This window comes from Rhizobium sp. 01L410, assembly GCF_056400165.1.
Genome location: NZ_JBFTST010000006.1, coordinates 112,661 through 167,540, shown reverse-complemented (window position 1 = coordinate 167,540; position 54,880 = coordinate 112,661). Strand labels below are relative to the sequence as shown.

The window sequence follows — 54,880 nt, the reverse complement described above, 5'->3', positions numbered from 1 at the left end:
TGGACCTCTGCCAAATAAGAAGCAAGGTGCATGCCAAGTGCTGCGCTTGGCATTGCGCGAGCCCGGCTGTATGGCGTGGGTGACCAGAATGGGCGACGACGATGGAACTGCCGAAGATCTTGCGTGAACGGGTGGAAGCGATGCTGGACGGTCAGCCGCTGGATGCGCTGAAGCGTGCCTCGGCGCGCCTTTCCAGCCGCTATCGGCAGGAGCTGCGTGATGGCAGCTTTCATATCGGCGACCAGCTGGCGGCCCATGCCTACCTCGCGGCACGGCTGCCCGCCACCTACGCGGCGATACGCGCTGCCTTCGAGATGATCGCCGGGGTGCGGCCTGATTTCGAGCCGCAGCGATTTATCGATGTCGGCGCCGGTCCGGGCTCGGCGCTCTGGGCCGCGGCCGATTGCTGGACTGGGATCGGCGAGGCGACGATGGTGGAAGCCAGCGCCGCGATCCGGCAGACGGGACAGAGCCTTTCGGAGGGGCTCGATTTCCCGGCAAACTGGGTGGATGGCAATCTTCTCAAGGAGTTGCCCTCACTGCCGCCTGCCGATCTCGTCACGCTTGCCTATGTTCTCGACGAGATCGAGCCGCACCAGATCGCTCCATCGATCGGCAAGCTCTGGGCGTTGACCGGCGACACACTGGTTATCATCGAGCCCGGCACGCCGGCTGGTTGGGACAGGATCCTGGCGGCTCGCGACGTTCTGCTTTCGAAGGGCGCCCATATCGTTGCGCCCTGCACCCACGCCCTCGACTGTCCGATCGCAGCACCGGACTGGTGCCACTTCTCCCGGCGCGTTTCGCGCTCGAAGATCCATCGGCTGGTGAAGGATGCGGAGGTGCCGTGGGAGGATGAAAAATACATCTTCATCGCCGCCAGCCGCTTCCCCGCAGCGCTGCCCGACGCGCGGGTGATAGCTCCGCCGCAGGGCTCCGGCAGCGTCATCAGACTGAAACTCTGTCAGGACGACGGACGTGCAGCGGAACAGACATTATCGAAAAGAGATGGGGCCGCTTTCAAATGGGCGCGGCGGGCCGATTGGGGCGATGCCCGTCAAAAGGACAGCGGCTGATCGCGCTGCCCATCTTTGAAGCTCGGTGATGATTTTTTCGGCAGGCTATTTGATCAGCCCGATGCGCAGCGCTTTGGCGACCGCCTGCGTGCGGTTGACAGTATCGAGCTTCTTCGTCGCGCGGTTCAGATAGTGGTTCACCGTATGCTCGGAGAGACCCAGGATATCGGCGATCTCGGCGCTGGTCTTGCCGGCAGCGGTCCAATTGAGGCAGTCGACCTCGCGGTCCGTCAGGGTATCGGTCAGGCGGTTGTCGAGATTGCGGATCTCGGCCAGCCGGTCGAAGACATGGATGGCGATATAGGAGAGATTGCGCATCTCCTCCGGCGTATAGGGCTCGCGATCGCCGGCGAAGGAAACCGCGCCGCGCAGACCCGAAGGCTCATGCGTCGGGAAATAGGCGCAACGCACCATCCGGAAGCGCTCGAACAGCCCGGCGACCATCGCCGACTTGCCGTCGTCGCGCACCCAGCCTTTTGACGTGTCGTGGAAGAACGGTATGGACGAGGTGCGCAACCGGCGCAGCACAGGGCTGTTCATCATCAGCCCTTCCTGATCGTAGAGCGACAGGAGTTCTGCCGGCCAGCTGGTGATGACGGTGGTACTCTGCAGTTCGAAAGACGTGATCGGCGGCAGGTTGAGAACCATGAAGGCACGGCTGCCGAAGGCGTCCGTTACCCGCTTCATGAAGCGGAAGATATCGAACTGGGTCTTCAGACCCGCTATCTCCTGGACATACCCGTCCGTCTGATCGGACGCTTGTGACAAAGCCATCTATTCTTCATCTTCCCGAGCTTGCGGTTCAGATCAACTGCGCTGCTAAATTGCTAAACCTAAAAAGAAAAATATGGTTCCCGGCCTTAAAATGCGCGACCGGTCGAAACTTGTAACTATTTGACGAACTATCGCAGTTGGTGTGATTCGCCGGCAAATCTCAATATGGTCCTCATCATAAGCATGCTCTTCTTTTGCGTCCACCCGATGAAACCATCACGCCCGCGTTACCGGCGCGGACCGAGCCTGATGCGCATGCCTTCCATGATGCTGCCGGCGGCCTCGCGGACCGGGCCTGCCCATTCGGCAAGTCGCTCCAACGTCAGCCGGTAGGCCGGGCCAGTGATCGAGACGCCGCCGACCAGGCTGCGATCGGGCGTCCAGATCGGCGCGGCGACGCAGCGGATGCCCTGCTCGTGTTCTTCCCGGTCGAAAGCACAGCCCTCCTTGCGGATGCCGGCGAGTTCGGCAAGCAGGCTTTCTGCTGAAGCCAGGGTGTTTTCGGTGAAGCGCTGAAACGGGATGGCGGCCGCAAGCGCGGCGACTGATGCTTCCGGCAGGACGGACAGCGCCGCCTTGCCGACGCCTGTGCAATAGACCGGCGAGGCATTGCCGATCTGCGAATACATGCGGACGGATTGCTGGCCTTCGACTTTGTCGAGATAGATGATCGAGGTGCCGCGGAGAACGCCGAGATGGACGGTCTCGCCGCTCATTGCCTGCAAGGCGCGCAGATGCGGCTCGGCGATCAGGCGGAATTCGTTCTTCGCCCAGCTGCGGGCGGCAAGATCGAGCAGGCGCAGTCCGGGCGAGTAGCGGCCGTCGGCGTCGAGCTCCAGCAGCCCCTCCTCCACCAGATGCCCGAGCTGGCGATGCAGCGTGCCGCGCGGCTGGCCGGCCTGCGCCAATATGTCCGTGAAGCGCAGCGGCCTTTCGGCATGGGTCACCAGATCGAGCAGAACCATGAGTTTGCCGAGCGTTCCGGTGTCGTTTTCGCCTTCTATGCCTTTTCGCGGAACCATCGATCGCCTACCGTTGTGACCGCCTGCGGTCTTGACAGAGAGGCCAACGTAAATCGATAATTCCACATAGTCAAATTAAGTTCCAAATAATGGAACTACGGGAGGAATGCGGTGACGGGTGTATCGGCACGGTTTCCGGAATTCAGGGATCGGACGGTTCTGGTGACCGGCGGCGGATCGGGCATCGGCGCGGCCATCGTCGAGGGTTTCGCGCGTCAGGGCGCCAAAGTCTCCTTCATCGACATCGCCGAGGACGAGAGCCGCGCGCTTTCGATGCGGCTGTCACGGGACAGCGAGCACCCGGTTCATTTCTTCAAGGCGGATCTGCGCGATATCGAGGCTGTCAGGCAGACAGTCGATGCGGTTGTCGCTCAGTCCGGCCCGATCACTGTTCTCGTCAACAATGCGGCCCGCGACGACCGGCATGATTTCGATGCGGTGACGCCGGAATACTGGGACAACAACCAGGCGACCAACCTGCGCCATGTGTTCTTCACGGCGCAGGCCGTGGCGCCGTCGATGCGGGAAGCCGGCGGCGGGGCGATCATCAACATGTCGTCGATCGCCTTCCTTTTGAACATGCCGGACTTTCCGGCCTATTCCACGGCCAAGGCCGCCGTCATCGGGTTGACCAAGAGCCTGGCGGGCAAGCTTGGGCCTGACAATATCCGCGTCAACTGCATCCTGCCCGGCATGATCGTCACCGAGCGGCAGATGAAGCTCTGGCTCACCGAAGACGGGATCGCCAAGACCGTCGAGCGGCAGTGCCTGAAAAGGGTGCTGAACGCCGATGCGATCGTCGGTCCCACATTATTTCTAGCATCCGATTGCGCGGCCGCAGTGACGGCGCAGTCCATGATTGTCGATGGAGGCATTTTCTGATGGCAAATCCCGCTTACGTCGCGGTTGACTGGGGTACGAGCAGTTTCCGGCTCTGGCTGATCGCCGACGATGGCAGCGTGCTCGGCGAAAGCCGAGGCAGCGAGGGCATGACGATGGCGGCGAAAACCGGCTTTGCCAAAGTGCTGGCCGCGCATCTCGACAAGGTCTCGGCACCGGCCGATCTCCCTGTCATCGCCTGCGGCATGGTCGGGGCCAAGCAGGGCTGGGTCGAGGCCGGTTATACCGACGTTCCGGCGACGCTCTCCGCGATCCTGACGGGCGCGGTCTCCGTTCCCGGCCAGAGCCGCGATATCCGCATCCTTCCGGGCCTCGCCCAGCGCGACAAGGCATCGCCCGATGTCATCCGCGGCGAGGAAACCCAGTTGCTGGGCGCGCTCGGCGCCGAGAGCACCGGCGCGCAGGCGGTCTGCATGCCCGGCACGCATTCCAAATGGGTGCATGTTCAGGATGGCGAGGTCATCGGCTTTTCGACCTTCATGACCGGCGAGCTTTTCGACGCAATCACCAAGCACACGATCCTCTCGCATGCCGTTGCCGGCGCCGACCAGTCTCCAGCCGACAACTCGGCCTTCAAGGCATCGGTGACGGCTGCGTTCCACCAGCCGGCGATGGCGACCAACCTCCTGTTCACCGCCCGCTCCGGCCAGCTGCTGCATGGGCTGACGGCCGGCGGCGCGCAGGCGAAGATCTCAGGCACGCTGATCGGTCTCGAGATTGCCGGAGCGCTGTCGGATGCCGCCAACGATACGCCGATCGCGCTCGTCGCTTCAGGCCGCCTGCAGACGCTTTACGAAACCGCCTTCAAATCCCTGTCTCTTAAATTCACGACGATAGATGCCGATACGGCAGTGCTTCGCGGCCTCTCCGCAGCTGCTGCCGCCATCTGGTCAAAATAAGAAAGCTAAAGCCATGAACCGTGTTCCTTTCCCCTCCATGAAGCGCCCACTGATCGCCATCCTGCGCGGCATCAAGCCCGAGGAGACGGCAGACGTCGTCGGCGCGCTGATCGAAAACGGCCTGACGGCCATCGAGATCCCGCTGAACTCGCCGGAACCCTTCAAGTCGATCGAGATCGCCGCCAAGATGGCACCATCGGAGGTGCTGATCGGCGCCGGCACTGTGCTGACGACCGAGGCCGTCGATAGCCTGCACAATGCCGGCGGGAAGCTGCTGGTGACGCCGAATGTCGAGCCTGACGTGATCATCCGCGCGCACGGCTACGGCATGGTTTCCATGCCCGGCGTCTTCACGCCGACGGAAGCGCTTTCGGCAGCGCGCGCCGGCGCCACCGGTCTCAAGTTCTTCCCGGCAAGCGTGCTCGGGCCGTCCGGCATCACGGCGATCCGCGCCATCCTGCCGCCGGAACTCGTCATTGCGGCTGTCGGCGGCGTCTCAGACAAGAATTTTGCCGAATACACCAATGCCGGGATCAAGGCCTTCGGTCTCGGCACCAGCATCTACAAGCCGGGAATGACCGTTGCAGAGGTTGCCGAGCGCGCCAAGGCGACCATTTTAGCCTATGACGCAGCCGTAGGAGCATAGGCATTATGACCGCTATTCATGAATTTGAAGGCAAAACACTTTGCGACACCAATTCCGTACTCGGTGAAGGCCCGACCTATGATCCGTCCACCGATACCGTGTGGTGGTTCAACATTCTCGGCAAGGAACTGCATGAGCTGACGCTTTCAAGCGGCAAGAAAAAGGTTCACGAGCTGCCGTTCATGGCAAGCGTGCTTGCCCGTATCGACGACAAGCGGCAGCTGCTAGCGACCGAAGAGGGCCTGTTCGTCCGCGATGTCGCCGATGGCAAGCTGACCTTCTACGCAGCGCTCGAAAACGACCAGCCGGAAAACCGCTCCAACGACGGCCGCACGCATCAGTCCGGCGCATTGTGGATCGGCACGATGAGCAAGCGGGCGGAAAATCAGGCAGGCTCGATCTATCACGTCGCCAAGGGCGGCGTCGTCACCAAGATCTTCAGCGGCATCAGCATTCCGAACTCCATCTGCTTCTCGCCCGATGGCACGATCGGCTATTACACCGACACGCGGATCAGCCGCTTGATGCGGGTGATGGTCGATCCGCAGACCGGCCTGCCCGCCGGCGAGCCGATCGTCATGGTCGACAGCATGGAGGATCCGGGCGGTATCGACGGCTCGGTCTGCGATGCCGACGGCTATATCTGGAATGCGCGCTGGGGTGCCGGCGTCGTTGACCGCTACAGCCCTGATGGTCTTCGCATCGCCCGCTATAAGGTACCCGCCGCACAGCCCTCCTGCCCGGCCTTCATCGGCAAGGATGCCGACCGCCTGGCGGTGACGACGGCCTGGGAAGGTCTCGACGAGACGGCGCGCTCCTCGCAGCCGCAGGCCGGTGCGCTTCTCGAACTCGGCGTCACCGTCAGGGGCGTCTTCGACCCGGCCTTCGTGGTCTGAAACGGGTCAGAATTGATGAGAGGGGCGTTCTTTGCGGAGTGCCCCTTTTCTCGTTCCGCGACAGGAAATCTGCAGCCTTTGCGATAAAAGTTCCCTAAAAATCGCGAGTATTTCCAAGTTTTTCAGCGGAACCAATAACCTACCCACCCATTTTCCCCTTCGAACCGGCACGGCATGGACGCCAGAAAACGAGGTGTCCGCCGCGCTAGAGATCACACTAGGGAATAAAAAAGGTAGGTACGAAATGACACGCAAACTCCTGACGACCGTTGCCGCTGGCGCCCTGTTTGCCACGGCTTTCGCACCGGTAGCTTTCTCGCAGACGGCTCCGCAGCCTGCGGCCCCCGATGCGACCCAGTCCGCCCCGGCGGATGCCACCGCACCGAAGATGCCCGAAGTGACGGCACCGGCTGGTGATGCCGCACAGGCGCCGGCTCCGGCTGCATCGACTGACACGGCACAGGCCGCTGGCGGCACCTATCTGACCGAACAGGGTGCAGACCAGATCAGCGCCAACACCTATATCGGCCAGTCGGTCTATACCGGTCAGAACGAAAGCATCGGTAACGTCACCGACCTGATCATGAAGAAGGATGGCGGCCTCGTTGCTGCTGTGGTCGGGGTCGGCGGCTTCCTTGGCATCGGCCAGAAGAACGTCGCCGTGCCGATGGACAAGATCACCGTTGCCCATAACACCCAGGACGGCAGCGTCAAGCTGACGACCACGGAAACGGCCGATAGCCTGAAGGCTGCGCCGGAGTTCAAGACGCTGCAGATGCAGGCAGCCGAGAAGACCCCGGCCGCAACGGGTACAATGCCGACGGATAGCACGGCAACCGGCTCGACCACGGCAAAGTAACACCGCGCGGTGAGTATAGCGTAGATGGCGGCGTCCTCAGGGGCGCCGCTATTTTTATGGGAATCAGGCGGAAACGCGTTCGGCGCCGGCGGAGTCGTAGTTTTCGTGCAGGTAGCGCAGCGTCGCGATGCTGTCGGCCGGTTTGCCGAAATGATAGCCCTGCCCCATCCCGCAGCCGAGGGCACGGAGCTTGACGGCTTCCGAATAGTCTTCGATGCCTTCGGCGACGACCTCGAGGTCCAGGCCTTCGCACATGGTCAGGATCGCCTTGATGATATGCTCAGAGGCGCGGTCGTTGTTGATGCGCGAGACGAATGCGCGGTCGATCTTGACCTTGTCGAAGATGAAGTCGCGCAGGCGCCCGAGGCTGGACTGGCCGGTGCCGAAATCGTCGAGCGAGACGCGAACGCCTGCCTGACGCAGATCGGAGATGATGCGGTGGGCAGTATCGGCCGAGCTCATGACCGCCGTTTCGGTGATCTCGAGCTCCAGGCGATGCGGATCGAAACCGACGCGGCCAAGGATCGACAGCACATTGGCGCTGGTGCCGGGGTCCATTAGCTGCGCCGACGAAAGATTGAACGACAGGAAAAGCTCACGCGGCCAGGAGAGCGCTGCCTCTGCAGCCTTGCGCAGCAACGTTTCAGAGAGCGCATCGATAAAGCCGCGCTCTTCGGCGAGCGGCACGAAGACACCCGGCGAGACGAAACCGAGATCCGGATCGTTCCAGCGGGCCAGCGCTTCAAAGCCGACGACCTGATTGTTGGCAAGCGATACGATCGGCTGGAAATGCACATCGATCGCATCCGAGATGATGGCGTTTCGAAGCGCCTGTTCCAGCTGCGTTGCGCGCTTCATCTCCTGCGCGATCTCGCGCGAATAGACGGTGATCTGGCTACGGCCGCGGCGCTTCGAGCGGTAAAGCGCGGTTTCGGCGCTCTTCAGCAGCTCGTCGAATTCCTCGCCGGCAAACGGATAGATGGCAAAGCCGAAGGAGGCGGAGAGACGGACGTTGCGGTCGCCGAGATCATAGGGCGCCGACAGCACTTCGCGGATCATCTGGCCGAACTTTTCGGCGCTGGCCCGTTCGAAGATCAGCGGCAGGACGAAGGCGAATTCGTCGCCATCATGACGGGTGACGAGCGCGCCGTCGGGAATGCAGGCCTTGAGGCGGTGAGCCACTTGGCACAGAATTTCGTCGCCCGCGGCCGAACCGAACAGATCGTTGATCGGCTTGAAGGAATCGAGATTGGCGATGCCGATGGTAAAGGGCGCCGGATCGCTGGCGCGCTCGGCGGAAATCTGGGTGACCCGGTCACGCATGCGGTGGCGATTACCAAGTCCGGTCAACGGATCGGTGTAAGCCATGGCCTGGAGCTCGTTCTGGCTCACGGGCAAAAAGGGTAAGTCCGCCGGCTTCATCATTTGACCTGAGAAATTCACTCCCTCCGGGGAGAATGGCGGCCAAGTCTTAATAAACCGATAGTGGAAAGGCGATGTTTCGGGTTGCAGACGCCCCAAAATCTAGGGAGTTGACCAAGCTTTTCGTTCAGCCGAGAGCCCGTACCTGCTCGGGCTGCAAGTGTTTCTGGAAGATCGTCTCCAGTATATCCGGGCTGACCGGCTTCATGATGACATCGTCCATGCCGGCCTTGGCGCATTCGGCGCGGTCGCGCTCGAATGCCTGGGTCAGGACGCCGATGATCGGGGTCTTGTCCATGCCGCCCTCTTCGATGCCGCGGATCATGCGCGCCGCCTCAAAACCGTTGAGGCCCGGCAGCGAAATGTCCATCAGCACGATCTGCGGCTTATGCTCTGTCCAGAGCCTGACAGCCTCGTCGCCGCTGGAGGCGATCATGTAGCGGTAGCCAAGGCCTTCGAGGATTTGCGAGAAGACGATCTGGTTGATGTCGTTGTCTTCCGCGACCAGAACCTGCAGGCCGTCGCCATCTGCGGAAGTGGAGATTTCCCAGTCGGCTTCGGGCTCGCTGACCGCGCGATTGTTGCGGTTGAAATGACGGGCAACCTGGAAGGTAAGCTCGTTGGCAAGCTGGAAGCCGTCCATGATCAGCGCCGGAATGCCATGCTGGTTTGCGAGCTCCAGGCAGCGCATGCCCATTTGGTTGTCGATGATGATGAGATCGAGATCGATTCCGGCAGACGCAGCGATCTCCAGGAAATGCTCCTCCTCATCCTCGCCGCGGATGGCGCAGGCTTCGAAGCCGTATTTGGCAAGAGTGCGCAGTGCTGCGGTCTCGGCGGCGAGATCGCCGGTGACGACGAGGATCTTGCGGCCGGAAAAATTCTCCGGGACGATCGCTTCCATGGCCGCCGGCTCGCGCCGTGTCGCCTCGCCGTTCAACGGCACATAGGCCCGGCGGTAGGACTGGTGGCTGGAGGTGGTGACCGAAGTGGCGCGGTCGAACTCGTCAAGATCGGCGCCATCGCGCGGCAGATCCTGCATGGTCGAAACCAGGAAGTAACGGCCGGGCTTGCCGATGCGGTGCTTGCGGCTGACGATATCGCGTTCCGAACCGTCGCGCGAAACCTGGCGCTGGCGGGAGATCGACATCTCGCCGGTCTCCAGCACATGGCGATCGCTCTCCTCGAAGCGGCTGGCGATCTCGGCGGAGAACAGGTCGCCGCTCTTGCGCCCCAACACCTCGTCGGGTGTCGTCTGGAATTTCTCGCAGAAGGCGACGTTGACGGCGACGTAATTGAGATTGCGGTCCTTGACGAACAGCGGGAACGGCAGATTGTCGAGGATATCCTCGGTCAGCTGCACGCGCTCCAGATCGGCACGCCACTGTTCCTCGCGCTTCCGCTCCTCAGAAATGTTGGAGATCATCGAGACGCAGTAGCCGCTCGGCAGGCGGCGCTTGATCAGCCGGATCCAGCGATCGGGACCATGACGCTCGATGATTTCGAAACGTTCGCGCCAATGCGAGGCGATCTTCTGCGACAGCCAGTCCTCGCGCCCGAGCACACCGCCCGGTTGTTTGGCGGAATATTGCTGGCGCACGCCTGTGTCGAAGACCGCGCCGAGAAAATCGCGCAGCCGGGTACCGGCTTTCAGCATCGAAGGCGCGATCGGAAAGAAGTCGAGAACCTGGCGGCTCGCGAAAATCATCTGATCGTTCTTGTCATAGACGATGAGTGCGGCAGAGAGGCCATCGGAGACGGCATCGAAAAGTGATGCCTGGAGATCGGGTTCGACCGGCAATTCGTCGCTCACGGATGATGCGTCCGTCTTTTCGAAGCCGGCACTCATGCCCTAAAATCCCACATCTATCCGATTTAATAGCGCTATTTGGTGGTATGCGATTAAAATGCCAGCTTTCTCCTAACGGCGGCTTAACATTAAGCCACCCCAAATATGGGGTCGGAAGCGCGGCTCTGGACGAGCGCTTTTTGCCCTTCCATCGGGCGGCCGAATCCACGAAAATGGCGCATGGCCATCAGACAGCTCTCCGAAACGCTCATCAACCAGATCGCCGCCGGCGAAGTCATCGAACGCCCGGCGAGTGCGGCCAAAGAATTGATCGAAAACGCGCTCGACGCCGGCGCGACCCGCATCGAAATCGCAACCTCAGGCGGCGGCAAGGGCCTGCTTCGCGTCAGCGACAATGGCTCCGGCATGGATGCCGCCGATCTCGAACTTGCGGTCAAGCGGCATTGCACGTCGAAGATTTCGGATACGCTCGACGATATCCGCACCCTCGGTTTCCGCGGCGAAGCCCTGCCTTCGATCGGCTCGGTCGCCAAGCTCAGCATCTCCAGCCGCCGCAAGGACAGCGCCGGCGGCAGCGAGATCGCGGTTTCCGGCGGCAAGTTCCTGCATCTCAGGCCTTCCGCCTCGAACCCCGGGACGATCGTCGAGGTCCGCGACCTGTTCTTCGCGACACCGGCGCGGCTGAAATTCCTGAAGACAGAAAAGGCGGAAGCAGCGGCGATCACCGAAGTCGTCAAGCGCATGGCGATCGCCTTTCCGGGCGTCCGCTTCGTTCTGTCGGGCACCGACCGCAGCACGCTGGAACTTCCAGCGACCGGCGATGACCATCTGGCGCGCATGGCGCAGATCCTCGGCAAGGATTTCCGCGACAACGCCATCGAGATCGACGCCGAGCGCGAGGATGTGAGCCTGACGGGCTTTGCCGGTGTGCCCACCTTCAACCGCGGCAATTCCGGCCACCAATATGCCTTCGTCAACGGGCGGCCGGTGCAGGACAAGCTGATCCTGTCGGCGATCCGCGGCGCCTATGCCGAGACCATCCCGTCCGGCCGTTATCCAGTGGCCGTGCTCTCCTTCAGGCTCGATCCGGCACTTGTCGATGTCAACGTGCATCCCGCAAAATCCGATGTGCGCTTCCGCGATCCCGGACTGATCCGCGGGCTGATCGTCGGCGCCGTGCGCGAGGCGCTCGCCCGCGACGGCAGCCGGGCGGCGACGACAGGGGCCGACGGCATGCTGCGCTCGTTCCGCCCGGGTTTCCAGCCGAATGCCTATCAGCGGCCGCAGGCGCAGGCGCCATGGTCGCCGGAGACCTCTCCCTCCCGTCCCTATCAAGCCGCCAATACGGGCTTTGCCGAGCGGCCCCAGGCCTCCTTCGACGGGCTGGTGACCCCGTCGGCGCGTTCCGAACCGCCGGCGCAGAGCGGGCAGCAGCCTGCGCCGCGCGAGGAAGCGCCGCAGCGCCACCCGCTGGGCGCGGCGCGCGCGCAGATCCATGAGAACTATATCGTCGCCCAGACCGAGGATGGTCTGGTCATCGTCGATCAGCATGCGGCGCACGAGCGGCTGGTGTTCGAGGCGATGCGCAAGGCGCTGCATTCGAAACGGTTGCCGTCGCAGGTGCTCTTGATCCCCGAAATCATCGACCTGCCGGAAGAGGATTGCGACCGGCTGATGGTGCATGCCGAAGGGCTTGGCGAACTCGGCCTGGCGATCGAGCGCTTCGGACCTGGCGCCATTGCCGTGCGCGAGACGCCCGCAATGCTCGGCGAAGTGGATGCCAACGGCCTGATCCGGCAGCTTGCCGACGAGATCGCCGAATGGGACACGGCCTCAGGCCTGTCGCAGAAGCTCGAATATGTCGCCGCCACCATGGCCTGCCACGGCTCGGTGCGCTCCGGCCGGCGCATGCGGCCGGAGGAGATGAATGCGCTGCTGAGGCAGATGGAAGTGACGCCGGGCTCCGGCCAATGCAATCACGGCCGGCCGACCTATATCGAGCTGAAACTTTCCGACATCGAACGGCTGTTTGGCCGAAGCTGAAAATACTGGCAATGTCTTCCGCGCCGCGATATGGCAGGAGGATAAAGCCGCAGGAATGGAGCAGGATGAACTTGTTTGAAGGTCACGGAAACCGCGAGGCGAAAATCCGCTATCTCGATGCCGATTTCCAGATCCTGTCGCCGGGCTCCTACGTCGTCTGCGCCATGACCGGCAAGCACATCCCGCTCGACGAGCTGCGCTACTGGAGCGTCGCCCGGCAGGAACCCTATGCCGACGTGATCTCCTCCTTCGAAGCCGACAAGCGCGCCGGCGTGCTGCCGGTGCAGAAGCGCTGAACGCTAGCCCTGCTTTGCTTCCCGCAAACGGCGGGCGCGGCAGGCCTCGATGGCTCTGTCGATGATGAGACCCGGCGCCTGCGGATCCTCGAAGGCCATCTCAACTTCGATCACCCTCGATTTTTCCGCCAGCTCCTGCGCCCGGCCGTGATGACCGGCGAGGCGCACGAAATCCTTCGACGTGGTGACGATCTGCAGATCCTCGCGGGCGGCGATACCGATCAGGTTGCCGATCTCGTCGTCGCTCAAATGTTCGTGGTCGCCGAAGGATTTGGAGACAGCAATCTCGGCGCCGAGCGTCTCGACGGTGCGGAAGAATTTTCCTGGATCGGCGATGCCGGCGAAGGCGAGCACGCGGCGGCCTGAAAGCTCGTTCATGCCGACGGTTTTCAGCGCGGCGGTGAAATAGGGCTTTCCGGCACGGGCGGCCATGCGGACGATCGCATCGGCGGCATTGCCGTTGCCGACCTTGAGGAGCGCGGTGGCATGGCGCATCTGCACCGGGATCGGCGCGCGAACCGGGCCGCCGGGAACGGTGTGGCCGTTGCCGAGACCGCGCGTCGTATCGATGACCAGCAGCGCATAATCCAGCGCCAGCCGGGCGCTCTGGAAACCATCGTCCATGATGATCAGGTCGGCGCCTTCCTTGACGAGGCGTTGAGCCCCTTCGACGCGGCGCCGCGAAATGACGGTGAGCGCCTCGCGGGCGAGCAGCAGCGGCTCGTCACCGACGGCCATGGCGCGGTGATGGGCAGCATCGACGACAGTGGTGACATCGAGCGAGCCGCCGTAGCCGCGGCTGAGAAAACCGGGTTTCAGGCCCTTGGTCTTGGCGGCGCGGGCGATGGCCAGCGCCGTCGGCGTCTTACCGGCGCCGCCGACGGTGAAATTGCCGATGCAGATAACAGGGATAGAAACTGAGGCGCGGCGCGCATGCTTCATGCGATAGCCGGCGACCCCACCGTAGATCAGCGAAAAGGGCGATAGCGTCCAGGCCCGCCAGTCGGCTTTCGTCCACCAGAATGGCGGCGCTTCGGATACCATGATGTGCCTGCCCTGTGCTTCCGGCACCCATGGCAACCGGCTATCCCCTTCAACTGGCGGCAAAGAAAGGGCAAAACTAAAGAAAAAGCAAGCCTTTGCCTATACTACGCCGGTTGAAGCCCCGGCAGCAGCGGCTCGAGCTCGGTGATGTCGTTGAGGCAGTAGTCGGATGCGGCGGACAGCGATTCACGCGAGCCGGTGCCGGTGAGCACCGCGACCTTGAGGCCGGCATTGGCGTTGTGGCCCATATGCAGATCGTGATTGTTGTCGCCGACAACGGCGACCTGCGACGGCTCAAGACCGGTCGCCTTGCAGAAGCCGAGCACCATCCCGGCTTCCGGCTTGCTGCCGAAGCCGCTGTCATAGCCGGCGATATAATCGACATATTGGGCGAAGCCGAAGCGCTGGGCAGTCTGGCGGATCGAGCGTTCGTTGTCGCTGGAGGCGATACCGAGCTTGAAGCCGCGGGCATGCAGGCGGGCGAAGAAACCGGCGAGATCTGTGACCGGCACGGAGAATTCGGCAGCGTTGGAAAACAGCGTATCGAGCTTGATGGTGAGCTCGGTGACCTCCACCTTCGCACCGGCGGCGACGAGACCCTCTGCGATCTGGCGGGTATTGCCGGCGGCCAGCAGGCTGTCGGGAACGATATGGCCGCTCACCGGATCCATGCCGGTTTCGCGCAGCAGGTGATCGGCGAGTGCGGCATCGTCTTGCGAGGCGATGCGGGCGAGCTCGCGGTTCACGGGCAACCAGCTCTCGTCGTAATCGAGAAGCGTGCCGTCCTTGTCGAAGAGAATGCCCCTGATACCGTCGAGTGCCATTGTTACCCTCAGCCTTGCGCCGATTTCGGCAGCAGCCTTGCCTTCACCGTCAGCGGATTGATGTAGGGCTCGAGCGCCTTCACCGTCGCTGTCAGTGCTCCGCGCATTTCTTGCACGGCTGCGATGCCGGCCTCGATCATATTGCGGCGTGCGTCGTCGTTGATGAGCAGATAATGCACGCCCTTGGCCAGCATCTCGGTGTCGCGCACCATGCGGGCACTGCCGCGGCGGGCGAGCTTCTGATAGGCCTCGCGGAAATTCTGGACATTGCTGCCGGAGAGAACCGCGCAGCCGAGCATCGCCGGCTCCAGCGGGTTCTGGCCACCTTCGGCATAGAGCGAGCGGCCAACGAAGACCACTTCGGTCAGGCGCAGATAGAGGCCCATCTCGCCGATCGTATCGCCGAGGAAGACGTCGACATCCGGCGAGATGATATCCTCGCGGGTGCGCCGCGCGACCTTGAGGCCTTGAGCAACCAGCATCTGCTCGATCTCGTCGGATCGCTCCGGATGGCGCGGCACGATAATCGTCAGCTGGTTGTTGCGCTCCTTCAGCGTCCGGTGGACGACGGCGGCGGCATTCTCCTCGCCGTCGAAGGTCGAGATGGCGGCCCAAGTCTTGCGGTCGCCGATCTGCTGCTTGTAGCGGGCGAAGATGGCGGCGTCATAGGGCGGCGCGTCGGTATCGACCTTCAGGTTGCCGGAGGTCATGACATGGCGGGCGCCGAGATCACGGAAGCGTTCGGAATCGAGATCGGACTGGGCGATCACCAGCGCCAGGTTCTCGAACAATGCCTCGGCGATCGACGGCCGGCGCTGCCAGCGGGCAAAGGAGCGGTCCGACATGCGGGCATTGACGAGGATCTGCGGAATGCGGCGGCGGCCGAGCTCCATCATCGTCGCCGGCCAGATTTCGGACTCGGCGATGATGGCGCAGTCGGGCTGCCAATATTCGAGGAAACGGCTGACGGCTGGCTTCAGGTCGAGCGGCACATATTGATGGATCGCCTCGTTGCCGAGACGGTCGGCAGCGACCTTGGCCGAGGTGATTGTGCCCGTCGTGAGGATGACATGAATATCGCGGCGGCGGATTTCGCGGATCAACGGAATGACGGCATTGGTTTCGCCGACGCTGGCGGCATGAAACCAGACCAGCGGACCCTGCGGCCGGTTGGCGCTCGCATAGCCGAAACGTTCCGTGCGGCGGGCGCGCTCTTCCTTGCCCTTGGCGGTGCGATAGGCGAGATAGGCGCCGACCAGCGGCGTCGCCACGATGCCTGCGGTCCTGTAGACGCCCAGCGCGAACCGCGCTCCTGGCGAACTCATCTAAAACGTCTCCGATCGACAATGATCGACATCAAACCCATTCCCCAATTATTGTTGCGGCGGCAATGGCCGATTAATTTGTTCAGAATGCGTCATTCGACGGTGTGGGGCGTAACGCCCCGGCAGGAGACGGCGCCGCCACGAAGGCGGCTACCCTGCTGAAAAGCCTATAAAATCAGTTGCTGCCGGTCTTGTCTTGCGGATCAAGCAGGCGGTGCATGTGGACGATGAAGTAACGCATATGTGCGTTGTCCACAGTCGACTGTGCCTTGCCCTTCCACGCCGTCAGTGCGGATGCGTAATCGGGAAAAATACCGACGATGTCGAGATCCTTCAGATCGCGGAACTGAACGTCATCGAGACTTTCCAGTTCGCCGCCAAATACGAGGTGCAGCAGCTGTTTCTTGCCACCGGATTCCGTCATTTTCTTCTCTTTCTTTTCTGGTCTCCTCCGCGCCTTCATCTGCGGGATTTTGACGGAAACGTCAACTGCTTCGTATCGAAGCCAGTCCCTCCAGAAACTCGGCCAGACGGGGTGCCGCAGCGCCGCAGAGCACACCGTGGCTGACGGCAGCGCGGTTATAAATGACGGGCTTTCCGTCGAGACCGGTCAGCTGGCCGCCTGCCCGCTCGAGGATCAGATCCGCAGCTGCGAGATCCCAGTCATGGGAATTCGGCTTGACGAACGTCCCTTCTAGACGGCCATCGGCCACCATAGCGATACGGTAGGCGAGCGAGGGAACATGCTTGACCCGCTCGATGCCGTCGCGAAAAGGAGGGGGGAAGGATTTCAGCACGTCCTCGGCGATGGCAAACCTGCTGACCGTTCCCGGGCCGCTTGCCGAAACCGCGATCGGTTCGCCGTTCTTCAGCGCCGTGCCGCCTTCGACAGCTTCGAACAGCTCCTCAAGCGCCGGCGCATAGAGCACACCCGCCACCGGGCGGCCGCGGTGGACGACGGCGACGCTGACGCACCAGAGGTTCTGGCCGCCAAGAAACGCCCTTGTGCCATCGATCGGATCGATGATGAAGACGGTATCGCTGGCAAGGCGAGCCGCGCTGTCCTCGGTCTCTTCGGACATCCAGCCATAGGTGGGGCGGGCGGCGCGCAGGATCTTCTCGAGCGTTTCGTTGGCGGCGAAATCGGCGGCGCTGACCGGCGAGCGGCCTTCGTTCTTCCACCAGACCTCGGGTGACTGGTTGAAATAGCTGAGCGCGACGCGGCCCGCCTGCTGGGCGGCATCGGCGATCAATGCGAGATCGCTCTGCCAGCGGGCGCTTCTGTCGTCACTCATTCGTCAATCCAATCTTCAGCGCCCGGCGAGCGTCATGCCCTCGATGGCGAGCGTCGGGGCGGCGACGCCGTATTTGTAGTCGATGTCGTTTGCAGGGGTCACCCGCATGAACATCTCCTTGAGGTTCGATGCGATGGTGACCTCGGAGACCGCGAAGGTGAGTTCGCCGTTCTCGATCCAGAAACCGGTGGCGCCGCGGCTGTATTCGCCGGTGATCATGTTCACGCCCTGGCCGATCAGCTCGGTCACGTAGAAGCCGTTGCCGACGCTGCGGATCAGCTCTTCGGGCGAGACGTCGCCGGGGTTCAGCGCCAGGTTGGTGGAAGCCGGCGTCACGGAATTGCCGCCGCGCACGCCGCGGCCGTTGGTTTCCATGCCGATTTCGCGGCCGGTCGATGTGGAGAGGAACCAGTGCTTCAGCACGCCGTCCTCGATCATCACAAGCTTTTCGCCGGAAACGCCTTCGCCATCGAAGGGACGCGAGGACGGACCGCGGACGATCAGCGGATCGTCGGTGATCGACAGCCCGGATTTCAGAACCTGCTGGCCCATCTTGTCGCGCAGGAAGCTGGTCTTGCGCGCCACCGAGGCACCGTTGATGGCACCGGCGATATGGCCGATGAAGCCGCGGGCGATGCGCGGGTCGAAGACGACGGTGACATCCTTGCCTGTCGGCACCTGGCGCGGATTGAGACGCTTCACGGTGCGCTCGCCGGCGCGGCGGCCGATATCGGCAGGATCGTCGAGCTCGCTGTAATAGATCCGGCTGTCGTAATCGTAATCGCGCTCCATGCCGGTGCCTTCGCCGGCGATGACGCTGACCGAGCGGCCGAAGCGCGAGCCCATATAGCTGCCTTCGAAGCCATGCGAGGTGACGAGGACGAGACCGCCCATGCCACCGGAGGCGCCGCCGCCGGAGGAATTCGTGACGCCCTTGACCTCAAGGGCCGCCGCTTCGGTTGCGAGCGCGGCCTCGCGCAGCATCTCGGACGTCACTTCCGTGCGGTCGAGAAGCTCGAGATCGGGATAGGATTTGGCGAGATTGGCTTCGTCGGCCAGGCAGGCGAACGGATCTTCCGGCGAGACCTTGGCCATGGCGACGGCCCGCGCGGCAAGTGCCGTGAGGTCGAAACCCGGATTGGCTGAAACGCTGGCAACCTTCTTGCCGACGAAGACGCGGAGCGAGAAATCGTCGCTTTCCGACGACTCCGTGCCTTCGACCTTGCCGAGGCGAACGCTGACGGATTGCGAGCGGGAACGGACGACCACCGCATCGGCGGCATCGGCACCGGCTTTCCTGGCAAGATCGATCAGCTGGCTGGCACGGGAAAGAAGTGTCGAGGAATCAATTTCTGAGGACATGATTTGGCCTTTCCTTCGGCTTCCATTTATTGTGCAGTTCGGAAAGCATCAAGGCCGCGGCCTGCGATTCTTTTTCCCGCCGCTTGCGCGCCTCCTGCCATTGAAAGAAACTCCGACGCATGTCCGCCCCCAATGCCTTCTTTTCCGAGACGATCCTGCTGCTTGGCGGCGCGGTCGTTGCTGCGCCGATTTTCAAGAAGCTGGGGCTTGGCACCGTGCTTGGCTATCTGGCCGCGGGCGTCGTCATCGGGCCTGTCTTCCATGGGATTACCGATGGCGAGCAGATCCTCGGCGTTGCCGAACTCGGCGTCGTCTTCCTGCTGTTCATCATCGGCCTGGAGCTGAAACCGTCGCGCCTTTGGCAGATGCGCCGCGATATATTCGGGCTCGGCACCGCGCAGGTGGTGGTCACCGGTCTGGCGCTTACGGCGCTCGCCTATCTCTCCGGCGTGCTTGAATGGCGCGGCAGCATCGTCGCAGGCTTCGGCCTTGCGCTCTCTTCCACCGCCTTTGCCATGCAGATCCTTGAAGGCACTGGTGAAGTGAACACGAGATACGGCCAGCGCTCGTTCTCGGTACTGCTGCTGCAGGATCTGGCCATCGTGCCACTGCTGGCGCTGATCACCGTCCTTGGCGGCGGCGGCAGCGAGGGTGGCGATCAACCGTTTCTCGACTTCGCGATTGCGATTGGCGCCGTGGTGGCGATGATCGTCATGGGGCGCTATCTGCTGACGCCGCTTTTCCAGGTGATTGCCCGCACCGGCGCCCGCGAGGCGATGATTGCGGCGGCGCTGTTCGTGGTCATGGGATCGGCAACGCTGATGCAGTTTGCCGGTCTGTCGATGGCGATGGGCGCGTTTCTCTCCGGCATCATGCTGGCGGAATCTTCCTACCGGCACGAGCTTGAAGCTGATATCGAACCATTCCGCGGTGTGCTGCTCGCTATCTTCTTCATCGCGGTCGGCCTGTCGCTGGAGCTGCAGGTGCTGGTCGACAACGCGCTGTTCATCGTCGCTGCCGTGCCGATCATCATGGCTGTAAAGGCTGCGGTCATCTATGCGCTTTGCCGGGCTTCCGGCTCTCCGCATAATGACGCGATCCGCATCGCCTTCCTGCTACCCCAGGGCGGCGAGTTCGGCTTCGTGCTGTTTACCGCTGCGGCGACCGCGGGCCTGATGCCATCCAGTACCGCATCCCTGCTGGTCGCCATCGTGACGCTGACGATGGCGCTGACGCCGATCGGTTCGGCGCTTTCGAGGCGGCTGCTCACCGGCGACGAGCATGAGGAGCTCGACGAGGATTTTGCAGGCGCAAATGCCGACGTGCTGATGGTGGGCTTCTCGCGTTTCGGCCAGATCGCCGCGCAGATCCTGCTTGCCGGCGGCCGCGACGTCACCGTCATCGACTTTTCCGCAGACCGCATCCGTCAGGCTTCGTCCTTCGGCTTCCGCATCTATTTCGGCGACGGCACCCGCAAGGATGTGCTGCGCTCGGCCGGCATCGACAAGGCGAAGATTGTCGTCGTCTGTACGCAGAAGCGCGAGATCACCGACAAGGTGGTGGAGCTGGTGCAGGCCGACTATCCGCATGCGAAGCTTTTCGTGCGCTCCTATGACCGCATCCACTCGATTGCGCTGCGCAATCTGAATGTCGATTACGAGCTGCGCGAGACGCTGGAGTCAGGTCTGCTCTTCGGCCGCCGGACGTTGCAGGCGCTGGGTGTCGGCGAGGCCGAGGCCTACGAGATCGGCGAGGATATCCGCCGCCGCGACGAGGAGCGGCTGGTACTGCAGGTTTCGGAAGGCCTGCAGGCCGGACGCGACATGCTGTTTTCGCATCCGGTCCGGCCGGAGCCGCTGGTCAAGCCGAAGCGTTCGATGGAGATGGATGCCGATCCTCTGGCAGGTCCGGCGGACGTGACGGCAGACGCCTAGGCTTTGATGCGCGCTTCGAACTGCTGATCGAGCGCGCGTTTCAAGTCGTCCTTGACGCCTGCGGACATGGCGAGCACGTCGCGCGCCTTCAGAAAGTCCATGACGCCGGTGCGGCCGACCGCCGGGCGCAGGAAGATATGCGGCGGCTGGATCTTCAGCTTCAGGGTGATCGCCGTCTGCATCATCAGCTGACCGGAGCCGAAGATGCTTTCCATGCGGTTCGGGATATGGGTACCGTCGCCTTCAGGCGCGCCGACGACATCGATGCCGATGACGATGTCGGCAATATCCATCAGGCATTCGTAGGGCACGGGATTGCTGATGCCGCCATCGATCATCACGCGGTCGTTCATGCGCACCGGCATGAAGACGGCGGGGATGGAGGAGGACGCGGCAAGCGCCGGGAAGAGCTGGCCTTCCGTGATGATCACTTCGTTCTGGCCGTAATAATCGGTGGTGATGACCTGCATCGGCACGAGAAGATCGGCGAAGCGATCCGGCAGGTCGGCGGGCAGAAAGGCCTTGAGGATCCGCTCGAGATTGAACTGGCCGATGCGGATACCCTTGGCGACGGCATCGCGCACCGTTTGGGGACGCATGCCCCAGATGCGGCTGACGACGGCGGTCTTGTTGCCGACGGTCATCAGCGCGTGTTCGCGGATCGCCTCGCCGCTCATGCCGGCGGCCATGCCGGCGCCCATGATGGCGCCGATCGACGAGCCCGATATCGCCACGGGGCGGATGCCGAGTTCGTCCAATGCTTCGATGACATGGATATGCGCCAGGCCGCGGGCGCCGCCGCCGCCGAAGGCGACCGCGACGGTGGGCATAGTGCCGCCGGTGGCAGGTATGACGCTATTCACAATACCTGCCTGCTGCACTGAACGCTCCCGGTGGCTTCGCCCCGCCTAGACCGGCTGATAGCGGAAGAAATGGACCTTGGTGTCGCCAAAGATCCTGTCTTCGAGGAAGAGATAGGAAGGATCGACGGAAACGGCAACATCCGAGCGCTCTTCGAGCACGGCGATCGCGCCCGGCACCAGCCAGCCACCCTTTGCAGCCGCGGCCATGGCCTTCTCGCCCAGACCCTTGCCATAGGGCGGATCGGCGAAGAGCATGTTGAAGGGCTCGAGATTGCCGACCGAACCGAGATCCGTGGCGTCACGCCGCAGGATGCGCGTGCGGCCATGCAGGCCGAGCGCATCGATGTTTTCCCAGAGCAGCCCCCTGCCCTCGACGCTGTTCTCGACGAACAACGCATGACGGCAGCCGCGCGAGACGGCTTCGAGACCGACCGCGCCGGTCCCGGCAAAGAGATCGAGTATCCGGGCGCCATCGACGCATTCCGGATAGGCATGGCTCAGAATATTGAAAAGGCTCTCACGGGTCCGGTCGGCAGTCGGCCGGATGTCGTTGGATTTAGGTACGGCGAGCGACCGTCCGCGAAACTCACCGCCGACGATCCGCACCGCGCGTCATTCCCTTTCCTTTTGGTCCACCACGCGACGGCCCGCCCGAAGGTTTGCCTCCGCCATCGGGCCGGTCGCCTCTCGGCTTGCCGGAGAAATTCTTGGCAACGCCGGGCTTGGCGCCGAAGCTCTTGCCGCGCGGCTTGTCACCCTGCGGACGGTCGCCCTGCGGCTTGTCGCCAAAGGAGCGTTCGCCACGCGGACGTTCGGAGCGGCCTTCGCCCGGAGCGCTGCGGGCAGCGCGCGGACGGTCGCCATAGGACCGGAGACGCTCGTCACCCTCTTCGCGCGGACGCCGCGGCTTGTCGCCGAAGGGACGGTCACCACGCGCCGGACGATCGCCGGACGGGCGTTCGCTGCGGGAGGGGCGATCACCATAGGGTCGGTCGCTGCGGGCCGGACGGTCGCCGTAGGAACGCGGACGATCGCCGTCTTCGCGGGGCTTGCGCTCGCCGCGCGGCTTGTCGCCGAACGGGCGGTCTCCACGGGCAGGACGATCCCCTGCCGGGCGGTCGCCACGCGGCGGGCGGTCGCCATAGGGTCTGTCACCGCGGGCGGTGCGATCACCACCGGAGCGTTCACCGCGACCTTCGCCGCGGGGGCGGTCACCGAAAGGCCCGTCGCCGCGGCCGCCGCGATCGCCACCCGGACGATCGCCGGAGCGCTTGCGGCCGCCGTCGTCATTGCTGACTTCGCTGGAACGGATCCATTCGCCCTCTTCATCGCGGGCACGGTTGATCTGGACACGCGGGCCTTCGTCGTAGCTCACCGGCTGCGGCTTGGAACGGCCGGGCTTCTCGCCGCGCTTCAGCGCCGTCTGGGCATTCTTCTCGGCCTTTGCGGCTGCCTTTTCGCCGAGCGGACGGGCGCCGGGCGCCATCCAGACATTGGCGTTGCGGCGGCTGCCGAGCGCCGGGCGCTTCGGACGGTCGTCATCCTTGCGTCCGCCATCGCGGCCACCGTCCCGGCGATCATCCTTACGGTCATCGCGGCGATCGTTGCGACGGTCATCGCGCTTGGTGTCGAGGCTGCCACGCGGGCGCTCGCGCTTTTCTTCAGACTTCCATGCGCGCTGTTCGCGCCGTTCCGGCTTGGCCTGCTCTTCTTCCTCGGCTGCGGCAACGGCCGGAGCGTTGTAGAGCGGCGCATCGAAATTGGCGTTGGAGTCTTCGATGAGACGCGGGCCGAGCTGATCGCGCAGCGTGCGGCCGCGCACTTCGATGACGTGGCCTTCCGGCAGGTCACCCAGCTGGAACGGACCATATGAGATACGGATCAGGCGGTTGACGTCGAGGCCAAGCGCACCCATCACATTCTTGATTTCGCGGTTCTTGCCTTCGCGCAGGCCCATGGTGATCCAGACGTTGGATCCCTGGGTGCGGTCGAGCGTCGCGTCGATCGAGCCGTAGAGCACGCCATCGACAGCAATGCCTTCCTTCAGCTTGTCGAGCGCGTCCTGATCGATCTCGCCATGGGCGCGCACGCGGTAGCGGCGCAGCCAGCCGGTCGTCGGCAGCTCCAGCGAGCGGGCAAGGCCGCCATCGTTGGTGAGCAGCAGCAGGCCTTCGGTGTTGATATCGAGGCGGCCGATCGACATGACGCGCGGCAGTTCGTCCGGCAGATTGTCGAAGACTGTCGGGCGACCCTCGGGATCGGCATTGGTGGTCACCAGGCCGGCCGGCTTGTGATAGAGCCAGAGACGCGTGCGCTCGATGCCGCGGATCGGGATACCATCGACTTCGATCTTGTCGGTCAGCGTGACGTTAACGACGGGCGTCTCGAGCGGCTTGCCGTTCAGCGTGACGCGGCCGTCCATGATCATGCGCTCGATATCGCGGCGCGAGGCAACGCCTGCGCGTGCCATGACCTTCGAGATGCGTTCCGCCTTGCCGTCGCCTGCGGTTTCGGCCGCTGCAGCCTTCGGCGCAGCGCTGCGGACCGGCTTGTCATCGGTTTTCGGTCGCGTGTCGCGCCCTGCGGGCTCGCCGCCCGGCCGTTTTGGCTTGTCTTTGAATGTCATTTGTTGTTTGCCTGCCTTTTGGGGCTTCTCTATCAGGTCGCGCCCCTGCGGTTAAGTGGGAATTTGCCGGATCGTGAAGACAAATCGGTTTATGGAGATGGCGCTCGAAGAGGCGCGGGCGGCCGGTGGACGCGGCGAAGTGCCGATCGGGGCAATCGTGGTGCTCGACGGCACGGTGGTTGGGCGTTCCGGAAACCGTACCCGCGAGCTCAACGACGTGACCGCCCATGCCGAAGTCGCCGCCATCCGCATGGCCTGCGAAGCGCTGGGACAGGAACGGCTGACGGGCGCCGATCTCTATGTTTCGCTGGAGCCCTGTACGATGTGCGCAGCGGCGATCTCGTTTGCCCGCATCCGCCGGCTCTATTACGGCGCCGAGGATCCGAAGGGCGGCGCGGTCGAGAGCGGCGTGCGTTTCTATGCGCAGCCGACCTGCCACCATGCGCCTGAGGTCTATTCCGGTTTGAACGAGACGGAAGCCGCGGATATCCTCAGGACGTTCTTTGCAGGAAAGAGGGAGATGCCATGAGCCTCGCCATTCTTGCAGCGATGATCGCCATCGGCGTATTCGCGTATCTGCGCGTCGCGCCCGGCGTTTCCGGCATACCGATGCAATGGTCCTTGCGGGGAGAGATCAACTGGTCGGCGCCGCGGGCGGCTGCTTTCAGCGCCTTGCCGGGTCTCGCGATCGCGATCGGCGCGATCTTCGCGGCCAGGGGGATGACCGCGATTTTCGCGATCACCGGCTCAGGTCTTCTGATCTGCCAGATCATGCATATTCTGCTCGTGCGCCGCTGGGCAGCGGCGCAGCAGATGTAAGCAAGCGCTTACTGCAGCAAGTTCCACCACTGCTTGCCGGTACCGGCAACCGCGGCATCTTTCTTACGCTGCTTCTGCTTCTTGAGCTCCGGCTCGCCGAGATCATCAAGCTTGGACGGGTCGTCTGCCTGGCGGTACTCCGTCGGCGGATCGGAGATCGAGCGGCGCTCGGTCACGGCGCCGGCGCCCTTCTGCGCGGCGCGGGCTTCCCTGAACGCCTGGGCCTGTTCGGCTGCGGTCTTGCGGCCGCCTTCGATGCCATTCTTGGCCAGTGGCGAAACATACCGGGACTTGTCTTCGTTGTCGTCAGCTTCCTGGACGAGACGGGCGCGGGTCTCTTCGGGAGACTCGACCCATTCCGGATTGTCCTTGCTGGCAACCGTCTGCTGCGGCTCGACCAGCGTTTCCTTGGAGGCGTCAGCCGGGAGAACAAGCGTCGGACGCGGCTGGTACCTGACGCCCTTGTTCTTGGGCTCCTGCGGCGCGAGCGACACGGACTGGCCGATATCGTCGCCAAGCTGGGCCATTGCGCTCGTGCCGGTACCGTAGGTCGGGCTCGTGCAGCTGGTGGCCATCGAGCCTGCCGCCATAACAACCGTCAGGCAAGCGCCTACACGGAACCAACGCGTCGCTAACATGAAAACCCTTCCAGCCATGCCGGTGTAATTATCGCCCAACCGGACGTCCGTCCCCCTGACGTAAAAATCCGGCCATTTTCAGGCAGCTTTTACCGGATGAACCACTAAAGAGCAATTCACCCGGTAACTTTCTTGAGGATTTACAGTCCGAGCTCACGCAAAGCGACAGCATCGCGCGCCGAAACATCGGGATATTCAGGGTCGGACCCGACATCCTTGGTGATCCGCCAGGAACGGGCGCACTTGGTACCTTCGGCAAGCGTCGGCTCGACGGAGACACCGGGAACCTCGGGAAGACGGAACGCCTCAGCAGAGCCCTCGCCCGCGTCGATTGCGATATCCGAGGTAATGCAGATCTCGGAGAAGTCGAGACCATCGAGCGCTGCCTTCAGAGCCGCATCAGCGATGTGCACGGTGGGGGCGGCTTCGAGCGACGAACCGATCCGCTTGTCCTTGCGCTCGACTTCGAGGGCGCCCGTGACGACAGAGCGGATGGCGCGAACGCTTTTCCACTTCTCTGCCAGCGCCTCGTTCTTCCAATCCGCCGGGATCGCCGGGAACTGTTCGAGGTGAACCGAAACGGCTTCAGGATTGCGCGACAGCCATGCCTCTTCGGTGGTGAAGGGCAGCATCGGCGCAAGCCAGGTCACCATGCAATCGAAGATATTGCGGATGACATGGAGTGCCGAACGGCGGCGCAGGCTCGACCGGGCGTCGCAGTAAAGCGCGTCCTTGCGGATGTCGAAATAGAAGGCCGATAGCTCGACATTGGCGAAGTCGATCAGCGCGCGGGCGATCTTCTTGAAGTCGAAGGCATCGTAATTTTCGCGCACCAGCTCGTTGAGCTCGGCCAGGCGGTGCAGCATCAGCTGCTCCAGTTCCGGCAGTTCGGCAAGCGCGATGACCTCGCCCTTGTCATGCGCCAGCGTACCGAGCATCCAGCGGATGGTGTTGCGCAGCTTTCTGTAGGCATCAACATTGGTCTGAATGATCGTCTTGCCGACACGCAGGTCATCAGCATAGTCCGAGGTCATGACCCAGAGGCGCAGGATGTCGGCGCCGGCATCCTTCATGATTTCCTGCGGAGACGTGACGTTGCCCTTGGACTTCGACATCTTCTCGCCCTTCTCGTCCATGGTAAAACCATGGGTGAGGACGGCATTGTAAGGCGCGCGGCCACGGGTGGCAGCCGATTCCAAGAGCGACGAGTGGAACCAGCCGCGATGCTGGTCGGAACCTTCGAGATAGAGATCGGCCGGCCATTTCAGGTCCGGGCGGTCTTCCAGTGTGAAGGTGTGGGTCGAGCCCGAGTCGAACCAGACGTCGAGGATATCCATGACCTGCTTCCACTTGGCGTGGTCGTGGTCATTGCCGAGGAAGCGCTCCTTTGCACCCTCGGCGAACCAGGCGTCGGCGCCTTCGCGTTCGAAGGCGTCGAGGATCCGCTGGTTGACGGCTTCATCGACCAGGACTTCGCCCTGCTCGTCGGCGAAGACGGCGATCGGGACGCCCCAGGCGCGCTGACGCGAAAGCACCCAGTCCGGGCGTCCCTCGATCATGGCGCGCAGGCGGTTCTGACCAGCGGCGGGGACGAAGCGCGTGTCGTCGATCGCGCCCAGCGCGCGCGAACGCAGCGTCGTGCCGTCGGCCAGTTCCTTGTCCATATAGACGAACCACTGCGGCGTGTTGCGGAAGATGACAGGCTTCTTGGAGCGCCAGGAATGCGGATAGGAATGCTTCAGGCGGCCGCGGGCGAAGAGCGCGTTGCGGGCGATCAGCTCCTTGATGACGCGATCGTTGGCATCACCCTTTTTGCCGTTGTCGTCGATGACGCGTGCGCCTTCGAAGCCGGGGGCATCCGATGTGTAGAAGCCGCCGTCATCGACGGTGAACGGGATCTTGGTCGAGATGCCACGGGCTTCCAGCTGGCGGGCGGCGGACATCCAGGCGTCAAAGTCTTCGCGGCCGTGGCTGGGTGCCGTGTGCACGAAACCGGTACCGGCATCGTCGGTGACATGGTCGCCATCGAGCAGCGGGACGATGAATTCGTAGCCGTTACCGAGGCCGTTAAGGGGGTGGTCGCAAGAGATCCCGGCAAGTTGCTCAGCGCTGACATCGCGCAGGCGGCGATATTGAAGTTTTGCCTTGCCGAAAGATTCCTCAGCAAGCTTGTCTGCCAAGATCAGCTTCTCACCTGGACGCGGACCAAAATCATTGGCGGCTTCAGTGATTTCATAGAGACCGTAGGAAACGCGCGACGAATAGGCGATCGCCCGGTTGCCGGGGATCGTCCAAGGGGTTGTCGTCCAGATAACTACGAAGGCAGACAGCAAATCGGCATTTGCATGCTCGTCTTGGCGAAACACCATGCGGACCGGGAACTTCACCCAGATCATGTCGCTTTCGATGTCATGGTATTCGACTTCGGCTTCGGCAAGCGCCGTGCGTTCGACGACCGACCACATGATCGGCTTGGAGCCGCGGTAGAGCTGACCCGACTTGGCGATCTTCAGCAGTTCGCCGGCGATACGGCTTTCCGCGTGAAAGGCCATCGTCGTGTAGGGATTGTCGAAGTCACCCTCGATGCCGAGGCGCTTGAACTCGTCGGCCTGGGTCTTGATCCAGCCGGAAGCGAATTCGCGGCATTCCTTGCGGAATTCGTTGACCGGGACCTCGTCCTTGTTCTTGCCCTTCTCGCGGTACTTTTCCTCGATCTTCCATTCGATCGGAAGGCCGTGGCAGTCCCAGCCGGGAACGTAGTTGGCGTCGAAGCCGCGCATCTGGAACGAGCGGTTGATGACGTCCTTGAGAATCTTGTTCAGCGCGTGACCGATATGGATGTTGCCATTGGCATAGGGCGGGCCGTCATGCAGTACGAACTTTTCGCGCCCGGCGGCCGAGGCGCGCAGCTTCTTGTACAGACCCATCTGCTGCCAGCGGGCAACGATCTCCGGCTCCTTCTGCGGCAGGCCGGCGCGCATCGGGAATTCGGTTTCGGGCAGATTGAGGGTCTTCGAATAGTCGATCTTTTCGGCTGTGTCGGTCATGTCTGGCAATCGTTTCTGGCGGCCTCAGAAGGCGCAACGGATGTGGAATTGTTGGTGACGGAAGCGCTTGCTCGGCAAGCGCTGAAAACCCGGACCTTCCGGCCGCTCAGCGCGCGCGGAAGGCCGGGCCGATAATTCGTATCGCAATCGCCAGCCGGAATTTTGTCATCGGGCCGGTTCATAGGCGCTTTTGGCGGGAAAAGGAAGAGGGATTTGGGCTGACGGCATGGCGGCCGGGCATGCGTCGCGCGCCCCTGCGTAACAGCCTGATCCTGCAGACAAAGAAAAAATCTCGTGGCAATGTCGAAATGGCGGCGTCTCGGCCGTCCTTGGAGTGCGAGCCGCCGCTCGGGCGCCCGCGTTTCTCGGGTCCACAGGGAGTGAAGTGGATATGAGCAGTTCCTATCGTTGGGTCATCGTCGCCGCCGGCGCCCTGATGACATGCGTTGCGCTCGGCGCGATGTTCTCTCTCGCCATCTTCCAGACGCCGATCGCCACCGAGACCGGCTGGTCGCATACGGGCATTGCCAGCGCCATGACGCTGAACTTTATCGTCATGGGGATCGGTGGGTTCATGTGGGGTGCGTTGAGCGACCGTTTCGGACCCCGGCCGGTGGTAATGATCGGTGCCGTGCTTCTGGGACTGGCGCTGGTTCTGGCGAGCCGCGCCGGATCGCTGATACAGTTCCAGCTCACCTATGGCGTCATCGTCGGCATTTCGGCCAGCGCCTTCTTCGCGCCGATGATTGCGGCGACCACAGAATGGTTCGACGAGAACCGCGGACTGGCGGTGTCGCTGGTTTCAGCCGGGATGGGCGTCGCGCCGATGACGATTTCGCCGCTCGCCCGAGCGCTGATCTCCGCCTACGACTGGCGCACCGCGATGCTGATGATCGGCATCGGCGCCTGGATCCTTCTGATCCCGGCAGCCCTCCTCATCCGCCGCGCGCCATCTCCGGCAAGCGATCCGGGCACCGTCGAAACCACAAGTGGCGAGCGGCCCTCGCTCGGCAAGATCTTCCGGTCGCCGCAGTTCCTCGTCCTCGGCGGAACCTTCTTTGCCTGCTGTGCGGCCCATTCCGGGCCGATCTTCCATATGGTGAGCTACGCGACGATCTGCGGCGTGGCGCCGATGGCCGCGGTCAGCATCTACAGCGTCGAGGGACTGGCCGGTCTCGGCGGGCGGCTGCTCTATGGCAGCCTTGCGGACAGGTTCGGCGTCAAGCCGGTTCTGGTCGCCGGGCTCTTGGTGCAGGCGGCAGCGCTGGCCACCTATCTTGCCGTCAGCGAGCTCGGGCAGTTCTATGCGCTCGCGGTGATCTTCGGCAGCGCTTATGGCGGGGTCATGCCGCTCTATGCGGTGCTGGCGCGCGAATATTTTGGGCCTAAAGTCATTGGCACCGTCTTTGGCGCGGCGACGATGCTGTCGAGCATCGGCATGGCCTTTGGCCCTCTGATCGGCGGCTGGATCTTCGATACCTACCAGAATTATTCGTGGCTGTTCATCGGCTCGGCGCTGGTGGGGCTCGGTGCGGCAGCGATCGCGCTTGCCTTTCCGCCGCTGCCGCGGGGGAAGCAGGCGCCTGCATTGGGCGCTGCCTAGCTGGCGTCGAGGACTTGGCCCCCTCATCTGCCTGCCGGCATCTTCTCCCCGCTGGGGAGAAGAGAGCGCGCCGCAATGCCCCTCTTCCCTTCTCCCCTCGGGGAGAAGGTGCCCGAAGGGCGGATGAGGGGGCTACGGGCAATTAGGTCAGCTGAAGCAGAGCAGCCGGTCGAGTTCGCCGAGCGGCTGCACGCCCGAAAGCAGCGCCCTTGCCTCTTCCTCGTCGCGCTTGATCTGCGCGACAAGCGGATCGAGCCCGTCGAATTTCAGTTCCGGCCGGAGATAGCCGAAGAAGGAGACGGAACAGACCTGGCCGTAGAGGTCGCCGCTGAAATCGAAGACATAGGTTTCGAGCAGCGGCGCACCATTGTCCGTTACCGTCGGGCGGCGGCCGTAGCTGGCGACGGCGTCGTGGAGCGTGCCGTTCTGCAGGCGGAAGCGGACGGCGTAGATGCCGGAAGCGAGTTCGACTTCGGGCAGCAGCTGCATGTTGGCCGTCGGAAAGCCCAGCTGGCGTCCAAGCTTTTCACCACCGATGATCTCGGCCTCGACCGTGTAGTGATAGCCTAGCTGGGCAGCGGCCTCGCTGACTTCGCCATTCTTCAGCTGCGCCCGGATACGGCTCGAGGAGACCACATCGGCATTCTCATCGCGGTAGGCGTCTATCAGCGTGACACCGAAGCCGTATTTCTGGCCGGCATCCATGAGGAAGGCCGGACCGCCCTCGCGGCCCTTGCCGAAATGGAAATCGACGCCGGTGACGACTTCCGAGGCGCCGAGCCAGTCCTTGAGGATGCCGTGGATGAAATCATCCGGCGAGCGCTGCGAAAATTCACGGTCGAAGGGGTATTCGATGACGGCGTTGAAGCCGAGAGCTTCGAGGATGCGGGCTTTCAATGGCGCCGGCGTAATGCGGAAGACCGGGCTCTCCGGCCGGAAGACGGTGCGTGGATGCGGCTCGAAGGTCAGCACCAGGGCCGGAACGCCGCGCGCCCGGGCAATCTCCAATGCCCGCGTCAGCACCGACTGATGGCCGCGATGCAGGCCATCGAAATTGCCGATGGCGATCACCCCGCCCTTCAGGTGGGCTGGCAGCGGTTCACGGGTTTCATTGCGGTGAAAGACGGTCATCGGCGGGTTTCTTCTTATGCGAGGCGCGGCATCCACCACTTGGGCGTTGCCTTTTCACGCTCGAGATAGGCGTGCAGGATTGCCTCGTCCGTCTCGCCGTTCAGCGTGTATTCCTTGGCGTGGATGCCGCCGCTGATATAGAGAAGGTCGAGGCCGTAATCGAGAGCGCCGCGCACATCGGTCGGCATGCCATCGCCGATGGCGAGGATGCGGCTTTTCGGGAAGTCGCCGCGCAGTTCCTTCGCCGTTTCCAGTACGGCCTCATAGATCGGCGTATGCGGCTTGCCGGCAATGCGGGTGGCGCCGCCGAGCTGGTTGTAATAGGCGGCCATGGCGCCGGCGCAGGGGATCATCTTGTGACCGCGCTCGACGACGAGATCCGGATTGGCGCAGATCATCGGCACGTTTCGCGACTGAAACTCTTTCAGCATCGCCGTATAGTCTTCCGGCACGTCCTTCTCGTCATCGAAGAAGCCGGTGCAGACGACGGATTCCGCTTCGGCTGCATCGACGCGCTCAACGCCGAGGCCTTCGATGATGGCGATGTCGCGCTCAGGCCCGAGCAGGAAGACCTTCTTGGGGCCCTCGGCGATCAGGCCGCGGGTGACATCGCCGGAGGTGATGATCCGGTCATAGGCGCTGTCTTGGATGCCGATATGGCGGAGCTGATCGACGACCAGAGGCGCGATGCGGGGCGAATTGGTGATGAGGACGACGGTCAGGCCTTCGCCGCGGGCGGCTTCGAGTGCGGCCGCAGCCTTCGGGAAGGGATCGACGCCATTGTGCAGGACGCCCCAGACATCGCAGAACACCGCGTCATACTGGCTGGTGATTTCTGCAAAACTTCCGATGCGCTTGGCCATTCCGATATCCCGTTTGCGTTCAGTCAGGGGTGACATCGCAAAGGCCCGGCGGGATGGCAAGGTTTTTTCGCCCCGGCAGCGCAAAAACAGCCGGGCGCGCTAGAGAAGCAACTCGACGCCGCGCACGGCCAGCCCGGCTGTTGCCGCGAAGCCGAGAATGCTGACGATGCCGAGCTTGAAGCGGAAAAGCATGATGCAGGCAGCCACGAAGATCAGCGCCGCGGCAATATTCAAACTGCTCCAGACCGGCCAGGCGAGGCTGACGAGCGGCAGGCCGGTGGCGCGGGAGAGAAGCGCGATATTGCCGACATCGGCAAAGAGAACATGCAGGCCAAACCAGAGGGCCAGATTGAGGATGACGCCGACGACGGCAGCAGTGATCGCCGACAGGGCCGCCGACAATATCTTGTTCTGGCGGAGCTTCTCCACATAGGGCGCACCGGCGAAGATCCAGATGAAGCTCGGCACGAAGGTTGCCCAGGCGGCGAGGCTGGCGCCGATCACGCCGCCGAACAGCGGATCGATGCCGAGCGCGTTGCGGAAACCGGCCATGAAACCGACGAAACAGAGGACAAGCACCAGTGGGCCTGGCGTCGTCTCCGCAAGTGCCAGGCCATCCAGCATTTCGCCGGGGCGCAGCCAGGCATAGTGCTCCACGGCGATCTGCGCGACATAGGAGAGGACGGCATAGGCGCCGCCAAAGGTGACGACGGCCATCTTGGAGAAGAAGACGAAGACGGCGGCAAAGACATTGGTCTCGCCGCTCAGCGCCTCGGCAATCAGATCCTGCGGACCATGAATCTCGCGGACGATCAGCAGCGGAAACTGCCAGACGATCACCCAGAAAGCCAGGATCAGGAACGGCCTGGCGATATGGAGGCTGGTGAGCCCTGACAGCATTCCATTAGCGGGCTTCAGGGCCTCGGCTGGCGCCACGCCCTCCACCTTTCTCCTGCGGCGCTCGACGAGGAAGCCGGCAATGCCTGCGGCAAGGACCACGAGCGGGAATGGCAGATTGAGCAGGAAGAGCGCCACGAAAGAGGCGGCAGCCACATAATAGTGAAAGCGCGATTTCAGCGCCCGGCCGGCGACCCGCATCAGCGCCTCGATGACGACGGCGAGCACGGCCGCCTTGAGGCCGAAGAATAGAGCGAGCAGCCACTCGGCGTTCTGGAAATAGGCATAGAGACCGGAGAGGACCAGGATGACCAGAAAGCCCGGCAAGATGAAGAGAAGGCCGGCGACGATGCCGCCGCGCACACCATGCATCAGCCAGCCGATATAGGTGGCAAGCTGCTGGGCCTCGGGGCCTGGCAACAGCATGCAATAGTTCAAGGCATGCAGAAAACGGTCTTCGGAGATCCAGCGCTTTTCCTCGACCACGGTCTTGTGCATCAGGGCGATCTGCCCGGCAGGACCGCCGAAGCTCAGACAGCCGATACGCGCCCAGACGGCAAATGCCTCGGAAAAAGCGGGCCGTGGCAGGGGCTCGGCAACCACGTCAGACAAATCCCCTCACCTCTCCACAATTCCGGCGCAAAAATCCGTGAATGGTTTCCTTGACTCTTTCTGGAGCCATCCCTAAATGCACGTCGCTAGCACTCCTCAATGGAGAGTGCTAACACTCATCCATGTGGACCCCGGTCCGCGAATGTCATTTGATCGAGGGATTAGACAATGGCAAGCACCAACTTCCGCCCCCTTCACGATCGCGTCGTTGTTCGCCGCGTTGAGTCCGAAGAAAAGACCAAGGGTGGCATCATCATCCCGGACACCGCTAAGGAAAAGCCGCAGGAAGGCGAAATCGTCGCCGTCGGTTCGGGCGCTCGTGACGAGTCCGGCAAGGTCGTCGCTCTCGACGTCAAGGCTGGCGACCGCGTTCTGTTCGGCAAGTGGTCGGGCACCGAAGTCAAGATCAACGGCGAAGACCTTCTGATCATGAAGGAAGCCGACATCATGGGCATCATCGGCTAATCAGCCGGTTATCCCGTTCAGATTATCGCTGACACCCCTTTTCAGGAGTTCTCAAAATGGCAGCTAAAGAAGTAAAGTTCGGCCGCTCTGCGCGCGAAAAGATGCTGCGCGGCGTCGATATCCTCGCTGACGCAGTGCAGGTCACCCTCGGTCCGAAGGGCCGTAACGTCGTTATCGACAAGTCCTTCGGCGCTCCGCGCATCACCAAGGACGGTGTTTCGGTCGCCAAGGAAATCGAACTCGAAGACAAGTTCGAGAACATGGGCGCCCAGATGGTCCGCGAAGTTGCTTCGAAGACCAACGACATCGCCGGCGACGGCACCACGACGGCAACCGTTCTGGCCCGTGCCATCGTTCGCGAAGGCGCAAAGGCTGTTGCAGCCGGCATGAACCCGATGGACCTGAAGCGCGGTATCGACCTCGCTGTTGCAGAAGTCGTCAAGGACCTGCAGGCGAAGGCCAAGAAGATCTCCACCTCGGCTGAAGTTGCCCAGGTCGGCACGATCTCCGCAAACGGCGACAAGCAGGTTGGCGAAGACATCGCTGAAGCCATGCAGAAGGTCGGCAACGAAGGTGTTATCACCGTCGAAGAAGCCAAGACCGCTGAAACCGAACTCGAAGTCGTCGAAGGCATGCAGTTCGACCGCGGCTACCTCAGCCCGTACTTCGTGACCAACCCGGAAAAGATGATCGCCGACCTCGACGACGCTTACATTCTCCTCCACGAGAAGAAGCTCTCGAACCTGCAGGCGATGCTCCCGGTTCTCGAAGCCGTTGTTCAGACCGGCAAGCCGCTCCTCATCATCGCTGAAGACGTCGAAGGCGAAGCTCTTGCTACGCTCGTCGTCAACAAGCTGCGTGGCGGCCTGAAGATCGCTGCCGTCAAGGCTCCTGGCTTCGGCGACCGCCGCAAGGCCATGCTGGAAGACATCGCCATCCTCACGGGCGGCACTGTCATCTCCGAAGATCTCGGCATCAAGCTCGAATCCGTAACGCTCGACATGCTCGGCCGTTCGAAGAAGGTTTCGATCTCCAAGGAAAACACCACGATCGTCGACGGCGCAGGCGCCAAATCCGACATCGAAGGCCGCGTTGCACAGATCAAGGCTCAGATCGAAGAAACCTCTTCCGATTATGACCGCGAAAAGCTGCAGGAACGCCTTGCCAAGCTCGCTGGCGGCGTTGCCGTCATCCGCGTTGGTGGCTCCACGGAAATCGAAGTCAAGGAAAAGAAGGACCGCATCGACGACGCTCTGAACGCGACGCGCGCTGCTGTTCAGGAAGGTATCGTCCCCGGCGGCGGTATCGCTCTGCTCCGTTCCTCGACGAAGATCACTGCCAAGGGCGTGAACGACGACCAGGAAGCTGGCGTCAACATCGTCCGCAAGGCTCTTCAGTCGCTGGTTCGCCAGATCGCTGAGAACGCTGGTGATGAAGCTTCGATCGTTGTCGGCAAGGTCCTCGACAAGAACGAAGACAACTACGGCTACAACGCCCAGACGTCTGAATATGGCGACATGATCGCCATGGGCATCGTCGACCCGGTCAAGGTTGTCCGTACGGCTCTGCAGAACGCAGCTTCGGTTGCTTCGCTGCTGATCACCACGGAAGCCATGATTGCCGAGCTGCCGAAGAAGGACGCTCCTGGTGGCATGCCTGGCGGCATGGGCGGCATGGGCGGTATGGACATGATGTAAGACCTTCGGGTCTGACATCTGAGCCAACCGGTTCAGTTACGGAAGGGCGGTCTTCGGGCCGCCCTTTTCATTTGGCGGATAGCGATTCGGCCTTACCAATTTTTAGAGTCTCAACGACGGAACTGATAAAACGTTTAAGCGTCTATTCCGCACCAAAATCAGACTCTGAAGCTTTCGCGAGCCTTACCAAGCTGTGTTTTTTATCAGCAGCTGATATTTCTTAATGAAATTGGTTTCACTGCGATAATGTGAAAATTTTGCAAAGCGTAACCGTTTACATCTCGCGAAACGGGCAACTTTTTACTTTGATTTCTGCTACCTTTTATAGAAGCATGCAATATATCGCATCCTTCGCGTTGCGGATTACCCCCGAAAAAGCATTTGCCGCCTCTCAAAAACTGCCTATAAATCCGCGCTGCGAATTGCAGTGCATGACGATATTTTTCCGCCCGCCAGCGGAAGACCGTATTTTGCAAATGACACCGGCTGCAGAGCATTCCGCGCCAGAATTTTTGAGAAGAGCATGAAAGGGTTCCGCACCGGCGGCGCCGCAATTCTGCTCACGGCCGGACATGATGACCGGTGCGCATGAAGATGTTTTCGTCACACCGCACGAGTGCGCTGCATTGAACTGCGCCCGACACGGGGAACCCCATTTGTTCAAGATCGCCAAAGCCAATGTTGCCGCCCCGCTCACGCCTGGCTCCTTTGATCTGACCCATCACAATCAGGAAATGCTGGCGCAGTTTTCCGTCTCCGAGGCCTGGAACGGTGACTTTTCGAGCGGCATCATCCGGCTCGGCGAATGGAGCTCGATGCTTCACGGTCTGGCCGGCCAGGAATGCGGGCTGCTGAGCCTTATGCGCTGTTATGACGTCAAGGACCGTGCCCATATCCTGGCGCTGTTCGAACAAGCAGCAACGCTCTCCTCGTCCTTCTGTTTCTCGACGACCATCGTCATGCCGAACGGCTTCCGCCAGCCGCTGTTCTGCATGGGCGAGTCCGCCGGACTTGAGGAGAAATACGCCGGCAGCATGGTCGGCGTCTTCATCTTCCCGCGCTTCAAGCTTGAAAACACCAGTCAGGCCGCCAGCCGCCAGTAAAGCGGCAAAGCCCTATGAAAAAGGCCGGTCTCGCGACCGGCCTTTTTGTTTGCGCTACTACTCCGGTTTCACCGGAACGTTGAGCCCCTTGGCGCTGGCCGGGCGGGCAATGCAGCGCTCCAGCCAAGCCCGAACGGCCGGGAACTTCTCATATTCCAGAACCTCGCCACCGCCATAGAACAGATCGGCGCCACGGATCCATGGGAACGTCGTGATATCGGCGATCGTGTATTCATCGCCCATGATCCACTGGCGGCCTTGCAAACGGCCTTCCAGGATGCCCAGCAGGCGCTTGGCCTCGTCGCGATAGCGCTCCATCGGATAGGAATTGTTGGCGACCTTATCGGCGGCAAACTTGTAGAAATGGCCGAACTGGCCAAGCATCGGGCCAAGGCCCGACATCTGGAAGAACACCCACTGAATGGTCTCGTAGCGGCCAGCCGCATCGGCGGGGATCAGCTTGCCGGTCTTCTCGGCGAGATAAAGCAGGATGGCGCCGGATTCGAAGATACCGATCGGCTTCCCGTCAGGACCGTTCGGATCGATGATCGCGGGGATACGGCCGTTCGGATTGAGGGACACGAATTCCGGCGACTTCTGATCGTTGTTGGCGAAGCCGACGTAATGCGGCTCGTAGGGCAAGCCGAGCTCTTCCAGCGCCACCGAAATCTTCACGCCGTTCGGCGTCTGCAGCGAATAAAGCTGGATGACATCAGGATTTTTTGCTGGCCAGCGCTTGGTGATCGGGAAACTTGAAAGGTCTGCCATTGAAATCTCCATGGGGTTTGGACCCTGACCATAGACAGGCAGGCGGCGCCAAGACAAGCGGCGGGAGACGGATCATCGTTTCAAAATACTGAACGAACCGTCCCCTTTCGTTTATCTTTCCAGCTGCGACAAAATGCGCGACAAGTAGGTCAACGAGATCAGCCGATCTCACAGTCATTCAAACGGAGATTACTTCCATGTCGAATACGACCAACATCATCGTTCTCGTCGCCCGCATTCTTCTGTCCTTCATGTTCATCCTTGCCGGCTTCGGCAAGCTCACCGACCCGGCTGGTACCGCCGGCATGATCGCAGGCGCTGGCCTTCCCGCCTCCACCGCCCTCACCTATCTCGCAGGCCTCTTCGAGCTCGTGACCGGCCTTGCCGTTCTCGTCGGCTTCCAGGTTCGCATCGTCGGCTGGCTGCTGGCTGCCTTTTGTATCTTCACGGCCGTCGTCTTCCACCTGCCTGCCGTCAACGTTCCTGATTTCCCGGCTGGCGCAAACGGCTGGATCAACGCTCTGAACCAGATCATGGTCATGAAGAACTTCACGCTGGCCGGCGCCTACATCCTGCTCGCCACCGTCGGCGCTGGCGCTTACTCGATCGATGCACGCCGCGGCGCATATCCGGTCGCTGCCTAAGCGAAATCGGCCTCCCAAGCATAAAGAAACCCGCCGTCGCGAGACGGCGGGTTTTTTCATTTCCGAAATCCGGAAGAAATCAGAGTGCGCCGCGTACCGCCGCGACGATCTTTGCCACCGACGGCTCGGCCGCATGGCTTTCCTTGCGGGCGCGAACGAGGCAGGCCTCGGAGCGCAGGATGACGCCGTCATTGAGGACGCGCAGGTGGTTTGCCCTGAGCGTCGAGCCGGTCGAGGTGATATCGACGATGACATCCGCCGAACCGGAGGCCGGTGCGCCCTCGGTCGCCCCCAGGCTCTCGACGATGCGATAAAGCTGGATGCCGTGCTGGCTGGAGAAGAACTGCTGCGTCAGCCGCCAGTACTTGGTGGCGATCGTCAGACGGCGGCCATGGCGGGCGCGGAACTCAGCCGCGACATCGCCGAGATCGGCCATGGTATCGACATCAAGCCAGATCTCCGGGACGGCCACGACCACATCGGCATGACCGAAGCCGAGCCGGGCGCAGAATTCGACGCGCTTGTCGGTTTCGGCCAGACCCTCGCGCACCAGATCTTCTCCGGTGACGCCGAAATCGATCGAGCCGTTGCCAAGCTCGCGGGAGATTTCAGACGCCGACAGGAAGGCGACCTCGACATCATCCCAGCCTTCGACGCGGCCACGATAGGAACGGTCGTTGCCGACGGCGGTGATTTTCATGCCGGCGCGCTCGAAGATCGCCGAGGCATCGTCCTTCATTCGGCCCTTGGAGGGCAGTGCAATGGTCACGGTCATGCCGCCGCCCTTTCCGTTTCGATGCGATCGAGCCAGAGCGAGAAGCCAACGGCGGGGATGCGCTCCCGGGCGCCGAGGAAGTTCAGCAGCTTGTCGAAGCGCCCGCCACCGGCAAGCACTGCCGACGAGCCTTCAACGCTCACCTCGAAGACGAGACCGGTGTAATAATCCAGCGGGCGACCGAAGGCGGCGCGGTAATCCATCGACGAGAGATCGAGGCCAGCATTCGAAAGCGCGGCCAGACGGCTGTCGAAATGCGACAGCGCCGTGCCGATGTTCAGCCCAGCGGCATTGGCAAAGCCTGCAAGCGCCGACGAGGCATCGGCCAGCGGCACGTTCAGCGACAGGAATTCTTCTAGCACCCGGAAGGCATCGTCATCGAGCCGGGTTTCCGACAGCACCAGCTTCTCCCTGAGGCGGCGGGCGATATCGGCAGGCGAGCGGCTGGCATTGGTCGAATAGCCGGTCGCTTCCATCGTCTGATCGATATGGGCAATCAGCGCCTTGTCGTCGCCGGCTGCAACGAGCCTGGCGATATCGTCATCGAGGCCGGTGACGAATTGCGGGCTGACGAGGCTGGCCAGCAACGCCTCGATCTGCGTCATGTTGCCGAAAGCATGGATCAGCCGCTTCTGCCAGCCGAGCGGCAGGCCGAGCGCCTGAACCACCGCCTCGAAGACGGCCTGGTCGCCCAGAACGGTCGAGACCGTCTTTCCCGGGATCAGCCGCTGCAGGATGGTGATGGCATCGCCGATGGCGCGCGCATCGGCACTCGCCGTATCGGTCTCCCCGAGATCCTCGATCCCCGCCTGATAGAACTCGTTGCTGCCATCACGCCGCTGACGGAAGACCTCACCGAGATAGGAATAGCGCTTCGGCGTGCCAGTCGCCGTCTCGATATGGCGGAGGCAGACGGGAATGGTGAATTCCGGGCGCAGGCAGAGGCTGGCGCCGGTCTCGCTTTCCGTCATGAAGATACGGCGGCGGAGGTCCTCGCCGGCGATATCGAGGAAGGGTTCGGCCGGCTGGATGACGGGCGTATCGATCCGTTCGGTCTTGCGGGCGGCGAACTCGGCGAGGAGATCGGTTGAGAAGGCCGGGAGGTTTGTCAGGGGCATGGCGTCGAAGTCTCCGGGGGATACCCCCCTCTGCCCTGCCGGGCATCTCCCCCACAAGGGGGGAGATCGAAGGATGCGAGTGCGCTCGTCCCTCGTATGCGCCTAGCCAAAGGAGATGAAAAATCGGGACTAGTGAACGGGAGCCTAGCCGATCTCCCCCCTTGTGGGGGAGATGCCCGGCAGGGCAGAGGGGGGTGGGTCGCCGCCATCTCAGCCCGCCCGCTTCCGATCTTCCGCCTGCGCCGCCAGGATTTCCTTCACCTTGGCGACGAGATCGGCTTCCGGCACGGTTTCCTGCGCCACGCGCGCTTCGCGCCAGCTGGCATTGTCCTCGATCTCGCCGGACAGGCGCTTGCCCTCGATCAGATCCTTGATCTGCACCACGCCGGTGGCGCGCTCGTCGCCGCCCTGGATGATGGCGACGGGGCAGCCGCGGCGATCGGCGTATTTCAGCTGGTTGCCGAACTTCTTCCAGTTGCCCTGATACATCTCGGCGCGGATACCGGCGGCGCGCAGCTCTTGGGTAATCCGCTGGTAGCGGCCCATGGCATCGACATCGCCGTCCATGACGGTGACGAGAACCGGTTCGATGACCTCGCTCTGGCCAAGCTTGCCGAGGTTCTTCAACGCCGTCATCAGGCGCGACACGCCAATCGAGAAGCCGGTTGCCGGAACCGGCTGACCCATGAAGCGCGAGACGAGGCCATCATAACGGCCGCCGCCGCCGACAGAACCGAAGACGACCTTTTCGCCCTTCTCGTTGGTCACGTCGAAGAGTAGCTCGGCTTCGTAGACCGGGCCAGTGTAATATTCGAGGCCGCGGACGACGGAAACATCTATAATAATTCTTCTGGTGCCATAACCAGCCGCTCGCACCAAGTCACTGATCTGCTTTAGCTCTTTGAAGCCTTCGTGAGCGGGGTGGTCTTCGCCATAAAGCCTAACGTAGTTGTCGAGGATCAATGGGCTCGATGAAAAAATTGATACCTCATTTTCGTTTACGTCAACTTTGTCATCGGAACTAGCGGCGTCGTGAACGGCTTGCGCAATGAGAGTTGGCTCTGCAAAACCAAGGTAAAATAACTCAAGTGAATTGATCTGACTATCATCCAGCCCAGCGCCCTTGGTAAAGTCACCGGATTCATCCTTACGCCCCGCCCCGAGCAGAAGCCTCACGCCCTCAGGTCCGAACTTGTCGAGCTTGTCGATAGCGCGCAGAACATTCAGCCGCTGACCCGCCTTGTCATCGCCGCCGAGGCCGATCGCCTCCATGACGCCATCGAGAACCTTGCGGTTGTTGACGCGGATCACGTACCGACCCTTTAGGCCCAGCGCCTCCATCGTATCGGCCATCATCATGCACATTTCGGCATCGGCCTGGACGCCCGGCGCGCCGACCGTATCGGCATCGAACTGCATGAACTGGCGGAAACGGCCCGGGCCTGGCTTCTCGTTGCGGAAGACGTAGCCGGCGCGATAGGTCCGGTAGGGCAGCTGGATATCGTTGAAATTCTCGGCGACATGGCGGGCGAGTGGTGCCGTCAGGTCGTAGCGCAGGCTCATCCACTGCTCGTCGTCGTCCTGAAGCGAGAAAACGCCTTCATTCGGACGGTCGGCATCCGGCAGGAACTTGCCGAGCGCATCGGTATATTCGAACAGCGGCGTTTCGACAGGATCGAAACCATAATGCTCATAGACTTCGCGGATCTTCGCGGTCATTTCGTTGACGGCGCGGATATCGGCAGCCGAGCGGTCAACGAAGCCGCGCGGCAGGCGGGCCTTGAGCTTTTGCGGTTTCTTCTTGGTGTCGTTCATTTCAGGGGATTTCCACAGTGTGACAGTGGCGGTTTCCTAGCGGATTGGGCGGGGAGCGGCAAGGGCGAAGGGTGGCGAAGCCTATGGCGAACTGTTATATATTGGCCGATTGAGGATCGTTCGATGAACAAGCGCGTCACCATTGAAATGCCGGATGAAATTCATCGGCTGATCGCCGAGCACGCCGCCAAGGTCGGCGCGGCGACGGATGCCTATGTTCTCGAAGTGATCGAACAGCATCTCGAAGACCTTCAAGACATCGCTGCAGCGGATGCGGCGATGGAGCGTATCGAACGCGGTGAAGAGGAAATCGTCAGTGCTGAGGAGTTCTGGCGTGGCATGGACGATTGAATATCTGCGCGCCACGCAGAAGAGCCTCAAAAAATTCAGCAAACAAGACCGGGACCGTATCCGCGCGTTTCTTGACGTGAGGCTTGCTGCACTCGACGACCCGCGCCAGCTGGGCGCGGCCCTTCAGGGCGACAAGCTCCGGCAATATTGGCGCTATCGCGTCGGCGACTTTCGCATTATCTGCGATATCCAGGACAACCGGCTCGTCATCCTGGTGATCGAGGTCGGTCATCGCCGCGAAATTTACCGTTAGGCCTTCATGATACTCGAAGCCCTTTTCTACCTCGCAACGCTGCCGGCGACGGCGAAGCCGCACCGCAAGTTCATCCGCTATTCCGTCAACCTTTGGTCCCGCGCGAGGCGCTGCAGCAGGCAATGGGCGGAGCACGAGGAAAAGAGCCGGGCGGCGATGCTGGCGGCAGCATCCGGCCTCCGCCAGAAGCGCACGGCAGTCGTGCTCGGCTCCGGCCTGCTGCGCGATGTGCCGATCGAGGCACTAGCGAAGACCTTCGATACCGTGGTGCTTGTCGATCTGGTTCACCTTGCCTCCGTCCGTTTCTGGCTGAAGGCGAAACGCTACCGGAATGTCCGCCTGATCGAGCGCGATCTTTCGGGCTATGAGGAGTTGCTGACGGCGGGCCATGCCGAGCCGCTCGGCTTTCTGCGCGGCGTACCCTACCTGGACTTCGTGGTTTCGGCGAACCTGCTGTCGCAGATCGGCCGCGGCGTGAAGCGGCGCTTCGAGGCGGAGCAAGACGGCGCCATGCCAGAGGATACGGTCCAGCGGCTGATCGCGGCGCATATCGATGGATTGAAAGCGCTTCCCTGCGCGACCTGCCTGGTGACCGATATGTCCTATGCGGTGAATGACCGGACCGGAAAGACGCATGAGACGGCCGATCTGCTGCAGGGCGTTCAGCCGCCAGCGGAGACCAAGGCATCCTGGGCCTGGCCGGTGGCCCCGCTCGGCGAGGAGAGCAGCGACTACCAGATCGTTCATCAGGTGATTGCCGTCTATTGAGATGCAGATTATTCTGGCTGCAATCCAGGATTTATTGTATCACTTTTAATATCGGATATCATTGCGGTTAAGATCGTTTGGGATGAGCCGAAGCGGCTTGCAAATCTCGACAAGCACGGATTGGATTTTGCCGATCTCGATCTGGGATTTTTCCTGTCCGCCGTTCTTCAACCCGCTCGCGGCCGTCGCATGATGGCGATCGGGCGGTTTGCGGACGGAACCATCGTGGTGATCTTCGCGAGACTGGGTATCGAAGCACTATCAGTGATTTCGATGCGCCCGGCCAAAGCAACGGAAAGGCGGCTACTCAATGACAACCAAGAAAATTGAATTGCAGTCCGAGTTCAAGGAAGGGCGCGGGTATAGCAAGGCCGATTGGGACGCCGTCAGCGACAATCCCGAATGGACCGAGGAAGACTTCAAGAATGCGCGGCCTTTCGCGGAAGTGTTTCCCGAACTTGCCGAGAGCATTCGCCGGGCGCGTGGCCGGCCGGTGATGGAGAAGCCGAAGCGGCAGATTTCGCTGCGGCTCGATCCCGATGTCATCGATGCCTTCAAGGCCACCGGCAAGGGTTGGCAGGGGCGGATCAATGACGTGTTGCGCAAGGCCGCAAAGCTCTGAGCCGCCTCTTGGCGAAGCAGGCGCCCTCGCCTATCTTCAACTCATGCGTCTCGTTTCGATCATAGCGATGATACTCGGCTGGCTGACCTTCAGCGCGTCCGCCTGGGCGGGCTGTCCTATGTGCGCAGCGATGAGCCAGCCATCGGCATCAGAGATGCAGCATGGCATGCATGGTATGGCCGATATGCCTGACTTGGTGGCGGAGCACAGTGGTCACGAGATGTCTAAGGACCCGTGCGCGTCGGGCAATCCAAGCCATATGTCGATTTGCTCCTACTGCGTGGTGACGCCTGCCGCCGTGATGATCAGTGATGGCGGAAAGCATGTCTTTGCCTATCCCGTACCAGCGGCCGCAAAGGCGCTTGCCGATCTGCGTCCCGCCCCGCAGGCGCCCCCTCCTCGTTTCATCTGACAATCTCGCGATACGGCCGCACGAACATGATCGTGCAATCCCTTTTGTCAGACAGAGGAAGGACCTCGCATGTCTATGAAAATCATCGCTCTTCTCTCCACTCTCGCCTTTGCCGCCCCGGCATTTGCCGAAGACATGCAGATGGACATGAGCAAGCCGATGGGCGACCACGGCGCCTCCAGCCATGCCTTTGCCGAGGCTAATGCCAAGATGCACAAGGACATGATGATCGAGATGACCGGCAATGCCGATGTCGATTTCGTCCGTGGCATGATCCCGCATCATCAGGGAGCAATCGACATGGCGAAGATCGAGCTGCAATACGGCAAGGATCCGGAGATTCGCAAACTGGCCGAAGCCGTCATCAAGGCTCAGGAAGCTGAAATTGCCGAGATGAACGCATGGTTGAGTAAAAACGCCAAGTAATCAATCATGAAGCGAGGCGCCAGTTCTAAAACTGGCGCCTTGGTTATATAGATATCGCGCTTAGCGATACTTCTGCAATCAAGATGCTATTATTGCGTTTTATTTAGAACGACTTAGTAATGTTTTGATTACGAAATTCTAATTTATGTAAAATACAAATCGTCTCATCAAGTTAGGGAAATCGATGAGACATCTTCTTTCGAAAGCGCGCAGGCTCGCCCGCGAGACCAACGGCAATGTCGCCATGGTCTTCGCCCTGCTGCTCGTTCCGCTGATTGCCATGGGCGGTGCCGGCATCGATCTGGCGCGCTATGAAGCGATCCGCGTCGAGATGCAGGATGGCCTCGATCGCGGCGTGCTGGCGGCGGCCTCGCTTTCCCAGAAGGAGAAGCCCGAGGATACGCTGCGCAGCTTCATGAAGAACCTCGACTATGCGCAGGACATCGCCCTCAGCTTCACCGAAACAAAGGGGCTGAATTCCCGCAAGATCAATGCCAGCGCCGCCTATGTGATGAACACCACCTTCATCCACCTTGTCGGCGTCCGTCAGCTGAGTGTAGCCGCAGTTTCGACGGCAGAGGAAGCCAAGCAGAATATCGAGATGTCGCTGATGCTCGACATGTCGGGCTCGATGAACGGCAACCGCATCAAGAACCTGAAGAAGGCGGCCCAGCAGTTCATCGATCAGGTGCTGACCGACGAGACCAAGGATTATACGACGATCACCATCGTGCCCTATGCGGGCCACGTGAATATCGGGGCTGCTGTTTTCGACAAGCTCGGCGCCAAGCGCGACCACTCGAACTCTTCCTGTGTCGAGCTCAGCACCACCGGTTTCGGCGGCGGCGTGCCGAGCTTCAAGGATGCGGCGCAGGTTCCGCATTTCACCCAGTGGAACTACGGCCGTACCGATCTGAAGCCCTGGTGGTGTCCGGTGGAATCGACGGCGATCACCTATTTCTCCAACGATGCGACCTATCTGAAGAACCGCATCACACAGCTCGAACTGCATGATGGCACGGGTACGCAGAATGCCATGCAGTGGGGCTACATGCTGCTCAATCCGGGCGCCAAGACCATCGTCAATGCAGCCATCGACGCCAAGATGATGGATGCGAAATTCGCCAACCGGCCGGCGGCCTTCGGCGATCCGGATACGATGAAGGTCATCGTGCTGATGACGGATGGTGCCATCACCGAGCAGTACCGCCCGAAAGATTATAGCCGCCCGGTCTCGCAGGCGCCTGACAACAAGCAGATCATCAACTCCACGGATACAGCGAAGATGCTGTCCTCGGTCTGTACCGCAGCCAAGACCAACGGCATTACCGTCTTTACCATCGGCTTCGAAGTGAGCGGCAATGCGACGACACAGATGACCAACTGTGCCACCAGCCCCGGCCACTATTACCCCGCCTCCGGCTCCGGCATCGGCGATGCCTTCAAGTCGATCTCGACCTCGATCAAGAAGCTGAGGCTGACACAGTGACCTCTCTTGTCAATCGTCTCAGACGTGACCGCGGCGGCGCCGCCGGGATCGAATTCGCCATCCTGGCGCCGATCGTCTTCTCGCTCGTCTTCTCTACTTTCGAAGCGGGATGGATCATGACGCAGTCGATCATGCTCGACCGCGCCGTCAGCCGCGGTTCGCGTGCGCTGCAGGTGGCGGGTTCGAACTTCACCTATGATGATTTCAAGAAAAAAGTCTGCGACGAGGCGATCATTCTGACCAATTGCCTCAAGTCGATCCGCATCGAATTCACGCCGATCAGCAAATCGACCGACTTTCCGACAACCGAAACCTCCTGCGTTGACCGGAGCGTCAATATCGACCCTGTCACCACCTATACCGGCGGGCAGCGCTCGCAAATCGTTTTCGCGCGTGCCTGCTATGTGGTCGATCCGATCGTGCCGGGGCTTGGCTACGGCCTAGCGATGCCGAAGGACAATACTGGCGGCGTGCGGCTCACCTCGCGCTTCGCCTTCGTGAACGAGCCGGGCTGATGATCACGCTTCTCAAAGACTTGCTGAAAAACCACTCCGGCGCCTCGGCGATCGAATTTTCCTTCGTCGCGCCGGTGATGATCTTCTTCTTCATCGGCAGTGTCGCCGTCTTCGACATGTTCCGGACCTATCAGAACATCGTCGAAGCCAATGGCGTGGTGGCGGATGTCATTTCACGCCAGACTTCGATCGACGCCACCTTCGTTTCCAACATCTACGGTGTCTTCACCAACCTGCAGCAGAACAGCACAGCGCCTAGCGCACTCAGGATCTCCAGCATCAAGAAGACCGCCGGCGTCTACAAGCTGGACTGGAAGAAGGAGAGCGGCACCGTCAGCCTGTTGAAGGCGCAGGTACTCGACAGCTCGACTTTGCCGCAAATCACCGACGGCGACTCGATCATCTATGTCGAGGGGGCCACGACCTACACGATGCTCTCCAACATTCTCGGCTTCGGACAGATGACCTTCGCCGAGCGCGCCTTCACGCGACCGCGCTTCATCAGCGCGGTCGCATTCAACTAACTTAAGCCTTTGGCTCAAACGGTTCCGGGCGGCGGCCGGCGCCCTGGCGGGCAACCATCCAGCCGGGATACTCAGGCGCCAGAGCACTGACGTCGTCGAGCTTTTTCAGGTCGTCGGCATCGAGCTTGAGGCCCGTCGCTGCAAGGTTCTGATCGAGCTGCTCGATCCGCTTGGCACCGATGATGACCGTCGTAACGAAGGGCTTGGCGAGCACATAGGCGAGCGCCACAGTGGCGACGCTGACGCCGTGCTTTTCAGCGACTTCTCGCATGACGGCGACGCAGGCCCAGGCACGGTCCTTGTCGACAGGCGGGAAGTCGAAGGTGGCGCGGCGGCCCTCACCGTTGCCGGGGGCGCCCGGACCGTACTTGCCGGAGAGCAGACCGCCCGCGAGCGGCGACCAGACCATCAGGCCGAGCTTCTCTTCATTCATCAGCGGCACGATCTCGCGCTCGAGGTCGCGACCGGCGATCGAGTAGTAAGCCTGGATCGTCTCGAAGCGGGCGAAGCCGCGGCGTTCGGAAATGCCCAGCGCCTTGGCGATCCGCCATGCCTGCCAGTTGGAGACGCCGACATAGCGCACCTTGCCCTGGGCGACGAGATCGTCGAAAGCCCGCAGGGTTTCGTCGATCGGGGTGACGGTGTCGGTGGCGTGGATCTGGTAGAGGTCAATGTGATCCGTCTGCAGCCGCTTCAGGCTGGCATCGACCGAATCCATGATGTGGCCGCGAGAGGCGCCGCGGTCGTTCGGCTTGCTGCCCATCACGCCATAGACCTTGGTGGCGATGACGACGTCCTTGCGGGGGACATTGAGGTTCTTCAACGCCTGGCCGAGGAGCCTTTCGGATTCGCCGAAGGAATAGACGTCGGCAGTGTCGATGAAATTGACGCCTGCGGCCAGCGAGCGCTCGACGATCTTGTCGGCGGCGGCCTGATCGACATCAGCGATGGCACCCCACGGGCTGCCTTCATTGGCTTCACCGAAGGTCATCGTTCCCAGGCAGATTTCGGAAACGAAAAGGCCGGTATTTCCAAGCTGATTGTATTTCATGAGGAAATTTCCTTGTGACTGCCACAGGCGGGGGTGCCCGTGGACTGCTGAACGCAATCTTTTGATTATTGGCCTGCATGGCAGGCACAGCCGGGGCTGGCTGCTGATGAGGCACTTTTTACGTAAGCACGCCCGGCAGCATTTCAACAGCATGCGGCATCCCGTCCGTCAAAAAACAAAGGCCTTGTCTCCAAAGGCCACGCCGATAGATTCAGGGCGAGGGAATTGCAGGAGCACCCGATGAGCAAGCACGCGCTGACGACGATCGGCTTCGATGCTGACGATACGCTCTGGCAGAACGAGCAATATTACCGGCTGACGGAAGCGCACTTCACCGAGCTGCTTGCCGATTTTGCTGCGGGACCGAAGATTTCGGAACGGCTGCTGGAAGCCGAGAAGCGCAACCTCGCCCATTACGGCTTCGGCATCAAAGGCTTCACGCTGTCGATGATCGAGACGGCGATCGAGATGACGGACGGCAGCGTCCCGGCTGGTGTCATCGCACAGATCCTCGATATCGGACGCGATCTTCTCTCCCACCCGGTCGAAACCATGCCGCACGTGCAGGACACGCTGGAGGCGTTGGCCGGAAACTACCTGCTAGTGCTGATCACCAAGGGCGACCTGTTCGACCAGGAGCGCAAGCTGGCGCAATCCGGCCTCGGCGATTTCTTCGATGCCGTCGAGATCGTCTCGGACAAGACGGCGGTCACCTACCGGCGGATTTTCTCGAAGGTGGGAGATGGGCCGGAGCGGGCAATGATGGTCGGCAACTCGCTGAAATCAGACATCGTCCCGGCCATCGCCGCCGGCAGCTACGGCGTGTTCGTGCCGCATGAGCTGACCTGGGTGCTGGAGCATGTGGAGGAGCCGTCGGACGCGCCGCGCTTCCGCAAGATCGCCAATCTTGGCGAGTTGCGCGGGCTGCTCGATCAGTTGGGCTGACCTATTCCTCTTCGTCCGCGCCTGATTTCGGCGGAAACAGCGACGGCCGCTGCGGCTCTTCAGGCTTGGCCGCAGGCGGCGCGGTGCCGGGCGCCTGAGGCTCGATCATCAGTGTATAGGGAGCACCGAGGCCGCGCCGGGGAGAGACCTTCGAATAATAGGGCCGCAGCATCCAGGTCGTGTCTTCCTTGGCGATGGTATCGAGGACAGAACCGTCCTCATCCGTGCCGAAGAATGCCTCGTCATCGCCCTTCGACAGATCGAAGATCGCCAGAAACGCAAACTGGCTGCGTGTCGTGAAGCTGATCTTTACATGCTGGCCGGCTTTGACAGGCAGCGTAAAGACATGGCTGTTGCCGAACTTCGTCCAGCCCTTGATCTGCATGGTCACGGCCGGAAACTGAAGCTTCTCCAGCTTCTCGCCGGGATCCAGCTGCGGCGCCTGGGCGAAGGCGGGAAGCGCTGAAAGAACCATTAGAGCGCCTGTCGCAAGCAGTTTCCTCATGGACGCACCAGTGCCTTCCGTATCGCTTCCACCTCTGAGCGGCAGAAACAGCCCTCGACGTGATCGTTGACGAGCCCCACCGCCTGCATGAAAGCATAAACTGTGGTCGGGCCGACAAAGGTCCAGCCGCGCTTCTTCAAATCCTTGGAAATGCGGACGGAAACCGGCGTCGTCGGGTTGGCGGCGATATAGGCACGGTCGATGGCACCAGGGCGGTCGCCGGTGCCCGGCTCGTAGCTCCAGAAATAGCGGGCAAGCGACCCGAATTCCCTTTTCAGCTCGATGGCGCGTCTGGCATTGTTGATCGTCGAAACGATCTTGCCGCGATGGCGGATGATGCCTGCGTCAGCAACACAGCGCTCGATATCCGCGTCGTCGAAAAGCGCGACCTTCTCGAAATCGAAACCGGCAAAGGCGGCGCGAAAATTCTCCCGCTTTCGCAGGATCGTCAGCCACGAAAGGCCCGACTGGAAACCTTCCAGACAGATCTTTTCGAACAGGCGGATGTCATCGGTGACAGGCCTGCCCCACTCCTCGTCATGATAGCGCATATAGTCAGGAAGGTTGGCGTGCCAGTGGCAGCGGCTCTTTCCGTCGTCGCCGGTCGTGATGCCCGTATCGCTCATGCTTCCCCGCTGATTTTACGCTTCAATTGCGGCTTTACCATTTAGAAACCCCGTTTCCAAACCGAACAGTAACCCTGACGAAAAGTTTATCCGGTGCTTCGCAGTTTAATGAATCGATCTTTACCATTCGCTGGCCGGAGCGGTGGCAGCATCCGGCCAGGCGGAAATGCCCGCCCCAGCATTTTCGGTCATATGTAGAGAGTTCCGTCCGATGATGAAATCCGTTTTGATTGCCGCAAGCCTGATTGGCCTGCTTACCTCGCCTGCCCTTGGTGACGATCGCTATGCGACCCGCCCGCCCGTCGTCCTCAGCCCCGATCTGACCGCGCCCTGGCTCAACCAGCTGGGCGGCAGCAACGTGCGCCCTGTCGTCTATCAGCGCCCGGTCATTCAGCCGCAGCGCCGCGGGCTGTTCCAGTATCAGCCGCGCATCGTGCGCCGCGCAGCCCCTGCCGGTATTCAGCAGGTTGCGGTCGTGCGCCCCGGCGCAATTCCTGTTGTCCGCGAGCAGTTCGATCCGCAGTTCCTGCCGCAGATGGTCGATTACGACACCAAGGAAAGGCTTGGCACGATCGTCATCGATACCAACAACCGCTTCCTCTACCTCGTGATGGCGAATGGCAAGGCCCGCCGCTACGGCGTCGGCGTCGGCAAGCCGGGCTTCGAATGGGCCGGCGAGCACCGAATTACCCGCAAGGCCGAATGGCCGGACTGGACCCCGCCTTCCGAAATGATCAGCCGCGAAGCTGCCAAGGGTCACTATCTGCCCGCCCGCATGGATGGCGGCCCGGAAAATCCGCTCGGCGCCCGCGCCATGTATCTCGGCTCGACACTCTACCGCATCCACGGCACCAACGCGCCCTGGACCATCGGCAACGCGGTTTCCTCCGGCTGCATCCGCATGCGCAATGAGGACGTGACTGACCTTTACGAGCGCGTCAATGTTGGCACCCGCGTGATCGTGATCTAAAGGTCGCAAGGCTGCGGCGGGCCGTTGCAAGAACGGCGCGCCGCGGCACAAAAACACGCGCAAACCCCTCTGAAGCTTGAAATCCAGGGCAAATTGGCTAGCTTGGCCGGGATCCTTACGAGAGGGGAATAGAGAATGAAGCATATTGTCCGGCTCGCGGCAGCCTCTGCGATTGCATTGGCCAGCACGTTGAGCCTTGCCCATGCCGAACCGCAGCTGACCGCAACCGACGCCGTGCGCGGCGTCAAGCAGGTGAAGACGGTCAAGCCGCAGTTCAAGAAGCGCGTCGTGCGCCTCGTCACCGACGAAGCCCCAGGCACCATCATCGTCGATACGGTGAACAAGTATCTGTACTTCGTCGAAGGCAACAACCGCGCGACCCGCTATGGCATCGGTGTCGGCCGCGAAGGCTTCGGATGGTCAGGCGTCGTGAAGGTCGGCCGCAAGGCCGAGTGGCCCGGCTGGACGCCGCCGCCGGAAATGCGCGCCCGCGAAGCCAAGGCCGGCCATAAGCTGCCTGCCTTCCAGCCCGGCGGCCCGGACAATCCACTCGGCGCCCGCGCCATGTATCTCTACCAGGGTGGCCGCGACACGGCCTTCCGCATCCACGGCACCAACCAGCCCTGGACGATCGGCCTCAACCTGTCTTCGGGCTGCATCCGCATGGTCAACAACGACGTGCAGGATCTCTACGAGCGCGTTCCGGTCGGCACCAAGGTGATCGTCGTCGGCCCCGGCAACAAGCAGGGCAACGTCGCCTTCCAGGACCGCGGCATTGATGTTCTCAGGACGCTTTTCGGCGGGTGAAAGCTGTCAGGTTGATGGAATTGAAGAGGGCGCTTTCTGGCGCCCTTTTTGTTTCAGTGCCTACCATCTTCCTCATCCCTGTGCTTGTCACAGGGATCCAGCGCGCCCAAGTCTTTGGGCGCAGGAGAATCCCTCGCCTCATAGTGAGTCATTCACCGCGCAGACGCGCGGTGGCCTGGATTCCTGTGACAAGCACAGGAATGAGGGTCGAGAATGGGAAGGGCTCTCCACCCACCATAAATCTCGCACCTCACCGCCCTTGCAATAAGCCTGTTACACAATGCGGGATAGATGGGCGGTATTGCTATCCGGGGATAATCCATGCGCCGCGCCGTTCGCCTGTCCGTGTTTGGACTTGCCGCCCTTGCCTGTCTCACCTCGCCTGTCCTTGCCGAGGATCTGCAATTCTCCGTCTATGGCGGCTACCAGACGGCACCCCATAGCGGCGTCGATCTGTCGGACGGGACGCATTTCACCGCAGGCTGGGAGGGCAAGTCCTTCGGCTCGCCGCCTTATTACGGCGCGCGGGTGACGTGGTGGCTGGAGGATTTGGGCCATCCCAATCTTGGCCTGTCGATCGACTATACGCATGACAAGGTCTATGCCGACGACAAGACGCTGGTGGCTTCGGGCTGGTCGCATTTCGAATTCACCGACGGGCTCAATCTGTTGACCGCCAATGCGCTCTACCGCTTCCCGCAGGACGGCGGGCGGTGGACGCCCTATCTCGGCGCCGGCGTCGGGGTGAACATTCCGCATGTCGAGGTGACGCGCCCATCCGGCACCACATTCGGCTACGAATTCGGCGGTGTGACGCTGCAGGCGCAGGCGGGTGTGGATTTCCGCATCACCGACCGCTGGTCGACCTTCGTGGAATACAAAGGCACATATTCCAAGGTGGATGTGCCGATCGACAGCGGCGACCGGCTGAAGACCGATATCTTCACCAACGCCGTCAATCTCGGCGTTTCGTTCCACTGGTAAGCAAGAGGCTTACTTCGAGCCGCAGCTGACCTTGCCGCTTGCGGTGAACGGCTTGGAACCGCCTGTTACAGTCATCCCATAGGTGCCGCTGAAGGCCTTGCCGTCACCTTCGGCCATGACCACCATATTCAGCGCCTGGCCGGATGTATCGTCGCCGCCGTCATCATAGATTTCCATGCGCAGCTCGCCACCGTTCGACCACCGGTTCGTCAGGTGGCTGGAATTGAAGACGCGCTTCTTGAACTGGTCGGGCACAGAGCCGTCCTTGATCATCAGACCGCCGCGGAAGTGGTTCAGCACATGGCCGCCGTCCGCCTTGAAGCCGATCTCGACGGTGAAGCGGGTGGCTGCATCGTCGGCCGAGCAGAAATAACGGCTATCGGCATGCGCGGTGCCTGCGGCACCGAAAAAGACAGAGAGCAAAAGAAGTGTACGCCGCATAGCGCTGAATCCCATGACCGGCCGACAACCGGCCAAAGTCAGGCTATATGCAAATCCATTAATTTTTGAGGTACAGGACCACCATAGGCCCAATCGATCAATTCTACGGTATGGACGATGGGAACACCGGTGCCCGAGCCGATCTGGGTGATGCAGCCGATATTGCCGGTGGCGATCACATCCGCCTTCGTTGCCTCGATATTCTTGACCTTGCGGGCCTTCAGGGCAGCTGAAATATCCGGCTGCATGATATTGTAGGTGCCGGCCGAGCCGCAGCAGAGATGGCCTTCGGCCGGATCGCGCACGGTGAAGCCGGCAGCCTTCAAGAGCTGCTTCGGTGCCATGGTGATCTTCTGGCCGTGCTGCATGGAACAGGCCGAGTGATAGGCGACGGTGACGCCTTTCGGCATATGCGAGGGCAGATCGAGCGTTGCCAGATATTCGGTGATGTCCTTGGCGAGGCCGGAGACGACGGCCGCCTTTTCGGCATAGGCGGGGTCGAGGCGCAGCATATGGCCGTAGTCCTTGATCGTCGTGCCGCAGCCCGACGCGGTGATGATGATCGCATCGAGGCCACCGTTTTCGATCTCGCGCATCCAGACATCGACATTGGCGCGGGCGCTGGCCAGCGCCTGTTGCTCGCGGCCCATATGGTGGACCAGCGAACCGCAGCAGACTTCGCCCGCGGGCGCCACGACCTCGATGCCGAGGCGGGTCAGAAGCCGGATCGCCGCCTCGGTGATGCCGGGATCAAGCACTGGCTGGGCGCAGCCGGTGAGGATCGCCACTCGCGCCTTCCTCGCCCCCTCGGCCGGATGGCTGCCGGAACGTGAATAGACCGACGGTGCCGGCACGGTGCGCGGCGCAAGCGCCAGCATCGCGGCGAAGGGTTTCAGCGCCGGGGCGCGCATCAGGCTGCGGAACGGACGGCCGAGACGGGCAAGCCGCAACGCCAGACGGAAGCGGCCGGGATAGGGCAGGACGGCAGCAAGGATGCCGCGCGTCAGCCGGTTCATGAGCGGCCGCTTGTAGGTCTTTTCGATATGGGCGCGGGCATGATCGACCAGATGCATGTAGTCGACGCCCGACGGACAGGTGGTGACGCAGGCCAGGCAGGAGAGACAGCGGTCGATATGGGTGACCACCTCGGCATCCGCCGGGCGATCGTTTTCCAGCATGTCCTTGATCAGATAGATGCGGCCGCGCGGGCTATCGAGCTCGTTTCCGAGCGTCACGTAGGTGGGACAGGTGGCAGTGCAGAAGCCGCAATGCACGCATTT

Annotated in this window: 58 protein-coding genes and 1 pseudogene (1 of these 59 only partly in view); 32 read left to right on the top strand and 27 right to left on the bottom strand. The window is 61.9% G+C overall.

Features of this window, described 5'->3' with window-relative positions; all coding sequences use genetic code 11:
• Positions 1-101: 101 nt before the first annotated feature.
• Positions 102-1,076 (top strand): small ribosomal subunit Rsm22 family protein, encoded by a 975-nt coding sequence (locus AC1DV9_RS15120; RefSeq protein WP_477948796.1) that lies wholly within the window; start codon positions 102-104, stop codon positions 1,074-1,076.
• 45 nt (positions 1,077-1,121) lie between these two features.
• On the opposite strand, the gene AC1DV9_RS15115 is transcribed toward AC1DV9_RS15120, so the two are convergent.
• Both AC1DV9_RS15115 and AC1DV9_RS15110 read right to left on the bottom strand, forming a co-directional pair.
• Positions 1,122-1,850 carry a helix-turn-helix transcriptional regulator gene (locus AC1DV9_RS15115; protein ID WP_112390554.1) on the bottom strand — a complete coding sequence of 243 codons (729 nt, stop codon included), beginning with the start codon at positions 1,848-1,850 and terminating at the stop codon, positions 1,122-1,124.
• Between the two features lie 227 nt (positions 1,851-2,077).
• Positions 2,078-2,872, bottom strand: coding sequence for an IclR family transcriptional regulator (locus AC1DV9_RS15110; protein WP_477948795.1), 795 nt, complete (start codon positions 2,870-2,872; stop codon positions 2,078-2,080).
• Between the two features lie 111 nt (positions 2,873-2,983).
• Between AC1DV9_RS15110 and AC1DV9_RS15105 the strand changes: the two genes are divergently transcribed.
• The 5 genes from AC1DV9_RS15105 to AC1DV9_RS15085 all read left to right on the top strand — a co-directional run bounded on the left by AC1DV9_RS15105 (position 2,984) and on the right by AC1DV9_RS15085 (position 7,072).
• Positions 2,984-3,754 (top strand): SDR family NAD(P)-dependent oxidoreductase, encoded by a 771-nt coding sequence (locus AC1DV9_RS15105; RefSeq protein ID WP_477948793.1) that lies wholly within the window; start codon positions 2,984-2,986, stop codon positions 3,752-3,754.
• Positions 3,754-4,671 carry a 2-dehydro-3-deoxygalactonokinase gene (locus tag AC1DV9_RS15100; RefSeq protein WP_477948791.1) on the top strand — a complete coding sequence of 306 codons (918 nt, stop codon included), beginning with the start codon at positions 3,754-3,756 and terminating at the stop codon, positions 4,669-4,671. The genes AC1DV9_RS15105 and AC1DV9_RS15100 overlap by 1 nt, the downstream gene beginning before the upstream one ends.
• Positions 4,672-4,684: 13 nt before the next feature.
• The gene (locus AC1DV9_RS15095) at positions 4,685-5,317 is read left to right on the top strand and encodes a 2-dehydro-3-deoxy-6-phosphogalactonate aldolase (RefSeq protein ID WP_477948789.1); all 633 of its coding nucleotides are present in this window, start codon (positions 4,685-4,687) and stop codon (positions 5,315-5,317) included.
• A 5-nt stretch (positions 5,318-5,322) separates the two neighbouring features.
• Entirely contained in the window at positions 5,323-6,213 is an 891-nt protein-coding gene (locus AC1DV9_RS15090) for an SMP-30/gluconolactonase/LRE family protein (RefSeq protein WP_112390559.1), read from the top strand.
• 244 nt (positions 6,214-6,457) lie between these two features.
• Positions 6,458-7,072 carry a PRC-barrel domain-containing protein gene (locus AC1DV9_RS15085; RefSeq protein ID WP_477948787.1) on the top strand — a complete coding sequence of 205 codons (615 nt, stop codon included), beginning with the start codon at positions 6,458-6,460 and terminating at the stop codon, positions 7,070-7,072.
• Positions 7,073-7,135: 63 nt separating this feature from the next.
• Here the strand turns inward: AC1DV9_RS15085 and AC1DV9_RS15080 are convergent, their stop codons facing one another.
• Together AC1DV9_RS15080 and AC1DV9_RS15075 are read right to left on the bottom strand one after the other, a co-directional pair.
• Entirely contained in the window at positions 7,136-8,497 is a 1,362-nt protein-coding gene (locus AC1DV9_RS15080) for a putative bifunctional diguanylate cyclase/phosphodiesterase (RefSeq protein WP_112390561.1), read from the bottom strand.
• 124 nt (positions 8,498-8,621) lie between these two features.
• Complete coding sequence (locus AC1DV9_RS15075) at positions 8,622-10,343, bottom strand: response regulator (protein WP_112390562.1); 1,722 nt, start codon at positions 10,341-10,343, stop codon at positions 8,622-8,624.
• 180 nt (positions 10,344-10,523) lie between these two features.
• Here AC1DV9_RS15075 and mutL point away from each other — a divergent pair, with 180 nt between their 5' ends.
• Both mutL and AC1DV9_RS15065 read left to right on the top strand, forming a co-directional pair.
• A complete protein-coding gene (mutL, locus tag AC1DV9_RS15070; protein ID WP_477948785.1) occupies positions 10,524-12,347 on the top strand; it encodes a DNA mismatch repair endonuclease MutL in 1,824 nt (607 codons plus the stop codon).
• A 65-nt stretch (positions 12,348-12,412) separates the two neighbouring features.
• Positions 12,413-12,643 (top strand): DUF2093 domain-containing protein, encoded by a 231-nt coding sequence (locus tag AC1DV9_RS15065; RefSeq protein WP_477948784.1) that lies wholly within the window; start codon positions 12,413-12,415, stop codon positions 12,641-12,643.
• 3 nt (positions 12,644-12,646) lie between these two features.
• Here AC1DV9_RS15065 and lpxK read toward each other — a convergent pair whose 3' ends face one another.
• The 6 genes from lpxK to AC1DV9_RS15035 all read right to left on the bottom strand — a co-directional run bounded on the left by lpxK (position 12,647) and on the right by AC1DV9_RS15035 (position 18,493).
• Entirely contained in the window at positions 12,647-13,687 is a 1,041-nt protein-coding gene (gene lpxK, locus AC1DV9_RS15060; RefSeq protein ID WP_477948782.1) for a tetraacyldisaccharide 4'-kinase, read from the bottom strand.
• Positions 13,688-13,791: 104 nt separating this feature from the next.
• Positions 13,792-14,511, bottom strand: a complete 720-nt coding sequence (locus AC1DV9_RS15055; protein ID WP_477948780.1) for an HAD family hydrolase — start codon at positions 14,509-14,511, stop codon at positions 13,792-13,794.
• A gap of 8 nt (positions 14,512-14,519) precedes the next feature.
• Positions 14,520-15,836 carry a lipid IV(A) 3-deoxy-D-manno-octulosonic acid transferase gene (gene waaA / locus AC1DV9_RS15050; RefSeq protein ID WP_477948778.1) on the bottom strand — a complete coding sequence of 439 codons (1,317 nt, stop codon included), beginning with the start codon at positions 15,834-15,836 and terminating at the stop codon, positions 14,520-14,522.
• 175 nt (positions 15,837-16,011) lie between these two features.
• On the bottom strand, positions 16,012-16,260 hold the full coding sequence (locus AC1DV9_RS15045; RefSeq protein ID WP_112390568.1) for a DUF4170 domain-containing protein: 249 nt from the start codon (positions 16,258-16,260) through the stop codon (positions 16,012-16,014).
• Positions 16,261-16,321: 61 nt separating this feature from the next.
• On the bottom strand, positions 16,322-17,131 hold the full coding sequence (locus AC1DV9_RS15040; RefSeq protein ID WP_477948776.1) for a 3'(2'),5'-bisphosphate nucleotidase CysQ: 810 nt from the start codon (positions 17,129-17,131) through the stop codon (positions 16,322-16,324).
• A gap of 15 nt (positions 17,132-17,146) precedes the next feature.
• Positions 17,147-18,493, bottom strand: a complete 1,347-nt coding sequence (locus AC1DV9_RS15035; protein ID WP_477948774.1) for a TldD/PmbA family protein — start codon at positions 18,491-18,493, stop codon at positions 17,147-17,149.
• A 119-nt stretch (positions 18,494-18,612) separates the two neighbouring features.
• Between AC1DV9_RS15035 and AC1DV9_RS15030 the strand changes: the two genes are divergently transcribed.
• Positions 18,613-20,427, top strand: coding sequence for a monovalent cation:proton antiporter-2 (CPA2) family protein (locus AC1DV9_RS15030; RefSeq protein ID WP_477948773.1), 1,815 nt, complete (start codon positions 18,613-18,615; stop codon positions 20,425-20,427).
• On the opposite strand, the gene AC1DV9_RS15025 is transcribed toward AC1DV9_RS15030, so the two are convergent.
• From AC1DV9_RS15025 to AC1DV9_RS15015, 3 genes are all read right to left on the bottom strand, one after another.
• Positions 20,424-21,257: a patatin-like phospholipase family protein gene (locus AC1DV9_RS15025; protein ID WP_477948771.1), complete on the bottom strand. Its 834-nt coding sequence runs from the start codon at positions 21,255-21,257 to the stop codon at positions 20,424-20,426. The two genes, AC1DV9_RS15030 and AC1DV9_RS15025, sit on opposite strands and share 4 nt — an antisense overlap.
• A gap of 78 nt (positions 21,258-21,335) precedes the next feature.
• Positions 21,336-21,896, bottom strand: a complete 561-nt coding sequence (gene rsmD / locus AC1DV9_RS15020; protein ID WP_477948769.1) for a 16S rRNA (guanine(966)-N(2))-methyltransferase RsmD — start codon at positions 21,894-21,896, stop codon at positions 21,336-21,338.
• Positions 21,877-23,916: a pseudouridine synthase gene (locus AC1DV9_RS15015; protein ID WP_477948768.1), complete on the bottom strand. Its 2,040-nt coding sequence runs from the start codon at positions 23,914-23,916 to the stop codon at positions 21,877-21,879. The genes rsmD and AC1DV9_RS15015 overlap by 20 nt, the downstream gene beginning before the upstream one ends.
• A gap of 91 nt (positions 23,917-24,007) precedes the next feature.
• Between AC1DV9_RS15015 and AC1DV9_RS15010 the strand changes: the two genes are divergently transcribed.
• Together AC1DV9_RS15010 and AC1DV9_RS15005 are read left to right on the top strand one after the other, a co-directional pair.
• The gene (locus tag AC1DV9_RS15010) at positions 24,008-24,445 is read left to right on the top strand and encodes a nucleoside deaminase (protein ID WP_112518428.1); all 438 of its coding nucleotides are present in this window, start codon (positions 24,008-24,010) and stop codon (positions 24,443-24,445) included.
• The gene (locus tag AC1DV9_RS15005) at positions 24,442-24,735 is read left to right on the top strand and encodes a hypothetical protein (RefSeq protein ID WP_477948766.1); all 294 of its coding nucleotides are present in this window, start codon (positions 24,442-24,444) and stop codon (positions 24,733-24,735) included. Before AC1DV9_RS15010 ends, AC1DV9_RS15005 begins: the two co-directional genes overlap by 4 nt.
• Before the next feature lie 8 nt (positions 24,736-24,743).
• Here AC1DV9_RS15005 and AC1DV9_RS15000 read toward each other — a convergent pair whose 3' ends face one another.
• Positions 24,744-25,373 (bottom strand): hypothetical protein, encoded by a 630-nt coding sequence (locus tag AC1DV9_RS15000; RefSeq protein WP_112390577.1) that lies wholly within the window; start codon positions 25,371-25,373, stop codon positions 24,744-24,746.
• 140 nt (positions 25,374-25,513) lie between these two features.
• A complete protein-coding gene (gene ileS / locus AC1DV9_RS14995; RefSeq protein WP_477948765.1) occupies positions 25,514-28,420 on the bottom strand; it encodes an isoleucine--tRNA ligase in 2,907 nt (968 codons plus the stop codon).
• Positions 28,421-28,811: 391 nt separating this feature from the next.
• On the opposite strand from ileS, the gene AC1DV9_RS14990 reads away from it, so the two are divergent.
• Together AC1DV9_RS14990 and AC1DV9_RS14985 are read left to right on the top strand one after the other, a co-directional pair.
• On the top strand, positions 28,812-30,023 hold the full coding sequence (locus AC1DV9_RS14990; protein ID WP_477948763.1) for an MFS transporter: 1,212 nt from the start codon (positions 28,812-28,814) through the stop codon (positions 30,021-30,023).
• A pseudogene (locus AC1DV9_RS14985) lies at positions 30,008-30,163 on the top strand (endonuclease domain-containing protein); the annotation flags it as partial. The gene AC1DV9_RS14990 and the pseudogene AC1DV9_RS14985, both read left to right, overlap by 16 nt.
• Before the next feature lie 7 nt (positions 30,164-30,170).
• Here the strand turns inward: AC1DV9_RS14985 and AC1DV9_RS14980 are convergent.
• The 3 genes from AC1DV9_RS14980 to chrA form a co-directional block, all read right to left on the bottom strand.
• Positions 30,171-31,154, bottom strand: a complete 984-nt coding sequence (locus AC1DV9_RS14980; protein ID WP_477948762.1) for a bifunctional riboflavin kinase/FAD synthetase — start codon at positions 31,152-31,154, stop codon at positions 30,171-30,173.
• 14 nt (positions 31,155-31,168) lie between these two features.
• Positions 31,169-32,017: a TIGR01459 family HAD-type hydrolase gene (locus AC1DV9_RS14975; RefSeq protein WP_477948760.1), complete on the bottom strand. Its 849-nt coding sequence runs from the start codon at positions 32,015-32,017 to the stop codon at positions 31,169-31,171.
• Positions 32,018-32,116: 99 nt separating this feature from the next.
• Positions 32,117-33,526 (bottom strand): chromate efflux transporter, encoded by a 1,410-nt coding sequence (gene chrA, locus AC1DV9_RS14970; RefSeq protein WP_477948758.1) that lies wholly within the window; start codon positions 33,524-33,526, stop codon positions 32,117-32,119.
• 168 nt (positions 33,527-33,694) lie between these two features.
• On the opposite strand from chrA, the gene groES reads away from it, so the two are divergent.
• The 4 genes from groES to AC1DV9_RS14950 all read left to right on the top strand — a co-directional run bounded on the left by groES (position 33,695) and on the right by AC1DV9_RS14950 (position 36,791).
• Positions 33,695-33,991 carry a co-chaperone GroES gene (gene groES / locus AC1DV9_RS14965; RefSeq protein ID WP_004675403.1) on the top strand — a complete coding sequence of 99 codons (297 nt, stop codon included), beginning with the start codon at positions 33,695-33,697 and terminating at the stop codon, positions 33,989-33,991.
• Between the two features lie 56 nt (positions 33,992-34,047).
• Positions 34,048-35,688, top strand: coding sequence for a chaperonin GroEL (gene groL, locus AC1DV9_RS14960; protein ID WP_112390583.1), 1,641 nt, complete (start codon positions 34,048-34,050; stop codon positions 35,686-35,688).
• A gap of 248 nt (positions 35,689-35,936) precedes the next feature.
• The gene (locus AC1DV9_RS14955; RefSeq protein ID WP_477939285.1) at positions 35,937-36,215 is read left to right on the top strand and encodes a hypothetical protein; all 279 of its coding nucleotides are present in this window, start codon (positions 35,937-35,939) and stop codon (positions 36,213-36,215) included.
• 129 nt (positions 36,216-36,344) lie between these two features.
• On the top strand, positions 36,345-36,791 hold the full coding sequence (locus tag AC1DV9_RS14950) for a hypothetical protein (protein WP_112390584.1): 447 nt from the start codon (positions 36,345-36,347) through the stop codon (positions 36,789-36,791).
• Positions 36,792-36,848: 57 nt separating this feature from the next.
• Here AC1DV9_RS14950 and AC1DV9_RS14945 read toward each other — a convergent pair whose 3' ends face one another.
• Entirely contained in the window at positions 36,849-37,559 is a 711-nt protein-coding gene (locus AC1DV9_RS14945) for a glutathione binding-like protein (protein ID WP_442207944.1), read from the bottom strand.
• A gap of 197 nt (positions 37,560-37,756) precedes the next feature.
• On the opposite strand from AC1DV9_RS14945, the gene AC1DV9_RS14940 reads away from it, so the two are divergent.
• Complete coding sequence (locus tag AC1DV9_RS14940) at positions 37,757-38,203, top strand: DoxX family protein (protein ID WP_112390586.1); 447 nt, start codon at positions 37,757-37,759, stop codon at positions 38,201-38,203.
• 79 nt (positions 38,204-38,282) lie between these two features.
• Here AC1DV9_RS14940 and hisG read toward each other — a convergent pair whose 3' ends face one another.
• The 3 genes from hisG to hisS form a co-directional block, all read right to left on the bottom strand.
• Positions 38,283-38,978, bottom strand: a complete 696-nt coding sequence (gene hisG, locus AC1DV9_RS14935; RefSeq protein WP_112390587.1) for an ATP phosphoribosyltransferase — start codon at positions 38,976-38,978, stop codon at positions 38,283-38,285.
• Entirely contained in the window at positions 38,975-40,096 is a 1,122-nt protein-coding gene (locus AC1DV9_RS14930; RefSeq protein WP_477948755.1) for an ATP phosphoribosyltransferase regulatory subunit, read from the bottom strand. The genes hisG and AC1DV9_RS14930 overlap by 4 nt, the downstream gene beginning before the upstream one ends.
• A gap of 210 nt (positions 40,097-40,306) precedes the next feature.
• The gene (gene hisS / locus AC1DV9_RS14925) at positions 40,307-41,911 is read right to left on the bottom strand and encodes a histidine--tRNA ligase (protein ID WP_477948753.1); all 1,605 of its coding nucleotides are present in this window, start codon (positions 41,909-41,911) and stop codon (positions 40,307-40,309) included.
• Positions 41,912-42,034: 123 nt separating this feature from the next.
• Here hisS and relB point away from each other — a divergent pair, with 123 nt between their 5' ends.
• From relB to AC1DV9_RS14875, 10 genes are all read left to right on the top strand, one after another.
• Entirely contained in the window at positions 42,035-42,262 is a 228-nt protein-coding gene (gene relB / locus AC1DV9_RS14920; protein ID WP_477948751.1) for a type II toxin-antitoxin system RelB family antitoxin, read from the top strand.
• Complete coding sequence (locus AC1DV9_RS14915) at positions 42,246-42,515, top strand: type II toxin-antitoxin system RelE family toxin (RefSeq protein ID WP_477948749.1); 270 nt, start codon at positions 42,246-42,248, stop codon at positions 42,513-42,515. The genes relB and AC1DV9_RS14915 overlap by 17 nt, the downstream gene beginning before the upstream one ends.
• 6 nt (positions 42,516-42,521) lie before the next feature.
• Complete coding sequence (locus tag AC1DV9_RS14910) at positions 42,522-43,283, top strand: hypothetical protein (protein ID WP_477948747.1); 762 nt, start codon at positions 42,522-42,524, stop codon at positions 43,281-43,283.
• 33 nt (positions 43,284-43,316) lie between these two features.
• A complete protein-coding gene (locus tag AC1DV9_RS14905) occupies positions 43,317-43,613 on the top strand; it encodes a BrnT family toxin (protein ID WP_477949069.1) in 297 nt (98 codons plus the stop codon).
• Positions 43,594-43,905, top strand: a complete 312-nt coding sequence (locus AC1DV9_RS14900; protein ID WP_477948745.1) for a BrnA antitoxin family protein — start codon at positions 43,594-43,596, stop codon at positions 43,903-43,905. Before AC1DV9_RS14905 ends, AC1DV9_RS14900 begins: the two co-directional genes overlap by 20 nt.
• Before the next feature lie 220 nt (positions 43,906-44,125).
• Positions 44,126-44,317, top strand: a complete 192-nt coding sequence (locus tag AC1DV9_RS14895; protein ID WP_477948743.1) for a hypothetical protein — start codon at positions 44,126-44,128, stop codon at positions 44,315-44,317.
• A 69-nt stretch (positions 44,318-44,386) separates the two neighbouring features.
• The gene (gene copM / locus AC1DV9_RS14890; RefSeq protein ID WP_477948741.1) at positions 44,387-44,743 is read left to right on the top strand and encodes a CopM family metallochaperone; all 357 of its coding nucleotides are present in this window, start codon (positions 44,387-44,389) and stop codon (positions 44,741-44,743) included.
• A 184-nt stretch (positions 44,744-44,927) separates the two neighbouring features.
• Positions 44,928-46,232 (top strand): TadE/TadG family type IV pilus assembly protein, encoded by a 1,305-nt coding sequence (locus AC1DV9_RS14885; RefSeq protein ID WP_477948739.1) that lies wholly within the window; start codon positions 44,928-44,930, stop codon positions 46,230-46,232.
• Positions 46,229-46,747 (top strand): TadE/TadG family type IV pilus assembly protein, encoded by a 519-nt coding sequence (locus AC1DV9_RS14880; protein ID WP_477948737.1) that lies wholly within the window; start codon positions 46,229-46,231, stop codon positions 46,745-46,747. The genes AC1DV9_RS14885 and AC1DV9_RS14880 overlap by 4 nt, the downstream gene beginning before the upstream one ends.
• On the top strand, positions 46,747-47,271 hold the full coding sequence (locus tag AC1DV9_RS14875) for a TadE/TadG family type IV pilus assembly protein (protein ID WP_477948735.1): 525 nt from the start codon (positions 46,747-46,749) through the stop codon (positions 47,269-47,271). Before AC1DV9_RS14880 ends, AC1DV9_RS14875 begins: the two co-directional genes overlap by 1 nt.
• A gap of 1 nt (position 47,272) precedes the next feature.
• Here the strand turns inward: AC1DV9_RS14875 and AC1DV9_RS14870 are convergent, their stop codons facing one another.
• Entirely contained in the window at positions 47,273-48,322 is a 1,050-nt protein-coding gene (locus tag AC1DV9_RS14870) for an aldo/keto reductase (protein ID WP_477948733.1), read from the bottom strand.
• Positions 48,323-48,562: 240 nt separating this feature from the next.
• Between AC1DV9_RS14870 and AC1DV9_RS14865 the strand changes: the two genes are divergently transcribed.
• Positions 48,563-49,267, top strand: coding sequence for an HAD family hydrolase (locus tag AC1DV9_RS14865; protein WP_477948731.1), 705 nt, complete (start codon positions 48,563-48,565; stop codon positions 49,265-49,267).
• A gap of 1 nt (position 49,268) precedes the next feature.
• Here AC1DV9_RS14865 and AC1DV9_RS14860 read toward each other — a convergent pair whose 3' ends face one another.
• Together AC1DV9_RS14860 and AC1DV9_RS14855 are read right to left on the bottom strand one after the other, a co-directional pair.
• Positions 49,269-49,772, bottom strand: coding sequence for a hypothetical protein (locus AC1DV9_RS14860; RefSeq protein ID WP_112390600.1), 504 nt, complete (start codon positions 49,770-49,772; stop codon positions 49,269-49,271).
• Positions 49,769-50,398, bottom strand: a complete 630-nt coding sequence (locus AC1DV9_RS14855) for a DNA-3-methyladenine glycosylase I (RefSeq protein WP_477948729.1) — start codon at positions 50,396-50,398, stop codon at positions 49,769-49,771. The genes AC1DV9_RS14860 and AC1DV9_RS14855 overlap by 4 nt, the downstream gene beginning before the upstream one ends.
• Before the next feature lie 211 nt (positions 50,399-50,609).
• Here AC1DV9_RS14855 and AC1DV9_RS14850 point away from each other — a divergent pair, with 211 nt between their 5' ends.
• The 3 genes from AC1DV9_RS14850 (at position 50,610) to AC1DV9_RS14840 (ending at position 53,159) form a co-directional block, all read left to right on the top strand.
• The gene (locus tag AC1DV9_RS14850) at positions 50,610-51,368 is read left to right on the top strand and encodes a L,D-transpeptidase (protein ID WP_477948727.1); all 759 of its coding nucleotides are present in this window, start codon (positions 50,610-50,612) and stop codon (positions 51,366-51,368) included.
• A gap of 135 nt (positions 51,369-51,503) precedes the next feature.
• Complete coding sequence (locus AC1DV9_RS14845) at positions 51,504-52,175, top strand: L,D-transpeptidase (RefSeq protein ID WP_477948723.1); 672 nt, start codon at positions 51,504-51,506, stop codon at positions 52,173-52,175.
• Between the two features lie 321 nt (positions 52,176-52,496).
• Positions 52,497-53,159, top strand: coding sequence for an outer membrane protein (locus AC1DV9_RS14840; protein ID WP_477948715.1), 663 nt, complete (start codon positions 52,497-52,499; stop codon positions 53,157-53,159).
• Positions 53,160-53,168: 9 nt separating this feature from the next.
• Here the strand turns inward: AC1DV9_RS14840 and AC1DV9_RS14835 are convergent, their stop codons facing one another.
• Positions 53,169-53,600 (bottom strand): hypothetical protein, encoded by a 432-nt coding sequence (locus tag AC1DV9_RS14835; protein WP_112390614.1) that lies wholly within the window; start codon positions 53,598-53,600, stop codon positions 53,169-53,171.
• Positions 53,601-53,638: 38 nt separating this feature from the next.
• Positions 53,639-54,880, bottom strand: the 3' portion of a protein-coding gene (gene glcF, locus AC1DV9_RS14830; RefSeq protein WP_477948713.1) for a glycolate oxidase subunit GlcF. Its footprint extends 69 nt past the window's final position; only the last 1,242 of its 1,311 coding nucleotides appear in the window; the start codon falls outside the window, past its right edge — the gene reads right to left on this strand; the stop codon is at positions 53,639-53,641.

Bases quoted from the DNA above. Each gene is read 5' to 3' on its own strand.
- AC1DV9_RS15120 (WP_477948796.1), top strand. From the start codon at position 102: ATGGAACTGCCGAAGATCTTGCGTGAACGGGTGGAAGCGATGCTGGAC.
- AC1DV9_RS15115 (WP_112390554.1), bottom strand. From the start codon at position 1,850: ATGGCTTTGTCACAAGCGTCCGATCAGACGGACGGGTATGTCCAGGAG.
- AC1DV9_RS15110 (WP_477948795.1), bottom strand. From the start codon at position 2,872: ATGGTTCCGCGAAAAGGCATAGAAGGCGAAAACGACACCGGAACGCTC.
- AC1DV9_RS15100 (WP_477948791.1), top strand. From the start codon at position 3,754: ATGGCAAATCCCGCTTACGTCGCGGTTGACTGGGGTACGAGCAGTTTC.
- AC1DV9_RS15095 (WP_477948789.1), top strand. From the start codon at position 4,685: ATGAACCGTGTTCCTTTCCCCTCCATGAAGCGCCCACTGATCGCCATC.
- AC1DV9_RS15090 (WP_112390559.1), top strand. From the start codon at position 5,323: ATGACCGCTATTCATGAATTTGAAGGCAAAACACTTTGCGACACCAAT.
- AC1DV9_RS15085 (WP_477948787.1), top strand. From the start codon at position 6,458: ATGACACGCAAACTCCTGACGACCGTTGCCGCTGGCGCCCTGTTTGCC.
- AC1DV9_RS15080 (WP_112390561.1), bottom strand. From the start codon at position 8,497: ATGATGAAGCCGGCGGACTTACCCTTTTTGCCCGTGAGCCAGAACGAG.
- AC1DV9_RS15075 (WP_112390562.1), bottom strand. From the start codon at position 10,343: ATGAGTGCCGGCTTCGAAAAGACGGACGCATCATCCGTGAGCGACGAA.
- mutL (WP_477948785.1), top strand. From the start codon at position 10,524: ATGGCCATCAGACAGCTCTCCGAAACGCTCATCAACCAGATCGCCGCC.
- AC1DV9_RS15065 (WP_477948784.1), top strand. From the start codon at position 12,413: ATGAACTTGTTTGAAGGTCACGGAAACCGCGAGGCGAAAATCCGCTAT.
- lpxK (WP_477948782.1), bottom strand. From the start codon at position 13,687: ATGGTATCCGAAGCGCCGCCATTCTGGTGGACGAAAGCCGACTGGCGG.
- AC1DV9_RS15055 (WP_477948780.1), bottom strand. From the start codon at position 14,511: ATGGCACTCGACGGTATCAGGGGCATTCTCTTCGACAAGGACGGCACG.
- waaA (WP_477948778.1), bottom strand. From the start codon at position 15,836: ATGAGTTCGCCAGGAGCGCGGTTCGCGCTGGGCGTCTACAGGACCGCA.
- AC1DV9_RS15045 (WP_112390568.1), bottom strand. From the start codon at position 16,260: ATGACGGAATCCGGTGGCAAGAAACAGCTGCTGCACCTCGTATTTGGC.
- AC1DV9_RS15040 (WP_477948776.1), bottom strand. From the start codon at position 17,131: ATGAGTGACGACAGAAGCGCCCGCTGGCAGAGCGATCTCGCATTGATC.
- AC1DV9_RS15035 (WP_477948774.1), bottom strand. From the start codon at position 18,493: ATGTCCTCAGAAATTGATTCCTCGACACTTCTTTCCCGTGCCAGCCAG.
- AC1DV9_RS15030 (WP_477948773.1), top strand. From the start codon at position 18,613: ATGTCCGCCCCCAATGCCTTCTTTTCCGAGACGATCCTGCTGCTTGGC.
- AC1DV9_RS15025 (WP_477948771.1), bottom strand. From the start codon at position 21,257: ATGCCCACCGTCGCGGTCGCCTTCGGCGGCGGCGGCGCCCGCGGCCTG.
- AC1DV9_RS15015 (WP_477948768.1), bottom strand. From the start codon at position 23,916: ATGACATTCAAAGACAAGCCAAAACGGCCGGGCGGCGAGCCCGCAGGG.
- AC1DV9_RS15010 (WP_112518428.1), top strand. From the start codon at position 24,008: ATGGAGATGGCGCTCGAAGAGGCGCGGGCGGCCGGTGGACGCGGCGAA.
- AC1DV9_RS15005 (WP_477948766.1), top strand. From the start codon at position 24,442: ATGAGCCTCGCCATTCTTGCAGCGATGATCGCCATCGGCGTATTCGCG.
- AC1DV9_RS15000 (WP_112390577.1), bottom strand. From the start codon at position 25,373: ATGTTAGCGACGCGTTGGTTCCGTGTAGGCGCTTGCCTGACGGTTGTT.
- ileS (WP_477948765.1), bottom strand. From the start codon at position 28,420: ATGACCGACACAGCCGAAAAGATCGACTATTCGAAGACCCTCAATCTG.
- AC1DV9_RS14990 (WP_477948763.1), top strand. From the start codon at position 28,812: ATGAGCAGTTCCTATCGTTGGGTCATCGTCGCCGCCGGCGCCCTGATG.
- AC1DV9_RS14980 (WP_477948762.1), bottom strand. From the start codon at position 31,154: ATGACCGTCTTTCACCGCAATGAAACCCGTGAACCGCTGCCAGCCCAC.
- AC1DV9_RS14975 (WP_477948760.1), bottom strand. From the start codon at position 32,017: ATGGCCAAGCGCATCGGAAGTTTTGCAGAAATCACCAGCCAGTATGAC.
- groES (WP_004675403.1), top strand. From the start codon at position 33,695: ATGGCAAGCACCAACTTCCGCCCCCTTCACGATCGCGTCGTTGTTCGC.
- groL (WP_112390583.1), top strand. From the start codon at position 34,048: ATGGCAGCTAAAGAAGTAAAGTTCGGCCGCTCTGCGCGCGAAAAGATG.
- AC1DV9_RS14945 (WP_442207944.1), bottom strand. From the start codon at position 37,559: ATGGCAGACCTTTCAAGTTTCCCGATCACCAAGCGCTGGCCAGCAAAA.
- AC1DV9_RS14940 (WP_112390586.1), top strand. From the start codon at position 37,757: ATGTCGAATACGACCAACATCATCGTTCTCGTCGCCCGCATTCTTCTG.
- hisG (WP_112390587.1), bottom strand. From the start codon at position 38,978: ATGACCGTGACCATTGCACTGCCCTCCAAGGGCCGAATGAAGGACGAT.
- AC1DV9_RS14930 (WP_477948755.1), bottom strand. From the start codon at position 40,096: ATGCCCCTGACAAACCTCCCGGCCTTCTCAACCGATCTCCTCGCCGAG.
- hisS (WP_477948753.1), bottom strand. From the start codon at position 41,911: ATGAACGACACCAAGAAGAAACCGCAAAAGCTCAAGGCCCGCCTGCCG.
- relB (WP_477948751.1), top strand. From the start codon at position 42,035: ATGAACAAGCGCGTCACCATTGAAATGCCGGATGAAATTCATCGGCTG.
- AC1DV9_RS14910 (WP_477948747.1), top strand. From the start codon at position 42,522: ATGATACTCGAAGCCCTTTTCTACCTCGCAACGCTGCCGGCGACGGCG.
- AC1DV9_RS14900 (WP_477948745.1), top strand. From the start codon at position 43,594: ATGACAACCAAGAAAATTGAATTGCAGTCCGAGTTCAAGGAAGGGCGC.
- AC1DV9_RS14895 (WP_477948743.1), top strand. From the start codon at position 44,126: ATGTCTAAGGACCCGTGCGCGTCGGGCAATCCAAGCCATATGTCGATT.
- copM (WP_477948741.1), top strand. From the start codon at position 44,387: ATGTCTATGAAAATCATCGCTCTTCTCTCCACTCTCGCCTTTGCCGCC.
- AC1DV9_RS14885 (WP_477948739.1), top strand. From the start codon at position 44,928: ATGAGACATCTTCTTTCGAAAGCGCGCAGGCTCGCCCGCGAGACCAAC.
- AC1DV9_RS14875 (WP_477948735.1), top strand. From the start codon at position 46,747: ATGATCACGCTTCTCAAAGACTTGCTGAAAAACCACTCCGGCGCCTCG.
- AC1DV9_RS14870 (WP_477948733.1), bottom strand. From the start codon at position 48,322: ATGAAATACAATCAGCTTGGAAATACCGGCCTTTTCGTTTCCGAAATC.
- AC1DV9_RS14865 (WP_477948731.1), top strand. From the start codon at position 48,563: ATGAGCAAGCACGCGCTGACGACGATCGGCTTCGATGCTGACGATACG.
- AC1DV9_RS14860 (WP_112390600.1), bottom strand. From the start codon at position 49,772: ATGAGGAAACTGCTTGCGACAGGCGCTCTAATGGTTCTTTCAGCGCTT.
- AC1DV9_RS14855 (WP_477948729.1), bottom strand. From the start codon at position 50,398: ATGAGCGATACGGGCATCACGACCGGCGACGACGGAAAGAGCCGCTGC.
- AC1DV9_RS14850 (WP_477948727.1), top strand. From the start codon at position 50,610: ATGATGAAATCCGTTTTGATTGCCGCAAGCCTGATTGGCCTGCTTACC.
- AC1DV9_RS14845 (WP_477948723.1), top strand. From the start codon at position 51,504: ATGAAGCATATTGTCCGGCTCGCGGCAGCCTCTGCGATTGCATTGGCC.
- AC1DV9_RS14840 (WP_477948715.1), top strand. From the start codon at position 52,497: ATGCGCCGCGCCGTTCGCCTGTCCGTGTTTGGACTTGCCGCCCTTGCC.
- AC1DV9_RS14835 (WP_112390614.1), bottom strand. From the start codon at position 53,600: ATGCGGCGTACACTTCTTTTGCTCTCTGTCTTTTTCGGTGCCGCAGGC.